Origin of the sequence: Neptunomonas sp. XY-337 (assembly GCF_004959845.1) — a bacterium.
GTDB lineage: Bacteria > Pseudomonadota > Gammaproteobacteria > Pseudomonadales > Balneatricaceae > Neptunomonas > Neptunomonas marina.
This window is the reverse complement of record NZ_SPLL01000008.1, coordinates 1-56284: the sequence shown is the minus strand read 5'-3', so window position 1 is coordinate 56284 and position 56284 is coordinate 1. Positions and strand designations below refer to the sequence as shown.

57 protein-coding genes, 4 tRNA genes and 1 other RNA gene are annotated in these 56284 nt (G+C 50.4%); 41 read left to right on the top strand and 21 right to left on the bottom strand.

Translation table 11 applies throughout. The annotated features are described in order from the left end of the window. Positions 1-44: 44 nt before the first annotated feature. The 4 genes from E4L36_RS16345 to E4L36_RS16330 all read right to left on the bottom strand — a co-directional run bounded on the left by E4L36_RS16345 (position 45) and on the right by E4L36_RS16330 (position 4959). On the bottom strand, positions 45-1004 hold the full coding sequence (locus E4L36_RS16345) for a caspase family protein (RefSeq protein WP_136681480.1): 960 nt from the start codon (positions 1002-1004) through the stop codon (positions 45-47). Positions 1005-1012: 8 nt separating this feature from the next. Next, positions 1013-1414 (bottom strand): TIR domain-containing protein, encoded by a 402-nt coding sequence (locus tag E4L36_RS16340; RefSeq protein ID WP_136681479.1) that lies wholly within the window; start codon positions 1412-1414, stop codon positions 1013-1015. Positions 1415-1796: 382 nt separating this feature from the next. Next, positions 1797-4253 carry an FtsX-like permease family protein gene (locus E4L36_RS16335; protein WP_136681478.1) on the bottom strand — a complete coding sequence of 819 codons (2457 nt, stop codon included), beginning with the start codon at positions 4251-4253 and terminating at the stop codon, positions 1797-1799. Next, positions 4243-4959: an ABC transporter ATP-binding protein gene (locus tag E4L36_RS16330; protein ID WP_136681477.1), complete on the bottom strand. Its 717-nt coding sequence runs from the start codon at positions 4957-4959 to the stop codon at positions 4243-4245. The genes E4L36_RS16335 and E4L36_RS16330 overlap by 11 nt, the downstream gene beginning before the upstream one ends. On the opposite strand from E4L36_RS16330, the gene E4L36_RS16325 reads away from it, so the two are divergent. From E4L36_RS16325 to E4L36_RS16305, 5 genes are all read left to right on the top strand, one after another. Beyond that, positions 4958-5566, top strand: coding sequence for an arylesterase (locus E4L36_RS16325; RefSeq protein ID WP_136681476.1), 609 nt, complete (start codon positions 4958-4960; stop codon positions 5564-5566). The two genes, E4L36_RS16330 and E4L36_RS16325, sit on opposite strands and share 2 nt — an antisense overlap. A 10-nt stretch (positions 5567-5576) precedes the next feature. Then, positions 5577-6203 carry a DUF2799 domain-containing protein gene (locus tag E4L36_RS16320; RefSeq protein WP_169051569.1) on the top strand — a complete coding sequence of 209 codons (627 nt, stop codon included), beginning with the start codon at positions 5577-5579 and terminating at the stop codon, positions 6201-6203. A gap of 11 nt (positions 6204-6214) precedes the next feature. Further along, positions 6215-7054 carry a fumarylacetoacetate hydrolase family protein gene (locus E4L36_RS16315; RefSeq protein WP_136681474.1) on the top strand — a complete coding sequence of 280 codons (840 nt, stop codon included), beginning with the start codon at positions 6215-6217 and terminating at the stop codon, positions 7052-7054. A 102-nt stretch (positions 7055-7156) separates the two neighbouring features. Beyond that, positions 7157-7450 carry a hypothetical protein gene (locus tag E4L36_RS16310; RefSeq protein ID WP_127695032.1) on the top strand — a complete coding sequence of 98 codons (294 nt, stop codon included), beginning with the start codon at positions 7157-7159 and terminating at the stop codon, positions 7448-7450. 35 nt (positions 7451-7485) lie between these two features. After that, positions 7486-7860 carry a hypothetical protein gene (locus E4L36_RS16305; protein ID WP_136681473.1) on the top strand — a complete coding sequence of 125 codons (375 nt, stop codon included), beginning with the start codon at positions 7486-7488 and terminating at the stop codon, positions 7858-7860. A gap of 14 nt (positions 7861-7874) precedes the next feature. Here the strand turns inward: E4L36_RS16305 and nudE are convergent, their stop codons facing one another. Beyond that, on the bottom strand, positions 7875-8423 hold the full coding sequence (gene nudE, locus E4L36_RS16300) for an ADP compounds hydrolase NudE (RefSeq protein WP_136681472.1): 549 nt from the start codon (positions 8421-8423) through the stop codon (positions 7875-7877). 45 nt (positions 8424-8468) lie between these two features. Here nudE and yrfG point away from each other — a divergent pair, with 45 nt between their 5' ends. The 4 genes from yrfG to E4L36_RS16280 all read left to right on the top strand — a co-directional run bounded on the left by yrfG (position 8469) and on the right by E4L36_RS16280 (position 12208). Next, entirely contained in the window at positions 8469-9149 is a 681-nt protein-coding gene (gene yrfG / locus E4L36_RS16295) for a GMP/IMP nucleotidase (RefSeq protein WP_276606075.1), read from the top strand. A 1-nt stretch (position 9150) separates the two neighbouring features. After that, positions 9151-9537 carry a ribosome-associated heat shock protein Hsp15 gene (gene hslR / locus E4L36_RS16290; protein WP_240770879.1) on the top strand — a complete coding sequence of 129 codons (387 nt, stop codon included), beginning with the start codon at positions 9151-9153 and terminating at the stop codon, positions 9535-9537. A gap of 72 nt (positions 9538-9609) precedes the next feature. Then, a complete protein-coding gene (gene hslO, locus E4L36_RS16285) occupies positions 9610-10482 on the top strand; it encodes an Hsp33 family molecular chaperone HslO (protein WP_136681470.1) in 873 nt (290 codons plus the stop codon). A 178-nt stretch (positions 10483-10660) separates the two neighbouring features. Continuing rightward, the gene (locus E4L36_RS16280) at positions 10661-12208 is read left to right on the top strand and encodes a phosphoenolpyruvate carboxykinase (RefSeq protein WP_127695037.1); all 1548 of its coding nucleotides are present in this window, start codon (positions 10661-10663) and stop codon (positions 12206-12208) included. Between the two features lie 89 nt (positions 12209-12297). Here the strand turns inward: E4L36_RS16280 and ppx are convergent, their stop codons facing one another. Further along, complete coding sequence (ppx, locus tag E4L36_RS16275; RefSeq protein ID WP_136681469.1) at positions 12298-13818, bottom strand: exopolyphosphatase; 1521 nt, start codon at positions 13816-13818, stop codon at positions 12298-12300. Positions 13819-14149: 331 nt separating this feature from the next. Here ppx and trxA point away from each other — a divergent pair, with 331 nt between their 5' ends. From trxA to E4L36_RS16250, 5 genes are all read left to right on the top strand, one after another. Further along, entirely contained in the window at positions 14150-14476 is a 327-nt protein-coding gene (trxA, locus tag E4L36_RS16270) for a thioredoxin TrxA (protein ID WP_127695039.1), read from the top strand. Between the two features lie 296 nt (positions 14477-14772). After that, positions 14773-16032 carry a transcription termination factor Rho gene (rho, locus tag E4L36_RS16265; RefSeq protein WP_127695040.1) on the top strand — a complete coding sequence of 420 codons (1260 nt, stop codon included), beginning with the start codon at positions 14773-14775 and terminating at the stop codon, positions 16030-16032. Positions 16033-16128: 96 nt separating this feature from the next. Continuing rightward, a complete protein-coding gene (ubiD, locus tag E4L36_RS16260) occupies positions 16129-17613 on the top strand; it encodes a 4-hydroxy-3-polyprenylbenzoate decarboxylase (protein WP_127695041.1) in 1485 nt (494 codons plus the stop codon). Positions 17614-17641: 28 nt separating this feature from the next. Then, entirely contained in the window at positions 17642-18661 is a 1020-nt protein-coding gene (locus E4L36_RS16255; protein ID WP_240770877.1) for a 2Fe-2S iron-sulfur cluster-binding protein, read from the top strand. Between the two features lie 163 nt (positions 18662-18824). Next, the gene (locus tag E4L36_RS16250) at positions 18825-21581 is read left to right on the top strand and encodes a P-loop NTPase fold protein (RefSeq protein ID WP_169051568.1); all 2757 of its coding nucleotides are present in this window, start codon (positions 18825-18827) and stop codon (positions 21579-21581) included. Between the two features lie 308 nt (positions 21582-21889). Here the strand turns inward: E4L36_RS16250 and E4L36_RS16245 are convergent, their stop codons facing one another. Genes E4L36_RS16245 through hemC form a run of 4 tightly spaced genes read right to left on the bottom strand, consistent with a single transcriptional unit; the run spans position 21890 to position 26223 of the window. Next, the gene (locus E4L36_RS16245) at positions 21890-23191 is read right to left on the bottom strand and encodes a heme biosynthesis HemY N-terminal domain-containing protein (RefSeq protein ID WP_136681468.1); all 1302 of its coding nucleotides are present in this window, start codon (positions 23189-23191) and stop codon (positions 21890-21892) included. Further along, entirely contained in the window at positions 23191-24477 is a 1287-nt protein-coding gene (locus E4L36_RS16240) for a uroporphyrinogen-III C-methyltransferase (RefSeq protein WP_136681467.1), read from the bottom strand. The genes E4L36_RS16245 and E4L36_RS16240 overlap by 1 nt, the downstream gene beginning before the upstream one ends. Further along, positions 24474-25289 (bottom strand): uroporphyrinogen-III synthase, encoded by an 816-nt coding sequence (locus tag E4L36_RS16235; protein ID WP_136681466.1) that lies wholly within the window; start codon positions 25287-25289, stop codon positions 24474-24476. Before E4L36_RS16235 ends, E4L36_RS16240 begins: the two co-directional genes overlap by 4 nt. Then, entirely contained in the window at positions 25279-26223 is a 945-nt protein-coding gene (gene hemC, locus E4L36_RS16230; RefSeq protein ID WP_127695045.1) for a hydroxymethylbilane synthase, read from the bottom strand. The genes E4L36_RS16235 and hemC overlap by 11 nt, the downstream gene beginning before the upstream one ends. Positions 26224-26407: 184 nt before the next feature. Between hemC and argH the strand changes: the two genes are divergently transcribed. Beyond that, positions 26408-27802 carry an argininosuccinate lyase gene (gene argH, locus E4L36_RS16225; RefSeq protein WP_136681465.1) on the top strand — a complete coding sequence of 465 codons (1395 nt, stop codon included), beginning with the start codon at positions 26408-26410 and terminating at the stop codon, positions 27800-27802. A 221-nt stretch (positions 27803-28023) separates the two neighbouring features. Further along, positions 28024-28971, top strand: a complete 948-nt coding sequence (locus E4L36_RS16220) for a GGDEF domain-containing protein (protein WP_206064603.1) — start codon at positions 28024-28026, stop codon at positions 28969-28971. Between the two features lie 16 nt (positions 28972-28987). Here E4L36_RS16220 and E4L36_RS16215 read toward each other — a convergent pair whose 3' ends face one another. Beyond that, entirely contained in the window at positions 28988-29257 is a 270-nt protein-coding gene (locus E4L36_RS16215) for a GlsB/YeaQ/YmgE family stress response membrane protein (RefSeq protein ID WP_136681463.1), read from the bottom strand. 184 nt (positions 29258-29441) lie between these two features. Here E4L36_RS16215 and E4L36_RS16210 point away from each other — a divergent pair, with 184 nt between their 5' ends. Continuing rightward, positions 29442-30635, top strand: coding sequence for a YbfB/YjiJ family MFS transporter (locus tag E4L36_RS16210; RefSeq protein WP_136681462.1), 1194 nt, complete (start codon positions 29442-29444; stop codon positions 30633-30635). A gap of 34 nt (positions 30636-30669) precedes the next feature. On the opposite strand, the gene E4L36_RS16205 is transcribed toward E4L36_RS16210, so the two are convergent. Beyond that, the gene (locus tag E4L36_RS16205; RefSeq protein ID WP_346763632.1) at positions 30670-31185 is read right to left on the bottom strand and encodes an ACT domain-containing protein; all 516 of its coding nucleotides are present in this window, start codon (positions 31183-31185) and stop codon (positions 30670-30672) included. A 342-nt stretch (positions 31186-31527) separates the two neighbouring features. Between E4L36_RS16205 and E4L36_RS18100 the strand changes: the two genes are divergently transcribed. Then, the gene (locus E4L36_RS18100; protein ID WP_276317528.1) at positions 31528-31662 is read left to right on the top strand and encodes a hypothetical protein; all 135 of its coding nucleotides are present in this window, start codon (positions 31528-31530) and stop codon (positions 31660-31662) included. Positions 31663-31686: 24 nt separating this feature from the next. On the opposite strand, the gene E4L36_RS16200 is transcribed toward E4L36_RS18100, so the two are convergent. The 4 genes from E4L36_RS16200 to E4L36_RS16185 all read right to left on the bottom strand — a co-directional run bounded on the left by E4L36_RS16200 (position 31687) and on the right by E4L36_RS16185 (position 33088). Beyond that, positions 31687-32277: a 5-formyltetrahydrofolate cyclo-ligase gene (locus E4L36_RS16200; RefSeq protein WP_136681460.1), complete on the bottom strand. Its 591-nt coding sequence runs from the start codon at positions 32275-32277 to the stop codon at positions 31687-31689. Positions 32278-32280: 3 nt separating this feature from the next. Further along, positions 32281-32458: non-coding RNA, 6S RNA (gene ssrS / locus E4L36_RS16195), on the bottom strand. Between the two features lie 94 nt (positions 32459-32552). After that, positions 32553-32882 carry a cell division protein ZapA gene (locus E4L36_RS16190; RefSeq protein WP_127695052.1) on the bottom strand — a complete coding sequence of 110 codons (330 nt, stop codon included), beginning with the start codon at positions 32880-32882 and terminating at the stop codon, positions 32553-32555. Continuing rightward, positions 32879-33088 (bottom strand): TIGR02449 family protein, encoded by a 210-nt coding sequence (locus E4L36_RS16185; protein ID WP_136681459.1) that lies wholly within the window; start codon positions 33086-33088, stop codon positions 32879-32881. Before E4L36_RS16185 ends, E4L36_RS16190 begins: the two co-directional genes overlap by 4 nt. Before the next feature lie 149 nt (positions 33089-33237). On the opposite strand from E4L36_RS16185, the gene E4L36_RS16180 reads away from it, so the two are divergent. From E4L36_RS16180 to E4L36_RS16140, 9 genes are all read left to right on the top strand, one after another. Further along, complete coding sequence (locus tag E4L36_RS16180) at positions 33238-33822, top strand: UPF0149 family protein (RefSeq protein WP_127695054.1); 585 nt, start codon at positions 33238-33240, stop codon at positions 33820-33822. A 26-nt stretch (positions 33823-33848) separates the two neighbouring features. Next, positions 33849-35174, top strand: a complete 1326-nt coding sequence (pepP, locus tag E4L36_RS16175; RefSeq protein WP_136681458.1) for a Xaa-Pro aminopeptidase — start codon at positions 33849-33851, stop codon at positions 35172-35174. A gap of 5 nt (positions 35175-35179) precedes the next feature. Continuing rightward, positions 35180-36439: a 2-octaprenyl-6-methoxyphenyl hydroxylase gene (gene ubiH, locus E4L36_RS16170; protein ID WP_136681457.1), complete on the top strand. Its 1260-nt coding sequence runs from the start codon at positions 35180-35182 to the stop codon at positions 36437-36439. A gap of 11 nt (positions 36440-36450) precedes the next feature. Further along, the gene (locus E4L36_RS16165) at positions 36451-37701 is read left to right on the top strand and encodes an FAD-dependent monooxygenase (RefSeq protein ID WP_240770869.1); all 1251 of its coding nucleotides are present in this window, start codon (positions 36451-36453) and stop codon (positions 37699-37701) included. 135 nt (positions 37702-37836) lie between these two features. Continuing rightward, on the top strand, positions 37837-38940 hold the full coding sequence (gene gcvT, locus E4L36_RS16160; RefSeq protein ID WP_136681456.1) for a glycine cleavage system aminomethyltransferase GcvT: 1104 nt from the start codon (positions 37837-37839) through the stop codon (positions 38938-38940). Positions 38941-38963: 23 nt separating this feature from the next. Further along, positions 38964-39356, top strand: a complete 393-nt coding sequence (gcvH, locus tag E4L36_RS16155; RefSeq protein ID WP_136681455.1) for a glycine cleavage system protein GcvH — start codon at positions 38964-38966, stop codon at positions 39354-39356. A gap of 94 nt (positions 39357-39450) precedes the next feature. Beyond that, positions 39451-40647, top strand: coding sequence for a class I SAM-dependent rRNA methyltransferase (locus E4L36_RS16150; RefSeq protein ID WP_136681454.1), 1197 nt, complete (start codon positions 39451-39453; stop codon positions 40645-40647). A gap of 67 nt (positions 40648-40714) precedes the next feature. Further along, on the top strand, positions 40715-41752 hold the full coding sequence (locus tag E4L36_RS16145; protein WP_136681453.1) for an NADP(H)-dependent aldo-keto reductase: 1038 nt from the start codon (positions 40715-40717) through the stop codon (positions 41750-41752). 125 nt (positions 41753-41877) lie between these two features. Beyond that, the gene (locus tag E4L36_RS16140) at positions 41878-42282 is read left to right on the top strand and encodes a CBS domain-containing protein (RefSeq protein WP_127695061.1); all 405 of its coding nucleotides are present in this window, start codon (positions 41878-41880) and stop codon (positions 42280-42282) included. Between the two features lie 23 nt (positions 42283-42305). Here E4L36_RS16140 and E4L36_RS16135 read toward each other — a convergent pair whose 3' ends face one another. Next, on the bottom strand, positions 42306-42959 hold the full coding sequence (locus E4L36_RS16135; protein WP_136681452.1) for an HAD family hydrolase: 654 nt from the start codon (positions 42957-42959) through the stop codon (positions 42306-42308). Between the two features lie 147 nt (positions 42960-43106). Between E4L36_RS16135 and E4L36_RS16130 the strand changes: the two genes are divergently transcribed. Further along, positions 43107-43589, top strand: a complete 483-nt coding sequence (locus tag E4L36_RS16130; RefSeq protein WP_127695063.1) for an RNA pyrophosphohydrolase — start codon at positions 43107-43109, stop codon at positions 43587-43589. A 48-nt stretch (positions 43590-43637) separates the two neighbouring features. Next, positions 43638-45914, top strand: coding sequence for a phosphoenolpyruvate--protein phosphotransferase (gene ptsP, locus E4L36_RS16125; protein WP_136681451.1), 2277 nt, complete (start codon positions 43638-43640; stop codon positions 45912-45914). Between the two features lie 2 nt (positions 45915-45916). On the opposite strand, the gene E4L36_RS16120 is transcribed toward ptsP, so the two are convergent. Further along, the gene (locus E4L36_RS16120; protein ID WP_136681450.1) at positions 45917-46678 is read right to left on the bottom strand and encodes an NRDE family protein; all 762 of its coding nucleotides are present in this window, start codon (positions 46676-46678) and stop codon (positions 45917-45919) included. A gap of 65 nt (positions 46679-46743) precedes the next feature. On the opposite strand from E4L36_RS16120, the gene E4L36_RS16115 reads away from it, so the two are divergent. The 3 genes from E4L36_RS16115 to E4L36_RS16105 are packed head-to-tail and all read left to right on the top strand — an operon-like array spanning position 46744 to position 49205. Further along, positions 46744-47544, top strand: a complete 801-nt coding sequence (locus E4L36_RS16115) for a sulfite exporter TauE/SafE family protein (RefSeq protein WP_136681449.1) — start codon at positions 46744-46746, stop codon at positions 47542-47544. Positions 47545-47556: 12 nt separating this feature from the next. Further along, the gene (gene lgt, locus E4L36_RS16110; protein ID WP_136681448.1) at positions 47557-48357 is read left to right on the top strand and encodes a prolipoprotein diacylglyceryl transferase; all 801 of its coding nucleotides are present in this window, start codon (positions 47557-47559) and stop codon (positions 48355-48357) included. Continuing rightward, positions 48354-49205: a thymidylate synthase gene (locus E4L36_RS16105; protein ID WP_136681447.1), complete on the top strand. Its 852-nt coding sequence runs from the start codon at positions 48354-48356 to the stop codon at positions 49203-49205. Before lgt ends, E4L36_RS16105 begins: the two co-directional genes overlap by 4 nt. 98 nt (positions 49206-49303) lie before the next feature. On the opposite strand, the gene E4L36_RS16100 is transcribed toward E4L36_RS16105, so the two are convergent. Genes E4L36_RS16100 through E4L36_RS16090 form a run of 3 tightly spaced genes read right to left on the bottom strand, consistent with a single transcriptional unit; the run spans position 49304 to position 52406 of the window. Next, complete coding sequence (locus E4L36_RS16100) at positions 49304-50590, bottom strand: hypothetical protein (RefSeq protein WP_136681446.1); 1287 nt, start codon at positions 50588-50590, stop codon at positions 49304-49306. Positions 50591-50610: 20 nt separating this feature from the next. After that, positions 50611-50979: an EamA family transporter gene (locus E4L36_RS16095; protein WP_127695070.1), complete on the bottom strand. Its 369-nt coding sequence runs from the start codon at positions 50977-50979 to the stop codon at positions 50611-50613. Continuing rightward, positions 50976-52406, bottom strand: coding sequence for a UbiA family prenyltransferase (locus E4L36_RS16090; RefSeq protein WP_136681445.1), 1431 nt, complete (start codon positions 52404-52406; stop codon positions 50976-50978). Before E4L36_RS16090 ends, E4L36_RS16095 begins: the two co-directional genes overlap by 4 nt. 416 nt (positions 52407-52822) lie before the next feature. Here E4L36_RS16090 and E4L36_RS16085 point away from each other — a divergent pair, with 416 nt between their 5' ends. From E4L36_RS16085 to E4L36_RS16045, 9 genes are all read left to right on the top strand, one after another. Further along, positions 52823-53335: a dihydrofolate reductase gene (locus tag E4L36_RS16085; protein ID WP_136681444.1), complete on the top strand. Its 513-nt coding sequence runs from the start codon at positions 52823-52825 to the stop codon at positions 53333-53335. After that, positions 53332-54303 carry a bifunctional biotin--[acetyl-CoA-carboxylase] ligase/biotin operon repressor BirA gene (gene birA, locus E4L36_RS16080; RefSeq protein ID WP_136681443.1) on the top strand — a complete coding sequence of 324 codons (972 nt, stop codon included), beginning with the start codon at positions 53332-53334 and terminating at the stop codon, positions 54301-54303. Before E4L36_RS16085 ends, birA begins: the two co-directional genes overlap by 4 nt. Further along, positions 54287-55009: a type III pantothenate kinase gene (locus tag E4L36_RS16075; protein WP_136681442.1), complete on the top strand. Its 723-nt coding sequence runs from the start codon at positions 54287-54289 to the stop codon at positions 55007-55009. Before birA ends, E4L36_RS16075 begins: the two co-directional genes overlap by 17 nt. Further along, positions 55006-55680 (top strand): hypothetical protein, encoded by a 675-nt coding sequence (locus tag E4L36_RS16070; RefSeq protein ID WP_136681441.1) that lies wholly within the window; start codon positions 55006-55008, stop codon positions 55678-55680. The genes E4L36_RS16075 and E4L36_RS16070 overlap by 4 nt, the downstream gene beginning before the upstream one ends. Positions 55681-55716: 36 nt before the next feature. Next, positions 55717-55792: transfer RNA gene (locus E4L36_RS16065), tRNA-Thr, on the top strand. A gap of 15 nt (positions 55793-55807) precedes the next feature. After that, positions 55808-55891 (top strand) — tRNA-Tyr (locus tag E4L36_RS16060). A gap of 14 nt (positions 55892-55905) precedes the next feature. After that, positions 55906-55980 (top strand) — tRNA-Gly (locus E4L36_RS16055). 14 nt (positions 55981-55994) lie between these two features. After that, positions 55995-56069 (top strand) — tRNA-Thr (locus E4L36_RS16050). Positions 56070-56162: 93 nt separating this feature from the next. Next, the coding region (locus tag E4L36_RS16045) for a GTP-binding protein (protein WP_240770940.1) at positions 56163-56284 on the top strand (122 nt) is incomplete at its 3' end.

Genomic DNA, 56284 nt, shown 5'->3' with positions numbered 1-56284 from the left:
GCTTCGAAGCTCCGTGGTATCTATCACTCAAATAGGTTGATAGGTTAAAAATGCCCTTTTTCAGCTAACTCTCTGTAGTACGCCCCCAAAGCTGTGAGGCGGCATCCAGTTGAATTGATTGCCGCGAAATACATATGCTCAGCATCAACAGGCTCGATCAAGCTGTGCCGATTACACTTCTGCAATTGGGCAAAAATTTCTCCGTTAGCAGGATCGTAAGTATCCTCTTCGGGCTCATATGTAGGATCGAGCGCATATACAGATTCAGTTTCGGGGAACCATTCAGGCAGTTTTCGCAGAGTGTCCAAAGGAACCAGCGGTGTCATTTCCCTCAATGCAATGAATTGGGAAACATTTGTCTTGAAAACTGGTCGCTGTTCCCAAGGCCCCAATGCATTATCAACGAATGAATATAGATTACCTGGGGTTATATGGCCCAGTACATTCGCTGCGCCACCGTGTAGAGCTTGGAGCATCAGGCCAGTGAATACACCGTGACCTCCAGATTCGTTAGCATATTCTTCCTTCTTGCAGGCGGTGAGTATCGTAATACCATCTCCGATAATACTTTCGCCTCCTTTAAGCTGACGCGAATCACCGGCCCCTCCTGCTTGGCAGCAGTCTAGGATAATGATCTTGTTCTTTATGCCATTGGCTTTAGCCGCCCAATTTAAAATGTCGCTGACACGAATTCCATCTCGAACGGCTTGATAATCCTGGGGAATGATCAGGCCTTCATCAATATCGCTGTCAAAGTGACCATGACCCGCAAAGTAAAGTAGTGCTACCTCACAATCCCCGGAAAACAACTCTCGTACAGCCCCCTCGATCACCTCAGATGTAACATCGTTTTCAGCGGAAGTAAGTACGCGGTTATTGAAGTTGGGGCTACCAGAAGCATGCCGCTGCAACACGGATGACATTGCCATAGCATCATTATTACACCCTGCCAGTTTACCTATATGGTGATAATCATTAATACCGATGAATAAGCCTTTGCGCATGTCGCCCCCTACACCAGTGACCTGATAGCACTAACAATGCTTTCAGTGTTCCAGCCGCACTCTGCGTCAGCAGCATTACGCACTGTACTTGATATCCTTTGAGCACCAAAAGGTTTAACGGCCAAGATAGGCTTTCCGAGCCGCTTCGCGATAGCAATCTCTTTATTGATCCACTTGCTGTAAGTGGAATAAACACCGGCCATAATGATTACGACAGAACATGCACGAATTTTCTGCTCAATTGCAGCTTCGAGCTGTTTGTCCGTTCTTGCCCCGCATATAGGATTTTCTGGAGGGACAGAGTAGTTCTTATAGCTAAAGTAACTACGCTGGTTTAACAGGTTTACAAACTTGCTATATGCGTCTGTATAGTTCCAAGAGTGGCTTATAAATAGGTTAAAAGTGCGCATCGTCGTCCTGTGAATCGCTAATGACTCTATTCGCTAGGCTAATCCTGCCAAGCTGATTAATGATTTGAATCTACCAAACCTCTAATAGGTTGCAACCCATGATTTCGGCAACTGAGAAGTAATTGATATAGGTCTTTATGTTTATCAAAGAGGATAGCAATAAATCTATTTGGCTTTTTGGAATACTCACGCAAAAGGTTCTGATCTTAAGTGTAAAAATGGATATTAGGAGCGCTTGTTTTGGTAAATGTACAGCTTGTAATTGGAAATATTGAGCTTGTCGAAAATATTGTTCGACATAACCAGAAACAGCCCTATAGCGGTTTATAGGGCTTAAACTGTTTCCTATCAACTTGACTCAGAATCTTTAATTGTCAATCTCCTAACTGCCGCTTTTAAGCAGTGTGTAGCTGGTGGGGAGTGGCAGAGGTTTGCGCACTAATCGCCCGGTGATGGTTAGCAAAAGCACGGCAATCGCCGGAACGCATAACCAAAGCAACGGGTGCCATTGCGGGGTGATCTTTAGCAACTGCTGGTAGATCAGAGCCAGTAACCCTTCGCTGATAAAGCAGGCAACCAAACCGCTCGCGCAGCCGATCAGGCAGTATTCCAGCATATCCAACTGGCGGGTTTGGCGCTCGGTTGCGCCCATCGTACGCAGCAGTGCCACTTCAAAGCGGCGCTTGACTAGGTCTTGTTGCACAATCGTGATGATGAGCACCAAACCGCTTAGCAGTGTCAGCACCATAATCATCGAAGCGCTATCGCTTAGCTTGCTGATCAGCTCCTGCGCTTGGGCGAGTAACTGCTCGATATCGATCACCGTTAGGGTCGGGAAGTCACTCAGTAGTGTTTTCGAGACGCCTTGTTGTGAACTATCCAAGCGGAAGCTCGTGATATAAGTGGCCGGTAAGGCGTCAATCACGCCGGGCGAGAAGATCACATAGAAGTTGGGTCGGAACGATGCCCACTCAACGCCGCGAATACTCGTGATGCGGCCAGTAAAGGTCTCGCTGCCCACTTGAAATCCGAGCGTATCACCCAGCTGCAAACCCAGATCTGTTGCCATCGACTGCTCAACCGATATCGATTCTTTGGCATCGCTCCATGCGCCCGCCTCCAGTGTATTGTGTGCTGGGATGGCATCGGTGAAGGTGAGGTTTAGCTCGCGATTCAGCGTGTTGTGTTCTAGCTGAGTGGGTGTAAACGCGTCATCTTTATCAACCCCGTTAATACTGGTGATGCGGCCCCGAATCATTGGATAGAGCTGGCTATCGATCTGTTGCTCCGCTAGCCACTCGGTGACGCCGTCTTTCTCCCATGGCTGGATATTGATAACAAAGCGGTTAGGCGTGTCGGCGGGCAGTTGGCTTTGCCATTGCTGCAATAGATCTTGGCGCGCAAAGAACAGCACGGTCATAAGCGTTAGCAGGAGTACCAATACACCACCTTGCACACGATGCCATTGGCGCTGCTGGCGGATGCGCAGTGTAAGCAGCGGCATCAAACGTAGACGCCCTTTGAGAAGACTGCATGCATGGTGAATTAAGCGTTGTACCACCCAGCCTGCTAACCAACCGGCCAGCAGAAGCGTTACGCTTAGCAGCGCGGCTAGCACAACGGATTCAACAAAGAGCACCATCAGCAAGAACAGCCCCGGCGGCAGAATCCAATAGAGGCGCTTATTCTGAGCAAACGTGCTGTCGCTGTTTGGGTTAAACAAACTGAGAATCGATGCTTTACCTAGCGGTAGCAGGGTGGTTAAGCCCGCCAGCATTAATACTGCACCGGCAAGCGCTGCGCTGCTAAAGAGTGCAAAAAGATCAATAGCTGGGAGTGGCTTGGGCAGCAGGTCCGCCAGCGTGAGCATCATTAACTGGTGTAACCCTAAGCCGATAAAGGTGCCGGGAATCGCAGCCAAAAGCCAGCCTAGCACGAGCTGCCAGCTAAACAGGGGTAACAGTTTGGCGCGTGGCAGACCTAAGCTCAGTAGCAGTGCGGTGCGTTGTTGTTGATCGGCAGCGAAGCGACGCATACTCAAATAGATCGCGAAGGCTCCCAGCAACAGTGCGAACAGCGCGCTCAAGCGCAGATACTGCCCAGCGTTTCCGATAGCGTTGCGGGTGGTGGGTTGATCGCCGGAAGCTTCGTATAAGCGCTGCCAGCTCTGCAGTTGCGTTTGTGACTCGGCTTTGAAAGTGGCGAGTGCATCGGCATCACCAGCGAGCAGTAACCGATATTGTGCGCGGCTACCCGGTGCGATAACACCCGTTGCAGTAAGGTCTTCGCTGCGCATAATGATCTGTGGGTTGAAGCTGCGAAAGCCGCTGCCGCGGTCCGGACTTGCAGTGATCACGTGACTGACGGTGAAAGTGGAGTAACCGATCTGGAGCGTATCGCCAACTTCAATGCCTAAACGGCTCAACACGTTAAGCTCTGCCCAAATATTACCTAGCTCAGGAAGTGCGGTTGCCGCGGCTTCTTGGAGGGTGATCTCGCCGCGCAGCGGATAGGGTGGTGTGACAGCGCGAATAGAGGCTAGCAACATCGCGTCGTCGGCTTCGGTCATGCTGGCAAACTGGGTTACCGGGGCAGATTGAAGGCCCAGCTTTTGGGCATCCTGCTGCCAAGTATCAGCCAGTGGTCGGCTACTGCTGAGTACCATATCAGCACCAAGAAAATCAGCGCTGCGCTGGGCCACGCTTTTTTGTAGCCGGTCGCCGGTTAAGCTCAGCAGGGTGATCAAGCTGGTCATCAAAAAGATCGAGATCAACAGAGCTCGCCAATCGCTGCGGCGTAATTGGCTAAATAGCTGCCTGCGCGCCAGTTTAGCAATCATGCGTTGCGGCCTCTTGTTGCGGCAATACTTCGAGTAACTTGCCTTGCTCTAAGCGGTATTGGCGCGAGCAACGCGCTGCTAGGGCTGGGTCGTGGGTGATCAAGATCAGCGTTGTCTGGTGGGTCGCATTCATATCAAAGAGCTGGTGAATGATCTTTTCACCGGTTTTCGTGTCTAGATTACCGGTAGGTTCATCGGCAAATAGAATGTGCGGTGCTGTGACGAACGCACGCGCAATCGCGACACGCTGCTGTTCACCGCCTGATAGTTGGCTGGGGTAGTGATGACAGCGTTCTTTCAAACCGACCTGTGTGAGCAGTGTGCGAGCGCGCTCTACGGCATCGCGATCACCACGGATCTCGAGCGGCAGTTGCACGTTCTCCTGAGCTGTTAGTTCAGGCAGCAGATGAAACGACTGAAAAATAAAGCTAAGGTGTGTGGCGCGCCAACGTGAACGCGCTTCATCATCTAAATGATTAATATCTTCGCCAAGCAGGCGAATGGAACCATCAGTGGGCTCATCAAGCCCTGCCAACAGGCTAAGTAGTGTGGATTTGCCCGCACCCGATTGGCCAATGATCGCGACGCTCTCGCCCTGCTTAATCGTAAGGGAGAGGTTCTCGAAGAGCGTTAGTGGCTCGGTTTGCGTTGCGAATGTTTTTGCGAGAAGGTTGGCTTCAAGTGCGTAAGGAGTTGTCTCTGTCATGAAATTTATCCGTTTCCTCATCCTGCTGTCCGTGATCGTTAGCAGCAGCGTTCAGGCACGTACCCTACTGGTACTGGGCGATAGTTTATCCGCAGCCTATGGTATTGACCCCGCGAAAGGCTGGGTGGCCCTGTTGGATGCGCGGCTAAAGCAAAGTTACGACGATATCACGGTTGTTAATGCAAGCATCAGTGGTGAAACCACCCAAGGCGGTTTGACGCGTTTGCCGGCGTTGTTGGAGAGACATCAACCGCAGTGGATAGTTCTGGAGCTGGCAGCGAATGACGGCTTGCGTGGCACACCGCTGCGCATTATCGAAAAAAATCTTGAGCGCTTATTAAATATGAGTACGCAGGCGGGTGCACAGCCGATCATTGTCGGTATTCAGCTGCCGCCCAACTATGGCCCGTCGTATACGCGTAAGTTTTACAATCTGTTCTCTGCGTTAGCAGATGAGTATGACATCCCGCGAGTGCCGTTTTTATTGGAGGGTGTTGCCCTTAATCATGATCTAATGCAGGCAGACGGTTTGCATCCGACCGCAGAGGCACAGCCGATTTTGCTAGAGAATGTCTGGCCGTACATTAAGCCGATGATCGATGGCTAGGAGGATGAGTATGAAACCTACCACGTTAATACGCGTTACAGTGCTATGCGTCAGCGCCGTATTGGCCGGTTGCAGCGCCATGAGTCAGAAGGAGTGCCAACAGGCGGATTGGAGCTTGATGGGAGAGGTTGATGCCAGCCAAGGGCGCGCATTTGCAGCCATTGATACCTACCGTAAAGAGTGTGCAGAGCACGATATCCGCCCTGATAGCCAAGCGTATCAAGTGGGTTTTGAGCGCGGTTTAGAGCGATTCTGTAGCCGTAGCAATGGCTTCTATTTTGGTAAGCGCGGTGGCCAATATAAAGGGACGTGTAGCAACCATCATGAGCAGGATTTCTTGGCTGGCTATGAGCCTGGCTTTGAACTTTTCATGATTCAAGATCGCATCACCAAGCTCAACATGGGTGTGCAAAGCGATGAACAGGAAGTGCGCCAGCTGCAGGAAGAGATTGATGAGCGCGAAGCGCGGCTCATTAAAGAGGAACTAACACCCGGTGAGCGCGCTGTGCTGCTAAAAGAGATCAAGGCACGCCATGGGCAGATCTTCCATCTCAAACAAGATTTGCGAGATAGACGCTTGAAGTTGCTGCAGATGCAGCAAGATTTGCGTAAAAAAACACAGCTCGTAGAGCGATAACGGAGACCATCGTGAAGTACATTTCGTTTCAATATCAGGGGCGCGCAGGATTTGGGTGTGTTGATGGCGAACATGTTATCGACCTTACCGGTGTTGCCGACTGCATCGATTTGAAGAGCTATCTGCAAAGCGCCGTGTGGGGAGAAACTGAGCACTTCTCGGCATGTCCTCGGCTATTGCGCGCTGAGGTTGTGCAGCAGCCCGTGATTCCCAACCCAGAAAAGATTCTCTGTGTTGGTTTGAACTATGAGAGCCATCGTTTAGAAACCGGTATGCCTGAGATGGAGCATCCGGTGTTATTTACCCGCTTTGCTTCAACACAGATTGCTCACGGTGCACCAATTGTGCGTCCGCATGTGTCAGAGAAACTCGATTTTGAAGGGGAGTTGGCCGTGATTATCGGGCGTACCGGGCGGCACATCAAAGCGGCCGATGCTGATGCGTATATCGCTGGATATAGTTGCTACAACGACGCTAGTATTCGCGATTGGCAGATGCACACGCGCCAGTTCACGGCCGGCAAGAACTTCGATAGTACTGGTGCGTTTGGGCCGTGGCTCGTTACCCCCGATGAGATGACCGACCTGCCGAATCGTACCGTAACGACTCGCTTAAACGGTGAGATTGTCCAGCATGCGCCCTTTTCTGATCTGATTTTTGATGTGCCTGCACTGATTGAATATATTTCGACGTTCTGTACGCTCCAACCCGGTGATGTGATTGTCACCGGCACGCCAGGAGGTGTGGGTGTTGTACGTAAGCCGCGCTTGTATATGAAGCCCGGCGATGAGATAGCGGTCGAGATAGAGGGCATTGGCGTTCTAAGCAACCCGATCCAACAAGAGCGCTAAGTGCGACTAAAGTCCGCTGCGGTTGGCGCACCAATCCCATAGAATGAGCGGGGTAAGGTATCGCCTTTCTCCCCATCACTCTAAGAATAAGAGCCCAAACTTATGGCCAAAGTGTTGCTTTGGATCGCTGCAGTATCGTTTGCGATCTACATTGTGAAGTCACAATACCTCAGTTCAAAAACCTACGAACCTTTTATACAAGCGTGTGTGAGTGCAGGCAGCGCCAGTGAAGCGCGTTGTACTTGTTTATCTGACTATATCCACCAGCGCTATAGCGATAAAGAGGTGCAAGCGATGATGGATAATCGTATTGCTGATGCGGCCGGACGCCAACAGATCGAACGCGACGTGCGGTTGGGTTCTGAATACTGCGCAGCGCAGCATCCGTCCAACTAGGGTTTACGGAGTTAAGTGACAGGGAGTTGCTTCAAATGAGCTATCGCTGGTGTAAGTGCACGAATACGTTGTGGGCTTTGGTGTTTCTGCTGTTGTCTGGGTGCTTTAACGAGGGCGGTACTGTTCGTTCCGGTATGGCCTATGAAGTAATGAAAGAGCAAGGGGTCTTTAAGCTTGTTTATGTGGTTCCTTTATCTACGAAAAGTAAAATCCCTTATCGAGAAGTAGCGAACAAGGTTCGTGCAGGTGAGCGTATCTGCATAGCTCTATTCTGGGATGAGAAAGAAAATGTACCGCTTTCAATGCCCATGACCGATATGCAAGTGGCCACTAAAGTGGCGCACTATAACCTCAACAAGAACACGGGCTTAGACCGTGTTAGGATTTGCTCTAGTGAGGGCTGTAGTTAGTTTGTGTGGTATTTTTATCGTTCTTGCTGCAAAAACTCCCGCGCCAGATACAAGGCTGCGATGGCGCGGCCTTCGGTAAACTCTTCACGGGCCACAAGCTCATTGATCTGTGACAGCGGCCAGCGCACCACCTCTAAAGGCTCTGGCTCGTCACCCTCCAGCTTACAAGGGTAGAGATCACGAGCGATCATCGCGGTGAGCGTACTGCCCATATAGCTTGGGGAGTTGGTCATCTCTTTCAAAGGATCAAGACGGCGACAACCAAAGCCGATCTCCTCTTTTAGCTCCCGGTCAGCTGCCTGCAAAGGCGTCTCTCCAGCATCAATCAACCCTTTAGGCAGTGTTAGGGTGTAATCTTCAATACCGCCGGCGTACTCGCGAATGAGCAGGAGGTGGTCTTCGCTATCAATAGCAACCATCATCACAGCACCATTGCCACGTGATGCAAGCCGTTCATAGGTGCGTTCGACTCCATTACTAAAGCGGATCTCTAGCTCTTCCACTTGAAAAAGGCGGCTGCGGGCGGTGGGCGTTACCTTCAAAATCTCGGGCTTCACGGGCATACTAATTAACCGTTTTGTATTGGCTTTAATTTGGGGCTTATTACTTTGATTGTACCTGCTGCGTTGGATTGGTCTAGTATCGATACCGTTTTGCTGGATATGGATGGCACGTTACTCGATCTGCACTTTGATTCCTTTTTTTGGCTCGAGCACTTACCGCTGCGATATGCGGATATTCATCAGCTCGACCCAGCGGAGGCGAAGCGTTGGCTGCATGAGCGCATCATGCAGGAGCAGGGCACATTAAATTGGTATTGTCTGGATTATTGGTCGCGGGAGCTGGATGTCGATATCGTGGCGCTCAAACGTGAGGTGACGGAGCGCATAGCGTTTCGCCCCCATGTTAAGGACTTCCTATCTCAGTTGAAGGTGCACGATAAGCGTGCTGTGATCGTGACGAATGCGCACCGGGGAAGTTTGATGCTGAAGCTTGAGAAAACTGATCTTGCCGAGCGTGTTGATCATATTATCTGCTCGCACGACTATGGTGTGCCGAAAGAGGTGCAAGCCTTTTGGCAACGGCTGCAACAGGAGGAGCCGTTTGATCCCGAGCGCACGCTGCTCGTCGATGATAGCTTAGCGGTGCTGCGTGCTGCGCAAACCTATGGTATTCGCTACCTGCTCTCCATCGTGCAACCTGATAGCCAAAGCCCGAAACGCGAGATTGCAGAGTTCACTGCGATTGATCGGTTCAGCTCGATTACACCCGGAGGAGATGATGAGTGATATGGCTAAAGTCCGTCTGGATAAATGGCTCTGGGCGGCACGTTTTTATAAGACCCGTGGTATCGCGAAACAGATGATAGAGGGCGGCAAAGTGCACTATGAAGGGCAGCGCGCAAAGTGCAGCAAAGCCGTTGAAGTGGGTGCGATGTTGCAGATCCGTCAAGGCTGGGATGAGCGAATTATCGTCGTTAAAGCGCTGTCTGAACAGCGCCGCGGGGCAGCAGAAGCGCAAGCCTTGTATGAGGAAACAGCGGATAGTTTGGCGCGCCGTGAAGAGCATGCTGCACAACGTAAAGCGATGAAGGGCAGTGAGCTCAGCCCTAAGCAGAAACCCGATAAACGCAGCCGCCGTCAATTGCTTGAAGTTAAGGAGCTGCAAAGAGGGTGAAAGGTCCACTTTGGTGGTAGAATAGCGCCTTTGTAGATCGATTATTTTTAGTTAGGTGAGAAACAGCACGTTATGAGCAATCCTGATCAAATTCAGCGCATTCTATTTGATAAACTCGATATTCGCGGTGTTCTTGTCGGGTTAGAAGAGTCCTACCAAGCCGTTTTAGAGCGCCATGACTATCCGAGTTCGGTACGTGACGGGCTGGGTGAGATGCTCGCTGCGGTGGCCTTACTGGGAACAACGCTGAAGTTTGATGGCCGTTTACTCTTGCAGGCTCAAGGCTCAAATAACGTGCGTGTGCTGATGGCTGAGATTAATCATCGCCGCGAATGCCGCGGTATTGCGCGCTACGAAGGCGAGGTGCCCGATGGGCAAGGCGTCATTGATATGATCGGTGATGGTCATCTTGTGATCACGATCGAGCCCGAGGTCGGCCAGCGCTACCAAGGCATTGTCCCGCTTGAGAAGGCAACCCTCGCCGAATGCCTCACGGATTACTTCCTACAATCCGAACAATTGAACACACAGATCCATCTTTCAGCTAATGATAAGCAAGCAGCTGGTTTCCTATTACAGGTGATGCCTGCTCAAGGCACTGCTGAGCTGGATTGGGAACATATTGCGCAGATTGGCGCGACACTCACAGGTGATGAACTGCTAGAGCTCGATAATGAAGCGTTGCTGTATCGTTTATTCCACCAAGAAGAGTGCCGCCTCTATGAGCCAGATAGCATCCAGTTTAAGTGTGACTGCTCACGTGAGCGCAGTGCTAATGCACTGCAAATGATGACACAGGATGAATTGCTAGAAATGCTGGAAGAACAGCAAGTTATTAGCGTTGGCTGCCAGTTTTGCAATGCAAAATATGAGTTCGATGAAACAGACGTTCGCGCTATGTTTAGCGACAGTGCCCATGTGCCAAAATCGGACGAGCTTCATTGATCTTGCAGCCATCTGTGTCGAACGGGCCATACATCGTTTTGTGTATGGCATAAAAATAGAGTTTTTGTGATAATAACGGCCCCCCAACAATAACCAACTGCGGCCTTAGGTGCAGATACAAACGGGGTCTATTGCTTTTCAGGTAACGTTTTTGGCGCCGAGCCAAGGGAATCCAGTAATGACCAAAGAAACTGAGAATACAGTCCATCTTAATCTGAGCCGCGCAGAGCTCGTTGAACATGCCGTTAGACGTGGTGAAGGTACGCTGGCCGATACGGGTGCACTGGTTGTCACAACCGGTAAGCGCACCGGCCGCTCTCCGATGGACCGCTTCATCGTAGAAGAACCCAGCACTGCTGATGTTATCGATTGGGGTAATGTGAACCGCCCGTTTGATGCGGACAAGTTTGATGCGCTGTGGAATCGCGTTGAAGAGTATCTTTCAGAGCAAGAGCACTTTGTTGCTAACGTACACGTAGGTTCGGACCCGAACCACTATCTGCCGGTTAAAATGTCGACGCAAACAGCGTGGCAAAACTTGTTTGGCCAAAACTTGTTTATCCGCCCAGATGAGTTCAACCCAAAAGCCAAAGAAGAGTGGCAGATCTTGAATGCTGCAGGTTTCGAATGTGACCCTGAGCGCGATGGTACTAACTCTGATGGCTGCGTTATTCTGAACTTTGCTAAGCGTAAAGTGCTACTTGCGGGTATGCGCTACGCGGGCGAAATGAAGAAAGCGATGTTCTCTGTACAGAACTTCCTACTACCAGAAAAAGACGTCTTGCCAATGCACTGTTCTGCGAACGTGGGCGAAGACGGCGACACAACGCTGTTTTTCGGTTTGTCTGGTACGGGTAAAACAACACTATCTGCAGACCCTGCACGTTACCTTATCGGTGACGATGAGCACGGCTGGGGTAAAGGCGTTGTCTTTAACCTAGAAGGCGGTTGCTACGCTAAAACCATCAACCTTAGCAAGAAGAACGAGCCAATCATTTGGGATGCGATCCGCTTTGGCGCAATCGTTGAAAACGTGGCGCTAAATGAAGCTCGTACAGCTGACTACGACGATACGTCTCTAACTGAGAACGGCCGTTGTGCATACCCGCTTGAGCACGTTGAGAAGCGTACTGAAGAGAACATGGGTGGCGAGCCAAAAGCGATCGTTTTCCTGACTTGTGACCTTACAGGTGTTCTGCCACCGGTATCTATCTTGAGCAAAGAAGCGGCAGCTTACCACTTCTTGTCTGGCTACACGGCGTTGGTCGGTTCTACTGAAATGGGCTCTGGTGGAGGTATTAAGTCTACCTTCTCTACTTGCTTCGGTGCGCCATTCTTCCCACGTCCTGCACGTGTTTACGCTGAGCTGCTGATGAAGCGTATCGAAGAGTTTGGCTCACAAGTGTACTTGGTTAACACTGGCTGGACCGGTGGTGCTTACGGTACGGGCGAGCGTTTCAGCATCCCAACAACACGTGGCATCATCGCTGCAATTCAGAGCGGGGCGCTTGTCGGTGCTGAAACTCAGCACCTAGAAGGCATCAACCTGAGCGTACCGACGAGCGTACCAGGTGTTGACTCTACACTGCTGAACCCACGCGACACGTGGTCTGATAAAGGTGCATACGATGCGACAGCACGTGACCTAATCGGCCAGTTTGTAACAAACTTCGAGAAGTTTGACGGCGTATCTGAAGAGATCGTTAAAGCGGGCCCTAAAGCCTAACAAGGCCGGAACCGCGATAAAAAAAAGCCCCAATCATTGATTGGGGCTTTTTTGTTGGTGCGCAAACCGCATAACGGCGGCGTAACCTATTAGCTAAACGTGAACTTGATATCCGCGTTTTTCAGGTAATCCGCCTCCTGCTCGAGCTCCATATGCGTGAGTGGATGCATATCTAGCCAGCCATCTGGGAAGCGTAGGCTTAATTGCTTGCTCTCTGCTTTTAGGTCGAAGGCCGGAAGCCTTGCGGATGAGCGGCTACGATTGAGCACAACGGCCAAGCGCAACAGCACACAAAGCCGCTTAAAGGTTTCCTTGCGTGCGTCTGGGAGCTGCTTAAACTCTTCGCGCGGGAATTTGCGGCGATTACCGCGTACCAAAAATGACAGTAGTTGCTGTTCAAGGGCGGAAAAACCGGCTAAATCCGAATGCTGCAGCAGGTAGGCGCTGTGCTTATGAAAGCCGCTATGAGCAATGGTGAGGCCAATCTCATGGGTGCGCGCAGCCCAGCTCAGCATGTCGTGGTGTGCATGTCCTGTTAATGCCCAACTCTCTTTAACCTGTGCAAGTGCTAACAATGCGGTGTGTTCAACACGCTGAGCGTGCTGCTCATCAACATGGTAGCGCTGGCTTAGGGCGGAGATAGAGCGCTCGCGCACATCCTCGTGGTTTTTACGCCCTGCCATGTCATAAAGTAAGCCTTCGCGCAGAGCTCCCTCTGAGAACGCCATCTCCTCAATGCCAAGAGACTCAAATAACGCGCTCAGGATGGCGAGACCTGCGGGCAGTATCGCGGTGCGTTCGGGTTTGACGCCGGGAATCTCCAGTGCGTCGATATTCTCGAAAGAGAGAATTTTCTCGCGTAGCTGCTGTAAGCTTTTCCGAGTAATCAGCTCATCACTAAAGCCGCATTCGATCCCTGCATTGCGAATCGCTTTGATCGAGCCGGATGAACCCACACAGCTCGTCCAGCCCGTTTCTAGGTAGCGCTCCCGGATAACCTGTAGTTCGCGCAGCGCGCCGTACTCAGCTTGCTTGAAGTTCTTTTCCGAGAGGACACCATCAGTAAAGTAGCGTTGGGTAAAGCTCACACAGCCCATGTGCAAGCTCTCCATCTCGAGGGGAGTAAAGCGCTCCCCGATAATGCACTCTGTACTGCCGCCGCCGATATCGATCACTAAGCGTGCGCCGGGAGTGTTGGCGAGTGTATGCGAGACACCTAGGTAAATTAATCGCGCTTCTTCTCGGCCTGCGATAATTTCGAGCGGGACATTCAACACCTGCTCGGCTGCATCGGCAAAAGCGTTACGGTTGTTTGCCTCGCGTAATGCGTTGGTGCCAACTATCTTGATGGCATCGTTAGGGATATCGGCTAGGCGTTGTGCAAAACGGCTTAAGCAGGCTAAGCCTCGCTCAAAGGCTGCTTCGTCAAGCATACCGTCTGGGCCGATACCCGCCGCAAGCTGGACCTTCTCCGACATAATGTCGATCGTAGTCAGTTCGCCGTGGGCAAGCTTAGCCACTACCATGTGAAAGCTATTTGAACCAAGATCAATGGCTGCTAGGAGTGAATCTTCGGCAGCTAAATCGGTGTTGTTTTCGTTATGTAACATTCCGTCAATCTTCTACCCGTAAAACTAGTTCGTAGAGTACCAGATACCCGGGTCGCAAGCAGTGATTTACAACATTCATCGATCAGGATTCACACTTTTTTCTGGTAGGTGGTATGATCAACGGCAGTTTTAAAGCGCCTAAGGGCGATGTGAACAAGCCTTGTACGATACCGTTTGCATATTTCAGTTGTCATTGAGAGTGCTTGATTTGACTCAAGTCGCCCCCATGATAACGGTGTATGTAATTTGGCATCGGCAGCCTTTGCAGCTGTAATTAAGTGGCGGGACTTATTCACACCTCCCTTTTTCGGTGCATTTGGAGAGAGAATCAATGAGCGAAAATATCGTAAATGTAACAGATGCATCTTTTGAAGAAGATGTCCTTAAGTCGGAAGGTGCAGTTCTAGTTGATTACTGGGCTGAATGGTGTGGTCCTTGCAAAATGATTGCTCCAGTTCTGGAAGAGATTGCAAAAGACTACGAAGGTCGTCTTAAAGTATGCAAGCTTAATATCGATGAAAATAGCGAAACGCCGCCTAAGTTTGGTATCCGCGGTATTCCAACATTGATGTTGTTTAAAAACGGCAATGTAGAAGCGACGAAAGTGGGCGCATTGTCTAAATCTCAATTGGCAGCTTTCGTAGACGCGAACCTGTAATTGAGACATACGGAGAAGAGGTGTTGACTTGAAACACTTTCTTCTCCTTTTTACTAGACACCGGTCAGACAACCTTTTATATTTAAGCCGCTGGTGTTATTGCTCACTATATAAACACCTCGAAGCCAAATTTCACCTTGGCTTTTGAATTTACCGATACAGTTTCACTATCAAGCATCAGAGCTATGCTCCAAATGGCTCCAGATCGCGTAAATTGTATTTTTATTAGTCCGTTTAGATTAATTTCCTAACTCCTTCAAAACAATCGCCTCAATCAGGCATTCACTTCAAAGCATATGAATCTTACCCAATTAAAAACTAAAAGCGTTCCTGAGCTTCTCGAAATTGCTCAAGAGATGGGCCTGGATAACTTAGCCCGCTCCCGTAAGCAGGATGTGATCTTTTCGATCCTGAAAAAACATGCCAAAAGTGGTGAAGATATTTACGGCGATGGGGTGCTGGAAATATTGCAAGACGGCTTTGGCTTCCTGCGCTCTGCTGACTCCTCTTATCTAGCGGGCCCAGATGATATTTATGTGTCCCCAAGTCAGATTCGCCGCTTCAACCTGCGCACAGGCGACACCATTGCCGGTAAGATCCGCCCGCCAAAAGATAGCGAGCGCTACTTCGCGTTACTGAAGGTCAATGAGATCAACTATGACCGCCCTGAAAATGCGAAGAACAAAATTCTGTTCGAAAACCTGACACCTCTATTTGCGCAAGATCGTCTGCGTATGGAGCTGGGTAACGGTAGTACAGAGGATCTGACAGCCCGTATCCTTGACCTGGTTTCGCCGATGGGTAAAGGTCAGCGTGCTTTGGTTGTATCACCGCCTAAAGCTGGTAAAACGCTGATGCTGCAAAACATTGCCAATAGCATTACGCGCAACAACCCTGAGTGCCACCTGATTGTTCTACTCATCGATGAACGCCCGGAAGAGGTAACCGAGATGCAGCGCACCGTGCGCGGCGAAGTGGTTGCTTCCACCTTTGATGAGCCGCCAGCACGCCACGTGCAAGTGGCTGAGATGGTCATCGAAAAGGCTAAGCGCCTCACTGAACACAAAAAAGATGTAGTAATCCTGCTTGATTCGATTACGCGTCTGGCGCGTGCTTACAACACCGTGATTCCATCATCCGGTAAAGTACTCACCGGTGGTGTGGATGCTCATGCCCTTGAGCGTCCAAAGCGTTTCTTTGGTGCTGCGCGTAACATCGAAGAGGGCGGTAGTTTAACCATTATTGCGACAGCGCTCGTAGATACCGGCTCCAAAATGGATGAAGTTATCTTTGAGGAGTTCAAAGGTACTGGTAACTCTGAGGTGCACCTAGATCGCCGTGTTGCTGAGAAGCGTGTCTTCCCTGCGATCAATATCCGCCGCTCTGGTACACGTCGTGAAGACCTGCTGACGAGCGAAGATGAACTGCAACGGATGTGGATTCTGCGTAAGTTGCTTGATCCAATGGAAGATGCCGCTGCGACCGAATTCGTCATCGATAAGCTGAAAGACTTTAAAACGAACGATGAGTTTTTCCTTTCGATGAAACGAAAATAACCACAGTTACGTATCAAAAGGGTGAGCTTATGCTTGCCCTTTTTTGTTAATAGATCGCCTGTCCTAGGCGCTACTAAACAGGTAATACGAAACCCCATGGCGACCCCCAAATATAAAGACCTGCGCGACTTTATTCAGATGTTAGAAGCGCGCGGTGAGCTTAAGCGGATTAAGCAAGAGATCGACCCCCACCTAGAGATGACAGAGATTAGTGACCGCACGCTGCGCGCGAAAGGCCCTGCCCTGTTATTTGAAAACCCCAAAGGCTACGACTATCCGGTGTTAGCAAATCTGTTTGGAACACCGGAACGTGTGGCGCTGGGGATGGGGGAAGAGAGCGTCTCGGCGCTGCGTGATGTTGGCAAGCTACTCGCACAGCTCAAAGAGCCAGAGCCACCCAAAGGGATGAAGGACGCATGGGAGAAACTACCGATGTTCAAGCAAGTGCTGAACATGGGGCCAAAAGTGGTGCGTAACGCACCATGCCAAGCGAAAGTGTTTGTTGGTGATGAAGTCGATCTGACCAAGCTACCTATCCAAACCTGTTGGCCGGGTGATGCTGGTCCGCTGGTCACGTGGCCGTTGGTCATTACGCGAGGTCCGGGTAAAGAGCGCCAGAACTTGGGCATCTATCGACAGCAACTGATCGGTAAGAATAAGCTGATCATGCGCTGGTTAGCTCATCGCGGCGGTGCGCTGGACTTCCGTGAATGGAAAAAAGCTCACCCGGGTGAAAACTTTCCGGTTGCGGTTGCGCTCGGTGCTGACCCTGCAACGATCTTGGGTGCAGTTACCCCCGTGCCTGATACGCTCTCTGAGTACGCTTTTGCTGGGCTGTTACGCGGCGGTAAAACAGAAGTGGTTAAGTGTCTTGGTAATGACTTGCAGGTTCCGGCGAGTGCGGAATTTATTTTAGAGGGGTATATCGCGCCAGACGAGATGGCTGATGAAGGCCCCTTTGGAGATCATACTGGCTACTACAACGAAGTGGATAGTTTCCCCGTGTTTACCGTGGAGCGCATTACCCAGCGCGAGCGTCCGATCTATCACAGCACTTACACAGGACGCCCACCTGATGAGCCCGCGATTCTTGGGGTTGCGCTGAACGAAGTGTTTGTGCCGATTCTGCAAAAGCAGTTTCCGGAGATTGTCGACTTCTACCTACCGCCAGAAGGGTGTTCCTATCGAATGGCGGTGGTCACGATTAAGAAGCAGTATCCGGGGCATGCAAAACGCGTCATGCTGGGTGTGTGGTCGTTCTTACGCCAGTTTATGTACACCAAATTTGTGATTGTCTGTGATGACGATGTGAACGCGCGTGATTGGAACGATGTGATTTGGGCGATCACGACCCGTATGGACCCGCAACGCGATACAGTCATGATCGATAACACCCCCATCGATTACCTTGATTTCGCGTCGCCAGTATCTGGCTTAGGTTCTAAAATGGGAATGGATGCGACCAATAAATGGGAGGGTGAAACCACCCGTGAATGGGGCGAACCAATCACCATGGATCCTGCGGTTAAAACACGAGTGGATGAGCTGTGGGAGAGCCTTGGCATCTTGAATGATGCCTAAAGTACCACTAAATGTGTGGTTGAATGATATGGCGCAACCTCTATCATGCAACCCGCAAGAGACATTACTCGAGGTGCTTGAGCGGCTCGGTTACCGTATGCGGCGTAGTTGCCGCAACGGTGTATGTGAAATATGTGAGTTTACCCTGTTAAAAGGACAAGTGAGCCAGTCTTACCCTGCACAAGAACTCTGCGTTGAGCCATTAGATCCGCAGAGTCGCATTTGCGGTCTGGCCTGTACCGCCGTCCCTGTCACCGATATTTGGGTAAACATTGATGGGCTGAAACGCCCCGGAGAAGTGATCTTGAAAAGATTAGTATGTGATGTTGAGCGTGTTGAAAAGCTCAGCGGCGATGTTTACCGCGTCACGTTGCTGGCGCCACCTACAGCCTCGCAAGCGGTTGAGTTCCATGCTGGGCAGTATTTAGAAATTGTTTTACCCGATGAGCGTAAAGCGGCTTTTTCAATTGGCAGTGCGCCAGAAGCAGGTCGCGAAATAGAGCTGCATATTCGTCAAGTGGCCGGCAGCGATGTGGCTTCAGCGATCATTGAGCAAATAAAAACGTCAGCGCAGATCACTGTTGAGATGCCTAAGGGTGACTGCTTCCTGCAAGCTGCCACGCTAGCGCCTGAGCAGACAGTTATTTTGGCGGCTGCCAGTACGGGTTTCTCGCAGATTAAGAGCATGGTTGAGCACCTGATCGCTGCTAACGTTACCAACCCTATCCATATCTACTGGGGTGCGCGTATCGCGGCTGATCTATACTGGCCGGAGCTGCCTCTGGAATGGGCGGGCAAGCACGATAATATTGTTTATCATCCTGTCGTTAGTGAGCCAGGTGACAGTTGTGGTTGGACTGGCCGTATTGACTTGCTGCCGGATGCGATCAAAACAGACTTTGATAGCTTCGAAGATACTGTTGTCTATGCCAGTGGCTCACCCGCCATGGTATATGCATTAGTGGATAACTTGGCGGAGAAGGGCTTGCGAGAGACGCAAGTGCATTCGGATGTTTTCGCTTACGCACCGCGTCCAGAAAAGAAGTAAACCGCGACTCAAGTGACTTGAATAGCAAAGCCAGCCATCGTGCTGGCTTTTTAATGGCTGGCGTTCGGATAAAAGACTAGCGCTTACAGCAAGTACTCGCATATATGATCGCGTACGAATAGGATAAACAAGGCTATAGAGTGGTTTTGCAAGGAGGCTGAGGTTGGCTAGCGAGCAGAAGTTTGGTTGGGATGAGCTGAAAGAGCGGCTGCAACCAGTGTTTGAGAAGAACCCTGATCTGATGGTTCAGTTTGCGGTGCGCAGTGCGTTGCGTGCTTTTCCGTCTATTTGTGAAGATGGAAGCATAGTATTTGGAGAAGATCACCAACGCCATACAGTAGCGATTTTCCGAGCTGTATTTTTAGCGAACAGTGACGAGGATATCTCCCCCAAGGCTATCCGCATTGCCGCCGCCGCTGCCGACGCCGTCGCTTCCGCCGACTCCTACTTCGCTACCGATTCCTACTCCGCCGCCGCCTCAGCTGCCTCAGCCGCCTACACCTACGCCTACGCCGCCGACGCTTCAGACGCCTACGCTTACGCCTCAGCTGCCGCCGATGCTGCCTCTCCCTCGGCCGCCTACGCCTACGCCGCCGATGCTGCCGCCGATGCTGCCGCCGATGCCGCAGCCTCAGCCGCCTCAGCCGCTTCAGCCGCCTACGCCCCCGTTGATCTAGCTTCGGTTGAACGAGGTGAGTCGTTAGAGCATCTTGATATTTGGCCCTCGGGCAAGCCAGAACAATGGGAAAGGCTAAAAAACGACCTATATCGAGCACTGGATGGGATAGGTTTACCCGAGATAGCGCGTGATCTGGAGCGGGTTTATAGCCACGGAATTGGTGCGCTGAAGGATGAGCCTTGGGATAAATATGAAGGCCTTTGGCAAAAACTGGAGGCCGAATATCAGGCCAAAAAGGCAAATCAGTCTGATGCAGAGCCGCCGGAAGAGCTGTTAGCAGAAAAGAGTGATGGGGCTGCTGCCAGCCTAGAAACTGAAATGCTTTTGCTCTTCCAGCCACCAGCACGCCTGCAAAGTGAAGGCCCCTCCGATAAAGACCATCTAAACCGCGAGCCTCTGGCTGAAGCGATGGTGCAACGGCTAAACGATAAAGACAGCTCCGAACATCTGACAATCGGGCTTTTTGGCGACTGGGGTGTTGGTAAGTCGACTTTTATTAATCTGCTGAAAAGTAAGTTGAATAGCAGGGAGCCGATAGATCATTTTCAGGCTTTTCGTGATGCTAATACGCGCGTTCGTTGGCGTTCTTTAGCTAAGGCGATTGATCGTGATCTCGTCCTGCCTCGCATCGATTTTGCGCAGTGCGTTCGCCGATGGTGTTCGTATTTTCCTAAAGGCCGAAAAGCAAAAACTCCAGAATATCTTTACGGCGAATTTAATGCCTGGAGTTATGAGCACTGCGGCAATATTCAGGCAGGATTAGCGCAGGAGTTTGTTAAAGCCTGTGTAAAAGGTATGCATCCGCTAAGTCGTTTTACGCTGACAGTAAGGTATGCGTTATACGCTAACCCTAGATCGGTACTGTATATCCTAGCGGCTTCACTTGGCTCCTTTTATCTCTTTGAGTTTACCAGCGAACTTAATTTACCGACCAATTTTCAGGACGCGCCGGGATATATTGGGGTTGCGACGTTCGCCATATTAACATTTCACCGGTTCAAGAAAATTCTGGCGCACCCCATGGCTAATGAATTGAAAACCTATTTGCGTCTCCCTGATTTTGGCGTAGACCTCGGTAAGCTGCCGGTGATGCGGGAAAACATCGAAGCACTGGCTAAAGCGCGATTACGCCCGGATCTGCGTTTGCTGTTTGTGGTTGATGATCTCGACCGTTGCAGCCCGGAAGGGATAGTGAAAACCTTTGAGGCGGTGCGTTTGGCGATGGAGCTGGAAAACGTCGTGGTGGTTATCGCCATCGATCAGAGAATCGCTCTGGCCTCTTTAGCGCTGCACTACGAGAGGCTCTCTAAACACCATCATGCCGATCCGATCGCTATTGCCCGCGATTATCTGGGCAAAGTGGTGCATCTGCCACTGACTCTTGATCCACCGCCGCACGATGATGTTGCGAGCTACCTGCAACATCACCTTTGGGCAGGCAGTGCCGAGCCAAAAGAAGAACCGGAGAATGTTAGGCCCGATATCGAAAGCGATGACCAGCCATACGGCACTGGTGAGCCTGCACCCCCAGAGAAAGACGACGTTAAGCACCAAAACAGCATAGCGGGTGGCGGTGCTGATGAGCCATATGTAAACCCTATGCTCGACTTGCCCGAAAGGCCGTCTCCTGAACCGCAGGAAGAGATACGAGATGGCCTGAGCGATGCTCAGAAACAGCAGTTTATTACATGGGTCGAGCGCCTGAACTTAAGCAACCCGCGCCAGCTAAAACGCCTCGACAATGCCTATAATCTGCTGCGTCACCGCTACGCGGATGAGGACAGGGCAGGGTCGCATCCTCGCTTGGCAATGCTGCTGTTCCTCGAATATCTGGGTGAGAAGCCGGCAGATAAGCGTCAGATGCTTACGTCGGTGCTGCTCGGAGAGGCGGCTGATGAAGATGGCGATCTGCACAGGCTGCGGCCATCTTCTGCTGATCAGGCTTGTATCGATAATATTCGCTCTGAGCTGGGTAAATCGGTTGAAGCCATCTATAAACAAGTCAATCCTTTCGTATTGCCGGCTATCGAGATGGAAAGCCTAGCTCAGCCTGTGTTGGGTGTGATGCCAGATCAGCAGCAGGAAAAATCAACAGAAGGAGCAAAGCCAAAAAATAAGCCAGCTGAAGGAGAGGACTCTCATAAGACGAGTGCCGAAAGTTCAGATAGTGCAGGTAGCTCAGTTGAAGCTGAAGGCGATAGGGAAGATCAGGCAGAGGAAGTGACCGAAGCTGGTTCTTAAAATGTGTGTTTACGAGGATCGTTTTTTAGAAAAGTACAGTGGGGAGTTAGTGCAAACTGCAGGTTCTGCGTGAAGTTATTCTCTTGGAGGATTAGCTTTGATCTTTGGGTGTCTCTTAGTCGCAGCTGCTTGGCATTGCTAATGCTTCTTGGTGTTGGCTGCGACAAAGCATCTGCTCTGAGCAGGAAATGATAGCGTCTGGTTGTGATCATCTCTGCAGACAGCTGATCAAGCCATTTATCAGACACAAAAAAACCGAAAGTCATTTGACTTTCGGTTTTTTAATGCCTCAGCTTAGAGCAGTGAACTTAAGCCGTTGCTGCTTTTGAGTCCGTGGTAGCGGCCTCTTTGCCCTCTTCAGCGGGTACTTGCTCCGCTTCAGGTGCAGATTCTGCTGGCAAATTGCCCATCGCAAAGTTGCGGCTCTCTTCCATCATTGCCTTGGCTTGCTCGGATTCGCCCGCTTGCAGTAGCTGGTTGATCAGCTCTTGGTAAGCATCGGTAGACTTCTCTACAGCGAGGCTTGCTTGAGCGTACTCAACGGCTTTACCAAACTGCTCATTACGCGCACTTAGGCGTGCCAGAGCAAGTTTGAGGGCGGCGCTATCGGCATGTTTTGCTTCCCAAGATTTGGCCGTATCAAGTTGCTTGTGGGCATCAGAGCCTTGCACTTGGCCGTAAAGCGTTACTAGGCTTTCATCCCAGTTCTTCTTAAGTTGGTCTTTCAAGAACGCTTCTGCTTTATCTTCAGAGCCAGCCTCAATCAGCAGTTCTGCATAGCGGCGAACCAGTGGTTCTTCGCTGGATAGCTTGCTTGGGATCGCTTTCCACTCTTTGTTTAGAGCTTGTAAGCGTGTGCTATCGTCTGCCTCAACAGGTAGTGCAGGCAGCACATTACCTAGCATGTTGGCGTAGCATTGCTGCTCAAGTGTGGCCATTTCGTCGTCTTCAAGCACTTTGTGCTTACGCAGTTCAGGTAGCAACGTTGTTAGGCTGCTCCAGTCGCCAAGCTTGAGGTAAACCTCTTTCAGCATTCGCATGATGTAGGAGTGCTTTGGCGCTAATCGACGCAAACGTAGCAGTGTTGCTAGAGCGGGGTCGTATTGGCCACGCTCTAATTGGATTTGCGCTTGCGTGACACCAATCGCCAGCTCTGCCTGCGGTACGCTGGTTAGGGCTTGCTGTAGCAACTGATCCACTGCTTTGTCTTCGCGTTGCTCGTGTGCAGCGCGTGCAGCGGCAAGATAGTTCACCAACGGCTGGCCTGAAGTTTCAGCGGCTTGCGTTAGCAAACGCTGTGCTTTCCACCAGCGGCCTTCCGATAGTGCGAGTAGACCTTTAAGCGTTTTGCCTTGGCTGCTCGCTTGCTGGCGGCGCTGACGCCACTCACGAATTTTGTGAGTAGGAATGCGCGCTTTAAAGAACAGGTTAACGGCCCAGTGCAGTGCCAAAAAACCAACAGCGGCGATCACCAATAGCACCCATAAGCTGGTTTCAATACTGGTTTCGCTATAGGTAATGAGCACATAGCCTGGATCTTTGACCATTTTTTCGCCGATCCACGCGCCTGCTGCGAGTACGATAAGCAGGAGCAGAAACAGTCTTTTCATTATGCTGCTCCTTCTTCCTTCAGCTTAGTCATCTGCTGGAGGTATGATTTCAGCGCATTAAGCGAGCCACTGATATTTGGCAGCTCAGGTGAAATCTGCAGTGATTTTAGCTCGTTGATACCGCGTAATAGTGCTTGTGTGGTCGCGTCTTTCTCTTCGAAGTAGGTCGCGATCCACTTCTCGGCTTTGTCTAGGCTGCGGATAAACGCGGCTTGCTCTTTTTGCAGCAAAGATAACTGTGCTTGTTCAAGCATCAGGTGCAGGTTTTGCTGCAAGTAGTAAGTTTGTTCAGGTGATAGCAGCGGCTCGATTTTTTCGTCACGGTGTTGAATAACGACGAGCTTCTCAAGCTTATCAACGGCTTTAGCCCAAGACTCTTTCAAGCCCTGTGCCCAGCTTTCACTAACAGACTCAGGTGTGATCTCTTCGATAAGCGACGGTAGCTTGTTCTTATCGGTGATTGGGATCAGGCGCAAGTTATCGACCTGCTCATTCAGTGCTGCGAGTTTCAGGTAGGAGCCTTCCAGATCAAATGTAGGAACGGCTTCTAATGCAGCGATGTCAGAAGCGAGCTTTTTACGCACATCGTAAATAGAGACATCATCCGTCTCCTGCAAAATCTTGTCAGCTGACTTGAGCAGCGCAAGTGCACCGACTGAGGTGTTTTCCATCAAGATGCGTTGATTAGCCAAGCGCAGCAGGTATTCGACCTCTGCAAGCAACCAGTCTTTACGGGTGTTGCTCTGCTTCGCCATCACTTGTTGAATACTAGCGGTGAGGCGCTGCTGCAGCTCTTCGATACTCTTCTGCTCTTTGGCAGACTGGTTTTGCAACATCGTCAGGTTTTGGTTAACCGAGTTAACCTGTGCATTAACAACAGATTTGGTATCAGCAATTTGAGTCTTTGCTGATTCCAGCGTGCTTTTCACATCGCTCTGTAGTGCACCAATCGCGGCTGCATCAGATTGTTGTTTCTGCATGCCTTGCCAGTACAGGTATCCGCTGCCACCTAGTGCAATCAGGGAGATAACCAGCGCTAACTTACCCGGCCAAGTTGCACCTTGGTTTTGCGCAGCTGGGGCTGCAGCAACAGGAGCAGCTGGTTGGGGTGCAGGTGCGGATTTTTCTTCGGGCTGCTCTGTTACTTCAGGTGACGCTTTCGCAGCTTGTGATTTTTCCGATTGCTCGCCAGTAGAGGCTTTTGTTGCTTCAGTTGAGGTTTCTTTTTCAACTGAATTATCTACAACGTCTTTATTGTCTTCAGTTTTTTTCTCGGTTTTTTTCATTGGGTACAGTCCGAGTTGTTGGCTGTTTGGAGCGCGTTTACCATCGCTTGGTCGTCAGGTCCTTGCGCTACGTGGATGTTAGTAAAACCTAGCTCTCGAGCGGTTTCAGCGACACGCTCACTGGGTACCACAAGGTAGGTAGCTAGGAGTGAATTAAGGCTGAATTCGCGCTGCTGATTCTGCGCCACTTTAACAAAGTTGCTGAGTGCTTCGCCACTGGTGATCAGAATAGCGGATGGCGTAGGGTTATAAATAGTACTTTTGATATGGTCTGCATCGTAGTGTGGGCAGGTTCTATCATAGAGGTTAGCGTACTCAACTTGCGCTCCGCGTGCGGATAAGGTTTCTGCCAGTGTGGCGCGACCACCTTGGCCACGCAAGATGAGAACGCGTTTGTTTTCGAGCGATTGCAGCTCTGGAAGCACCAGCATCGCTTCGGAATCAAAGCCTTTGGCAGGCACCGCTGCGTCGATGCCACCCGTTTCTAGCACCGCTGCGGTACGTTTGCCAATAGCAAACCATTGAATACCCACTGGTAGTTGTGGCCAGTAGGTGTCGATCCAATCCAATGTGATCGTTGCTGCATTCGGGCTCACACAGATGACGACATCGTAAAGATCCAGATTCATCATCTGCGTTTTAATGTACGGGTAGCGTGCATCCGCTGGGGCGACCGGTGTGATCTGCAATGCAGGCAGATGCACAGGGTCTGCGCCGGCGGCTTTCAACAGCGCGATTTGATTGGCGCTTTGATGGGTGGGGCGTGTGACTAGCACACGCTGGCCATCAAGCACTTGCCTGCTATTTAACATCACGGCCGTAGACTTCGCTGAGGATCTGATCAGCGCCTGCTGCGAGCAGGTTCTCGGCAACACGAATACCCATCTCTTCTGCACTATCAGGATGGCCGCGCAGCTCGTCGCGCAACACGGTCGTGCCATCTGGGCGGCCCACTAGACCACGCAGGTAGAGCTCGTCTTGTGCGTCATTTAGTGTGGCATGGCAGGCGATCGGTACTTGGCAGCCACCCTCTAAGCGGCGGTTCATCGCACGCTCTGCTGTAACACACCACGCAGTTGGTTGGTGGTGCAAGGGTGCGAGCAGCTCATGCAGTTCTTTGTCATCCACTCGGCACTCAATACCGACAGCGCCTTGGCCACCGGCGGGTAGGCTGATATCTACGGGTAATTCGTAACGGATACGGTCTTGTAATTCGAGGCGAATCAAGCCAGCCGTTGCGAGAATGATGGCATCATATTGACCTTCGTCGAGCTTGCTGAGGCGTGTCTGCACGTTACCGCGCAGGCTCTGAATCTCTAGGTCCGGGCGCAGCTCTTGGATCAACGATTGGCGACGCAGCGAAGAGGTACCTACAATGGCGCCCTGCGGTAGGTCTGCCAGCGAAGAAAACTTATTGGATACAAACGCATCGGTTGGTTTCTCGCGCTCGCAGATGACGGCTAGGCCCAAACCTTCGGGAAACTCCATCGGCACATCTTTCATGGAGTGCACGGCGATATCGGCTTCTTTATTTAGCATCGCGACTTCAAGCTCTTTCACAAATAGGCCTTTGCCGCCGATCTTAGCCAGTGGCGTGTCGAGTATTTTGTCGCCCTTTGTGGTAATGCCTAGTAGCTCAACCTGAATACCTGGGTGGTGCTTTTCCAGTTCTGCTTTAACAAACTCTGCTTGCCATAGCGCTAACAGGCTGCGGCGGGTAGCGATACGCACGACTCGTTTCTGCATAGAGGTTTCCTGAATCTTATTCCTTTTTGCCTTCTGGCGTGATGACGCGATTGTAACAGATTTAGGGGTGTAAGCGGCTGTGCTTTCTAGCTTGATAAGAGTGTAATGGCAGGAAAGCTGATATAATCACGCGATTGTTATGACCAAAAGGGTCATTAAAGATTCAACAGTGAGGTCCTGGATAATGAGCAATAAAACCAACCAGCAGTGGGGTGGTCGTTTTAGTGAGCCAACCGATGAATTCGTGGCGCGTTTTACCGCATCAGTCGAGTTTGATCAGCGTATGTATCGACAAGATATTCAAGGCTCGGTTGCTCACGCCAAAATGCTGACTGAAGCGGGTGTGCTAACAGAGCAAGAGCGCGATGCCATTATCCAAGGTCTGTCTGAGATTGAGCAAGAGATTGAAGCGGGTCAGTTTGAGTGGTCGGTTGCGCTAGAAGATGTGCATATGAATATCGAAGCTGCGTTGACGCAGAAGATCGGTATCACGGGTAAGAAACTGCACACAGGCCGCTCACGTAACGACCAAGTTGCAACGGATATTCGTCTTTATGTTCGTGACGAGATCGATTTTATTCTTGGCGAGCTGAGCCGTTTGCAAACGGGTTTGTTAGATCTTGCAGAGCAAGAAGCCGATACCATCATGCCAGGCTTTACCCACCTGCAAACAGCTCAACCGGTAACATTTGGTCACCACCTTTTGGCGTGGTTCGAAATGCTGAACCGCGATTACGAGCGCTTTGTGGATACGCGTAAGCGCGTCAATATTATGCCACTGGGTGCGGCAGCGCTGGCGGGTACAACGTATCCGATTCAACGTCAGCTGACATGCGAGCTGTTAGGTTTTGATGCGCCTGCCGAGAACTCACTAGACGCGGTGTCTGACCGTGACTTTGCCATCGAATTTTGCTCCGCGGCAAGTCTGTTGTTGATGCACATGACGCGAATGTCTGAAGAGCTGGTGCTATGGACATCCGCGCAGTTTAACTTTATCAATCTGCCAGACCGCTTCTGCACAGGTTCCTCCATTATGCCGCAGAAGAAAAACCCTGATGTGCCTGAGTTGGTGCGTGGTAAATCTGGCCGTGTCTATGGCCATTTGATGAGCTTGCTCACACTGATGAAGTCTCAACCGCTGGCCTACAACAAGGACAACCAAGAGGATAAAGAGCCACTATTTGACGCAATTGATACGGTTAAAGGTTGCCTGCGTGCGTTTGCTGATATGGTTCCGGCGTTGGAATCACGCAAGGCTGAGATGCGCGAGGCTGCGCTGCGCGGTTTCTCCACCGCAACTGACTTAGCAGATTATCTTGTGCGTAAAGGTATGCCGTTCCGCGACGCGCATGAAGTGGTTGGTAAATCTGTGGCATATGGTATCGAGACGAGTAAAGATCTAGGTGAAATGACGCTAGCGGAGCTGCAGCAGTTTTCTGACACGATTGCTGAAGATGTCTTCGATGTCTTGACGCTGGAAGGCTCCGTTGCAGCACGTGATCATATCGGCGGTACAGCGCCTGCGCAGGTGCGAGCAGCAGTGCAGCGAGGCAGAGCCCGTTTGGCTGAGCGCAGCTAAATACTGCAGCGATACAAATGAGATCTAAAACGGGCTGCGGCCCGTTTTTTGTTTAAGTGGTAAAAGCAGGGAGCGCTGTATAAACTGTAATCGATTACGGACAAATAAACTGCGAGACGTACTGGGTGATAAAAAAAGCGCTGTCGGCTATCGGTATTGTGCCGGCTAAAAAACTAAACCCCGAACAGGAATTGTTGCTTATCCAAGCAGTTCTGGCTGTGATGGCAATTCTCCCTTTCGCTGCGTGGCGCTTTATGCAAGGGCAGTGGCTGGTCGGTTTGGTCGATCTCGCTATTGTGGTGGGGATGATTCTGCTGGGCGCCTATGGATACCTTAAGGGAAGTCCGCGCTTGGTGACTATTCTACTCACGCTGATCTATACCGCGGGTATGTTGACGGTGGTTGCTATGCGCGGCAGTGAGGCGCTCTTCTGGGCTTATCCAACGGCTGTTGCCTGTTACTTTATGGTACGGACATTTGAAGCGGCGTCAGTCAGCTGCTTTGCGTTGGTGGTGGTTGGAACACTGGTGGCTGATAGTGTTTCGCCGGTTGTGCTCTCGAGCTTTATCGTTACCTATATCTTGGTGTGTTTGTTTGCTTACCTGTTCTCCACGAAAATGCGTGAAGATCGTTACCGCCTTGAACAAAAGGCCACAATCGATCCGCTAACTGGGGCGAACAATCGCCGTGCTCTGGATGATGAGATTGAGCGCATTGTTAGCTCGGTATCGCGAAACCATCACTCTGCCGCTTTACTGCTGTTTGATATTGACCATTTCAAGCAGATCAATGATCAGTTTGGTCATGCGGTGGGAGATACCTTTTTGAAGGAGTTTGTGCGTTTTCTGCGCCCTACGATTCGTAAGAATGAACGTCTGTTCCGTTATGGCGGTGAAGAGTTTGTGGTTCTGGTGGAAGGCGGCTTAGAGGAGGCTGGCTATCTTGCCGAGCAGGTCAGAAGTCTGTTGGAGGACTCACAACTGATCCCTGGTCATACTGTGACGGTATCAATCGGTGTGGCTGAGTTGGGGATGCTAGAGTCATCACGCGAGTGGATGAAGCGTGCAGATGATGCGCTATACCGAGCGAAGCGCTCTGGACGTAACCGCGTCTGCCTGGCTGAAGCGTCGAAGTCTTGGGAAAGTCAGGTGCTGGATGCGGTTGAGTAACCAGCACCGACCATCGTTATTCGTCTGAGCTGTCTTTCTTATCAGCAACCAAGCGATAGATAACTAACAGCAGAACAGCGCCCGCTGTTGCTAAACCGAAGCTGCCTAAGCTGAAGCTATCTACCTTACCGAATCCGAGTTCGGCACCAACGTAACCGCCCACGATACCGCCTGCGATACCGAGCAGCATCGTCATAAAACAGCCACCTGGATCTTTACCTGGCATCAGCCATTTTGCGACAGCGCCTGCTAAAAGACCCATTATGATCCACGATAAAATACCCATGTTCTTTCCTCTTAAATTTGATGTCGATATGAAACATCAGAGGGGCTGAATATCGAATTAAGCGGCGCCCCCTCGTCACCTTTATTCCTTTTTTGAGAAATCTTTGTTCCAAATTATCTATTTGTTGTTGGGGTTTCCACCTAATAGTCTTAAAGACCTAATAACGATAAAGATGGTGGGAGCGATGCCAACAACCTATGAGCGTATGAAAGTGTTACTGGCGGGGATCTTCTCGATGCTCGTTACGATTGGTGTGGCGCGCTTTGCTTACACGCCGTTGCTGCCCATTATGCAGGAAGCAACTTGGCTCAACGATCAGATGGGTGGGTGGCTCGCTGCCGGTAACTATCTTGGCTATATGGTGGGTGCAATTATTGCGGCATCTGTCAGCAGCCTGATTTTGAAAGATCGTCTATATCGTATCTATTTGATTTTGGCCGTTGTCACGACGGCCTTGATGTCTTTTACCGAGAATGTCTGGCTTTGGTTAGTCCTGCGGTTTGTCTCTGGGATGACGAGCTCTGGTGGTATGTTGTTAGCCTCTGGCTTGATTTTGAACTGGTTGCTGCGCCACCATCAGCGCGCGGAGCTCGGTATCCACTTTGCTGGCGCTGGCTTGGGTATCGTGCTGGTCTCTGTTGTCATCGAGGTGATGGTCAATGTAGCAATAAGTTGGGATCTACAGTGGTTCTATCTTGGCGGCTTAGCACTGCTGCTGGCAGTTCCGGCTTGGCGCTGGATGCCCACACCTGACACGCGCCCTATGACCATTTCGGGCGAGGCGCTTGTCGATGCTCCGCCCAGCCGTTTGTTTATGACGCTCCTGTTGGTCGCCTATTTCTGTGCTGGATATGGTTATGTGATCAGTGCGACTTTTATCGTTGATATCGTCGAGAGCCAGCCAACGCTGACTGGGATGGGGCAGTATGTCTTTTTGCTCGTAGGTCTAGCGGCGATTCCAGCAGCGATTGTATGGGATCATATTGCCCGTGCAATTGGCTACTTGCGCGCATTGGCTTTGGCTTATGGTGTGCAAGTCATCGGTATCGTTTTGCCTGCGCTAACCGATAGCCTTGCAGGTGTGTTTCTTAGTGCCATTTTATACGGTGGTACGTTTATCGGCTGCGTTAGCTTAGTTTTAACAATGGCAGGACGGTTCTTCCCAACCAAACCAGCTAAGTTGATGGGGAAAATGACGCTCTCTTATGGTGTTGCACAAATTGTGGCGCCAGCGCTCACCGGTGCGCTCGCCCAGCAGGCGGGCAATTACAACCTAGGGCTCTATTTGGCCGGTGGCTTTGTGACGTTTGGTACCGGGGTGATTGTGTTGCTGATTATGCTTGAAAAGCGGGAAGCGCGGGCACAAGCGGTAGCCTGACTCTAACCACTGAGTGGCTAGAGTCGGCGAGGGTTTATTTGTTAAGGCTGATATCAACCATCAAGTCGCTCGCGATGTTTTCAAGATCTGCTTGAAGGTCATCTAGGTCGAGTGTTTCGGGTGCTAATAGCTGCGCTTCGGCCTTGAACAACAGCTCTGCAGACATAGACCCTGACACGAGGGCTGTGGTGAGCTGTTCCACATTCACATGGCGCTTTGCCAATGCTTGGGATATCTCGCGCACAATACCCGGCTTGTCGTGGCCGATCAGTTCGATGGTAAGGGGCTGTGTGGGTGGCACATTATCAGCTTGCGTGATCACTTCGCTCGTTACGATTAAACCATCACTCGCCAAGTCGTTAAGTGCGTGCTGCAGCTGTGCTGATTCCGCTTCGTCAATGTCGACGATGACGATACCTGCAAATTTACCTCCCAAGTGAGATAACCCCGACTCCAACCAATTGCCACCATGACTTGCTACCGTTTGGGCAAGGCTCTCTACTAATCCGGGCTTATCGGGCCCGATAACGGATAATACCAGTGACGTCATAATATAGGTTCCTAACTCAGTTTACGGCTAAGCTTATAAAGCTAGCTGCGTGATTCTTCAGTTCCGTTTTAGCAAGAATGGCGTTAAATGTCATACTTTGCTGATTGAAAAAGCCACTTCGCTGGCTAGATGGATCAGTAAAAGTTCTGTTTTTTTTCGCTAGTTATGAAACATTTGTTTTATAAAATCTGAACTTTTAACCATAATTATCCGTCATACATAGAGTATTCAGGTTGTGATCTGCAGCAAACAATACGTTGATCGCTATTTAAGTTATTAATTAGCTGTGGAAAACTGCCGATATAGTGTATCGACTTTTGGTGTATGGGATTTTTAGGTGTTATGAAGAAAGGACCTGACTTAGTAACAGTGGTGGTTATGGCGTTTATTGTTGGTACATTAGCCACAGGGATTTTTTCCCAAACCGACTTTCAATTCTACAATATCGTCGCGCAAGTATTTGATAGAGCAGGCTAGCGATTAGAGAGTTAGTTTGACGTATTAATTTAGATAGATTGCCTCGTCGGTTGCGACACCGACGACAGGCACATCCCAAGCGGCAATAGGCAGCGTGGCTACCCGCTGCAACTCATGCGCTAAGCCGATGAGCTTAGGGCGATTCACATTATGCTGCTTGATAAAAGCGAAGGTGCGATCATAGTACCCGCCGCCCATGCCTAAGCGGCCGCCATCAGCATCAAACCCCACCAGCGGCATCAATACCAGATCGAGTCTGCGCGCATCGCGGATGAAACGAAATGGCATCTTCGGCTCCAAAATACCGTATTTATTTTTGGTCATCGCTGTGCGAGGGCGGTAGCGCACAAACCATAGCCGGTTATGGGCTAGAGGGTGCAAGACGGGAAGATAAACGTGTTTATTGTGCTGCCAGCACCACTGAATAATCGGGTTTGTTTCGATCTCGCCGTCATTTGGGAGATAAATGGCGATATGTTTAGCGGTACGAAAAAAAGCCTGAGTTTTTAAGCGCTTTAGGAGCTGCACGGCAGCACGCTGATGTTGTTTGGCAGATAGTGAGCGGCGACGATGGCGTAACGTCTGACGTAACTGCTTACGTTCTTCAAGTTGCATGAAGGACTCCCCAAGGCGCCGTTACTTATCGTGGCCCTGAACCCGAAGGTTCAAGGAGGAGATCTCCGAGATATATTAGGCTTTCCGAGAACGGACCTGCACACAATACCCACTGAAGAAATCCATACTGTTAATTATCGGCTCGAGGGACGTGACAAGATATCGAACACCCCAGGAAGCAACTCAATTATACCGCGCTTGCGACTAAAGTCAGCTCTTGTAATTTTTTATTTTGATGCTATGAAAACTGAAATAGCTGTATAAAAAACAAGCGCTTAACTTGAAGATGAAAGATCTTCAGGTTGCGTTTTAGCCAGCTTCTCGAGTGAGGAGTCAATTTTTGCGCCCAGCCGCTGGATGCGTGTTTCGATGTGCTCGCGCTGCTCCTCTTTGCTTTTTAACAACTCATGGGAGAGGTTCAAAGCAGCCATAACCGCAACGCGTTCTAAGCCGAGCACCTTGCCGCTATCGCGTATTTCGCGCATCTTTTTATCGAGTAGGTCAGCAGAGGCGAATAGCTCGGCTTCTGCACCATCGGGGCACCCGACCACATACTCTTTGTCCATCAGTTTGATGGCGACCTTGTGCCCACTTTCGTTACTCATGAATTTTGCTCCAGTGTTTTCAGGCGCTGAATCATCTTCTCGACCTGTGCCCGCGTTTGGTCATTTGCTTGCAGAAGGCGCGCACGCTCCTGTCGGTTTTGCTGCTCAGATGCGAGCAAGCGCTGATTTTCGCGCTCCAACTGTTCACATCTGTCCAATAGCTGATCGATCTTCTGCTCAAGGGCAATAAAGTAGTGGTCTGTCATTCCCGCATCCAAATAAAACGCCAAAAAGAACTATAAACACGCGTCCTCAGCCGGTCAAACGCGTCCACATAGCTCTGTATAGGGTAGAATGCTAGGATTATCAACAATAAGCCGCAAGGCAGTACAGCAAACAACCTCGAGAGATATTCATGACGCCCGAGATAAACCCCGAAGCGATCAATTTTGAGATGGTGGCCAATCTGTTGGTCAGCGAAAACGTACAAGTCGTATCACCCGCTGAATTACATGGTTTACTGGTTGGGCAGTTAGCGTCTGGGGCGCGTTTACAAGCGGATATTTGGTTACGCACGGCCTGCGAGCTGATGGAGTTGGCGCAACTAGAGCATGAAACCAGCAAAATTGGCCTATTAGGGCTTTATCAGCAAACACTGGGTCAGCTGGAAGGGGCTGATTTAGACCTCTCGCTGCTGCTACCTGATGATGACTACGGCTTGAGTCAGCGCGTTGAAGCGCTGGGCCGCTGGTGCCAAGGTTTTATGACGGGTTTTGGCTATCAGGGTAAACAGACCGACGCCTCGCTGTCAGCTGAGTCGCAAGAAGCGCTGCAAGATCTATCGCAGATCGCTCAGGTCGCCTCTGAGGTGGAAGAGGATGAAGAGAGCGAAGCCGACTTTGCACAGCTTGAGGAGTATGTCCGCATGGCAGCCTTGATGCTGTTTTCTGAGTGCAATACGCCTGATGAGAAAGCGCCTCCAGCGCCTCAGTTGCACTGATTAATCGTACATAAAAGGAGAGAAAGATGGCGCTGCCGCAGATTAGCTTTGATGAGTTTGTAAGCCGCCGGGCTCGGCTAGCAGAGCAACTGGACGATAACTCAGCGGTTATCGTACCCGCTGCGCGCCTAACAACGCGTAACAGTGATGTAGAGCATCCGTTTCGCCAAGATAGCCACTTTTTCTACTTAACCGGGTTTGATGAGCCGGATGCGTTGCTAGTGCTCTTAAAACAACACGGCAGTGTACGTTACGTTTTATTTTGTCAGCCTCGCGACCCATTAATGGAGATCTGGCACGGTTATCGTCAGGGCCCGCATGGTGCGAAAGCCAACTTTGGTGCTGATGCGGCGTACTCCATCGAAGATCTTGAAACACGGCTTGGTGAATACCTAAACGGCGTTGAATCGCTCTATTTTTGCATGGGGGCACACCACCATACTGAAAAGCTGGTGGAACGTGTGCTGCAAACCATGCGCGGTAAGCGGCGCCAAGGTGTTATCGCACCAGAGCGTTTGATCGATCTATCACATCTTTTAAATGAGATGCGCTTGGTGAAGTCCGAGGCGGAAATTGAGATGATGCGGGCGGCAGGGGAGATCTCAGCGGCGGCCCATGTTCGGGCGATGCAAGCGTGTAAGCCCGGCATGATGGAGTATCAGCTCGAAGCGGAAATCATGCACCATTTCGCAATGCATGGCTGCCGATTACCCGCGTATTCCAGCATTGTGGGTGGCGGAAAGAATGGCTGCGTGCTGCATTACGTTGAGAACTCGGCTCCGTTAAACGACGGTGATCTAGTGCTGATTGATGCCGGTTGTGAAGTGGGTTATTACGCCGGAGATATCACACGTACGTTTCCGGTGAACGGCCGCTTTAGTGAGGCGCAGCGGCAGATCTACGATATTGTCTTAGCTGCACAACGCGCTTGTATTGCAGAGATAAAACCTAGGGTGCCGTGGGAGCAGATGCAGGAGACATCGGTACGCATTATTACCCAAGGGTTGCTGGAACTAGGTATTTTGCAAGGGGCACTGGATGAGCTGATCGCTCAAGAAGCTTACAAACCTTTTTATATGCACCGCTTGGGTCACTGGCTGGGTATGGATGTTCATGATGTGGGTGACTATCGCGTCCATGGCGAGTGGCGTGAACTGGTGCCGGGTATGGTGATGACCGTTGAGCCGGGCATCTATATCAGCCCTGATAACGAAACGGTTGATCCAAAATGGCGTGGTATCGGTATCCGTATAGAGGACGACGTGGTCGTGACAGCGACAGGCTGCGACGTACTAACCCACGCTGTACCTAAAGAGATTGATGAGATCGAAGCCTTGATGGCGCAGGCCTAAACAACATGCAGAACCAGCAAACCGATTATGATCTGATTATTGTGGGCGGCGGAATGGTGGGCGCAAGCCTCGCCGCTGCTTTACTGCCACAAGCGAAGGCGTTGGATCTCTCCATTGCCATCATCGAAGCCGTACCGCTACCCAGCAGGGCGGCTGCGGAGTTCCAGCCAAGTTATGATGCGCGAGCCACGGCGTTGGCCTATGGTTCGCGGCTGATCTATGAGCAGATGGGTGTCTGGGATGCGCTCGCCAAAGGCGTAGCACCTATCGAGCAGATCCATGTGTCAGATAAAGGGCATTTTGGCGCGACGCGTTTAAACGCAAGCGAAGAGCGCGTCCCTGCGCTTGGGTATGTGATCGAGAACCATTGGCTCGGTCAGGTTTTACTGCGCCACATACAGACTCACGAGGCTGCCGATCATGTTGAGTTTCTATGCCCCGCGACGGTGGAGAAGATCACACCAAATGCGCAGCAGATATCGTTAACTCTGAAGCATGAAAGCGGCGAGCAGCAGCTCAGTGCGCAGCTCATCGTCTTGGCGGATGGTGGCCGCTCCACATTACGTGAGCAGTTAGGCATTGCTTACCAAGAAACAGCGTATGGCCAGCACGCCATTGTGGCTAACATCAGCCCTGATCGTGACCACCAAGGTGTGGCTTATGAGCGTTTTACCGATACCGGCCCAATGGCGCTATTGCCGTTGCAGTCGCAGGCAGGCATCGCGCGCTGTGGTCTGGTATGGACGGTATCTGATGCGCAGTTAGACGATATTCTGGCACTCGATGATGATGCATTCATGGCTGCCGTACAGGAGCGCTTTGGCTATCGGGCAGGGCGTTTCATCAAGGTGGGAGAACGTGCCAGCTACCCGCTGAAGCTGACACTAGCAGACGAGCAGGTTCGCCAAGGGTTAGTGGTATTGGGGAACGCGGCTCATGCGCTGCACCCCATCGCAGGGCAAGGCTACAATTTGGCGCTACGTGGCGTGGTTGATTTAGCCGATCACGTGATCGCAACCCGCAAGGCGCAGCAGCCGCTTGGCGGCTTAAGCGGCTTACAGCAGTTCCATACGGCTCGCATGGCTGATCAGCAGCGCACCATCGGCTTGAGTGATAAAACGATGAAGCTGTTCTCGACGGCCAATCCCGCTTTAGCGCTCGGTCGAGATATGGGGTTACAGCTTTTGGATATATGCAGGCCGGCCAAAACGCTATTTGCACGCGGTGCGATGGGGTTGGATATTAAAGCGCCAAAGTTGAAGTAGGAGAGTTCGTTGTGAAGCATACAGACGTGGTGATTGTAGGTGGCGGTATGGTCGGCTTGGCCGCCGCGCTAGCGCTGGCGGAAGCTGGTATCACCAGTGTGGTCTTAGAGCATGGCAGTGCGCCGCTACCAAACCCGTGTGAGGCTGCAATGCAGCAAAATGAGCACGGTTATGACGCACGCGTCAGCGCGCTCACATGTGCTTCGCAAACCTTGTTAGAGGCTTTGGGCGTTTGGGATATCATGGCGAACTTACGTATCAGTCCGTATACCGAAATGGCTGTATGGGATGGCGTAGGTAGCGGTAATATTCACTTCTCTAGCCAAGATCTGCATGAAGCGGCATTGGGCCATATTGTTGAAAACCGGGTGACGGTGGCGGCACTGTTGACGCGGGCGGCGCAGAGTGAACAGGTTGAACTCATCCACGAAGCATCCGTTGCAGGGATGAGCGAGCCAGACGAGAGCGGCTTACGCGTTGTGAGTTGTACAGACGGTGGAACCTTTGCTGCCCCGTTAGTGATCGCTGCGGATGGGGCAAACTCCAATATCCGCCGCTTGGCCTCGATTCCTATGTGGGAGTGGGATTATGGACACCACGCGATTGTGACCACGGTCACCACTGAACAGCCCCACCAAATGACCGCATGGCAGCGTTTTACTGAAACGGGCCCACTGGCTTTTTTACCTCTCGATGACCCACATCACTGCTCAATCGTTTGGTCCACCACTCCCGATCACGCACGCGAGCTATCCGAGCTAGACGATGATACATTCTGCCAGCATTTAACACGTGCGTTTGAAGGCCGCTTAGGGCGAGTGATCGCCACTGATGCGCGTGGTAGCTTCCCATTGCGCCAGCGTCACGCGAAGTACTACGTTAAACCGGGGCTCGCGGTGATCGGCGATGCAGCCCATACTATCCATCCCTTAGCGGGGCAGGGTGTAAACTTGGGTTTGATGGATGCAGCAGCCTTAGCTGAGCAAGTGAGCTTGGCTAAGCAGCGTGGTGAAAACTACGCCAGCGAGCAGGTCCTGAAGCGCTTCCAGCGCCAGCGTCAGCGCGCCAACTTACAGATGGCTGCCAGCATGGAAGGCTTTAAGCGTTTATTTGACAGCGAAATGCCGGCGGTAAAGCTGTTACGCAGCAGTGGAATGAACCTCCTTAACCGTTTAGGGCCTGTGAAGCAGCACATCATGTATCAAGCGATGGGGCTGGGGGATGATCTACCTGTGATCGCACGCCGCCCTGTTCGTCACTAATATTCGACCAAGTGTGAAGCCCAATCGGCTGATCAGCGATTGATCTGGCTAGGGAATCTCGATAAATTGTTTGGCCCTTTTTTGCGGGGCCATCACTCCGCACGGTGATCGTAACAACAATAAGAGTCTCCCAGCATGGCGATAAAAACCGCGTTATTTGAACAGCACCTCTCTGCAGGTGGCAAAATGGTCGACTTCAGTGGTTGGCAAATGCCACTGAGTTACGGATCTCAAATCGAAGAACATCATGCGGTACGCCAGTCAGCTGGCATGTTCGATGTATCCCATATGACGATTGTCGATGTCACAGGTGCCGATGCCAAAGAGTACCTGCAGCATCTGTTAGCCAACGATGTGGCAAAGCTCAGCCAAAAAGGTAAGGCGCTTTACTCTGCCATGCTGAACGAGAGCGGTGGTGTTATAGATGATTTAATTGTCTATCTGATGACCGAACCAAATGTCACCGGTGCTTGGTATCGTGTTGTGGTGAACTGTGCAACGCGCGCAAACGACCTGCGTTGGATGGCAGAGCGAGCAGCTAAGTTTGATGTGGCGTTAACAGAGCGCCCTGAGTTAGCGATGATCGCTATACAGGGGCCTGGCGCGCTTGAGAAAGTTAAGCAGGCGGTTAGCGAAACACGGCAAAAGCTAATTGAGCAACTGAGTCTTTTCCAAGGGGTTGAGTCGGAGGGGTGGTTTATTGCCCGGACTGGTTATACCGGTGAAGATGGTCTAGAAATTATGGTACCAGAGGATGAAGTATCATCTTTCTGGAGTGCGCTTTTGGCGGCGGGTGTTGTGCCTTGCGGGTTAGGTGCGCGCAATACGCTGCGCCTTGAAGCGGGCATGAATCTATACGGTGCAGATATGGATGAATCGATTAGTCCACTATCTGCGGGCATGGCTTGGACCATCGCATGGAAACCCGAAACGAGAGACTTCTGTGGCCGTGATGCACTGGTCGCACAGCGCTCGGCTGGGGTTAGCGATAAGCTGGTGGGGCTGGTCATGGAACAGCGCGGAGTGTTACGTGCAGGTCAGCGCGTGCTGGTTGATGGTGTCGGTGAAGGTGTCATCACTAGCGGTACGTTTTCGCCCACGTTAGGCAAATCGATCGCCATGGCGCGTGTACCATCCGTAACATCAGAGAAGGCACAGGTCGAGCTACGTGGTAAACTGGTTGATGTGGCAGTTGTTCGGCCGCCCTTCGTGCGCAACGGTGCGCAGGTTTATTCTTAACTCAACTGACAGGAATCGTAGAAATGAGCGAGATTCGTAGCGAACTAAAGTATGTGGCGAGTCATGAATGGGTCCGCGATGAGGGCGATGGTACGGTAACCATCGGTATTACCGATCATGCGCAAGAGCTGCTGGGCGATGTGGTTTTCGTTGAGCTGCCTGAAGTCGGTGCAGAGTTCGCTGCCGGTGAAGACGCAGGCGTGGTCGAGTCGGTGAAAGCGGCATCTGATCTTTATGCTCCGGTTTCTGGCGAGGTGGTTGCGATCAACGACCAGCTTGAAGACTCCCCAGAACTTGCCAATTCTGATCCATACGGTGAGGGATGGTTCTTCCGTGTTAAACTATCCGATCAAGCCGAGATGGACGAGCTACTCAGCGCTGATGCATACAGCGATGTGTGCGACGATGAGTCGTAATTAACGTGGCTAAACCCGCGCGAAGTGGGTAGACCTAGCGCTTTTTCTGTCCCGGCTTGTGCCGGGACTTCTATTTATACCGACAGAGAGAATCATGTCATTGAAAACCTTGCTGCTTAATCAGGGCGCTGAGCGCCGTTTACGCGCTGGCCATATCTGGATCTACAGTAATGAAGTAGACAACAAACGCTCGCCTCTAAAACAGTTTGAGCCGGGCGAGCAAGTGCTGGTGGAGGCGAGCAATGGTAAGTCGCTAGGTGTTGCCTATGTGAACCCTAATACGCTGATCTGTGGCCGTATTATCAGCCGCTCGACAAAGTATCGTTTAGATCGATCTCTGCTGGTGCACCGCCTGAATATCGCGCTATCGCTGCGAGAAGCGTGTTTCGATAAACCATGCTATCGCTTGGTGTACGGTGACAGCGATGGTTTGCCGGGATTAGTGATTGACCGTTTCTATGATGTTTTCGTGGTACAGATCTCGACTGCGGGTATGGAAACGGTGGTTGAGGATATCGTCTCGGCTCTGAATAAGGTGTTCACGCCCGAGGCTATCGTGCTGCGCTGTGATGGCAAGATGCGTGCGACTGAGGGTATGGAAAGCTATATCGAGGTTGTGCAAGGCTCGGTAGACGAGCTTTGCCCGCTGGAGGAAAACGGCGTGTCTCTATTGGCCCCTGTACTGACGGGGCAAAAGACAGGCTGGTTCTACGATCACCGCAATAATCGTGCAGCAATGCAGCGCCACTGTGATGGTAAGCGAGTGCTTGATTTGTTTAGTTATGTCGGTGGTTGGGGTGTACAAGCGCTCGCGGCAGGTGCCTCTGAGGTGACCTGTGTGGATGCCTCTGAAACGGCACTCGAGGTTGCCCTAGAGAATGCACGCATTAACGCCGCTGAAGATCGCTTTATTGGTTTGCAAGGGGATGCGTTCGATACCTGCAAAGCGTTGATTCAAGAGAAAGAGAAATTTGATGTTGTGGTGGTTGATCCACCTGCGTTTATTCAGCGTCGTAAAGATATTAAAAATGGTGAGCGTGCCTATGCGCGTATCAATAATCTAGCGATGCGCCTTTTAGATAAAGGCGGTATTTTGGTCAGTGCCTCTTGCTCTATGCATCTGCAGCGCGAGCGGCTTGTGGATATTATCCGCTCTAATGCGCGTGAGCTTGATCGCAGTGCACAGATCTTTGATCAAGGCCATCAAGGTGCGGATCATCCCGTTCACCCAGCCATTCCAGAAACGGATTACTTAAAGTCCTTCTGTGTTCGAGTGCTGCCGAACAACTAAGTCACCGTTAGCTTATATACAACGCTCCGTTTTCGGAGCGTTTTTGTCTCTACCTGAAGGAGTTTATATGCATTATCAAACGTTAGGACATAGCGACCTGCGCGTCAGTCGTACCTGCTTAGGTACGATGACTTTTGGTAGCCAAAACACTGAGCAGGAGGCTTGTGAGCAGCTCGATTATGCGGCTGCTCATGGTGTGAATTTTTTAGATGCAGCAGAGATGTACCCGGTTCCAACGGATGAGAAGTGGCAAGGCCTGACTGAGACCTATATTGGTAACTGGATGAAAGCGCGCGGTAATCGCTCCGATATGGTTGTTGCAACAAAGGCGTCGGGGCCTGCCGATATGGTGAAGTACCTGCGCCCGAATATCTGCTTTGATCGTGCTAATTTACGTGCGGCAGTTGAGGGTAGTTTGCAGCGCTTGCAAACCGACTATATCGATCTATATCAGCTCCATTGGCCAGACCGTAGCAGCAACTTTTTTGGCCAGTTGGGTTATCAACATAACCCTGACCAGCCAGGTACGCCTATTCTGGAGACGCTCACTGCGCTGAAAGAGCTCGTTGATGAGGGTAAAATTCGTTACATCGGATTGTCGAATGAGACGCCATGGGGCGTAATGAAATTCCTACAGTTGGCAGAGGCTCATGGCCTGCCGCGAGTGGTGTCGGTTCAGAACCCATATAACTTACTCAATCGCAAAGATGAGGTGGGATTGGCAGAGGTGCTTCACCGTGAAAATGTGGGTTTGCTTGCATACTCACCCTTAGGCTTCGGTGTGCTATCCGGTAAATACCTCAATGGGCAGCGCCCAGAGGGCTCGCGTTTGGCGCTTTATCCACAATATGAGCGTTACGTAAAGCCTCGCGGTGTTACGGCGACAGAAGCTTATGTTGCGCTAGCGCGGGAGCATGGGTTGAGTCCTGCGCAGATGGCGTTGGCATTTGTAAATAGCCAGCCTTTCTTGGGTGCCAATATTATCGGTGCTACCACACTGGCGCAGTTAGAGGAAAACATCGCAGCAGATGCACTGGAACTGACGCCTGAGTTGATGAGTGCCATCGAGGCGATTCATGAGCAGCAGCCTAACCCAGCGCCCTAGTTGCGATCTCCTCGATAAGGCGCTGCTATAGCTTAGATAGCCAGAAGTGATTAGCGCTGCGGCACTTTAGCAACGATACTAAAACCTGAGGTTCACGATAAATGGATCAGCACAGGAGAGATTCGATGTTAAAAGTCAAAGAGCTTATGGATTCACAGGTAGCCCGTTTGCCAGCGAATGCACCGCTGACCACAGCAGTCGATACGATTCTCGACAGTGGCTATTTAGGCTTGCCGGTCATTGATGAGGCGCAGCAACTGGTTGGCTTCTTATCGGAGCAAGATTGTTTACGGGCGCTTGTGTCCGATAGCTATCACTGTGATTCGCACTTAACGGTGCGCGATATTATGCGCGATAGTCCGCTATTTGTGTCTCCCGAACTATCTGTTTTGGAGTTGGCACAGATGCTTGGCAAAGATCGTCCGAAGTTGTTTCCCGTCGTTGAAGAGGAGCGCTTGCTGGGGATGATTAGTCGCACTCAGGTGATGCGTGCCCTGAATGATCAGCTAAAAAGCTGCGGCGCCGTTTAAGTGCCGCAGCATACTTTCTGTACTTAGCGCAGAGAGATGTGCGGCCAGCCGTGTTTAGCGGCTGTGGCTGCGAGTGTTGGATCTGCATCGACCGCTACAGGGTTGTTGACCAGCTCTAGTAGCGGTAAGTCGTTGCGTGAGTCGCTGTAAAAGTAGCTGCCCTCAAGGGAATGATCATTGCTTGCAAGCCAGCTGTGTAGGCGGGTCACTTTGCCCTCTTGGAAGCAGGGCGTACCAGACACGTTGCCGGTATATCGACCATCGACCATTTCAGGGTCGGTAGCGAGAATTTCGTCTACGCCCAGCATATTTGCAATCGGTTCGGTGACAAAGCGGTTGGTGGCCGTGATGATCAGTAGGTAGTCACCTTGCTCGCGGTGTTTTTGTAACAGCGCGCGTGCTTTATCGGTGATCATCGGAGTCACCTTTTGCTCGAGAAACTGCTCGCGCAGCGCGAATAGTCGGTCTGGTTCGATCTCTTTAAGCGGCTTGAGTGCGAACGCGAGAAATTCGCCAATATCTAATGAGCCCGCTTGGTAGCGTTCATAAAAGTAATCGTTGGCCTGACGATAGGCGCCGGTATCAACAATGTTCTGCTCACACAGGAACTCCCCCCACGCGTGGTCACTATCACCGTTCAACAAAGTGTTGTCTAAATCAAAAATCGCCAAGCTCACGTTTTACTCTCCATTTTGCTTCGTTGGCTAGCATAGAGGGATGTGCTGAGCCTTTCAATTTTTGAGAAAAAATAACAAGTTGGCAGGCTATTTGCGGATGACGTGAAGTGTGGAACAATAGGATGAAATAGTTTTAGGGTTTTTATTGTGATTGATTCAGACGGGTTTAGACCGAATGTCGGTATCATTCTGGCAAACTCGATGGGTCAAGTGCTTTGGGCAAGAAGAATCGGGCAGAACGCTTGGCAGTTTCCGCAAGGGGGGATCAACCCCGATGAGACACCAGAACAGGCGATGTACCGAGAGCTTAAAGAGGAGATTGGCCTAACCGCCAACGATGTCGAAGTTGTTGCTGTAACACGAGGCTGGCTCCGTTATCGCTTGCCTAAACGCATGATCCGCAAGCATTCGCACCCGGTATGTATCGGGCAAAAGCAGAAATGGTATCTGTTGCGTATGTTGAGCCAAGATGATGCTGTTTCAATAGATCAGACAGATTCGCCCGAGTTCGATGGCTGGCGCTGGGTTAGTTACTGGTACCCGTTAGGTCAGGTCGTATCGTTCAAGCGCGAGGTGTACCGCAAGGCGATGAAGGAGTTATCGCCCAAGTTATCCAGAGTGGTGACATAGCGCGTAGTAAGGTGACTTGCTACTAACAATAATAAAAGGGCTGAGTCGATGCTGGAGTTGCTAAGGAAAATTGTTCAAGAAGTTAGCGCAGCATCTAATGTAGAAGCTGCGCTAAAGCTTATTGTGCGCCGCATTCAACGCGGCATGAACACCGAAGTGTGTTCGATCTTTCTGCTCGATGAAAGCACCGAGCGCTTTGTGTTGCGCGCCACTCAGGGGCTTAATCGTAAAGCGGTGGGTCGGGCGTCGCTTGCAACCTCTGAGGGCATTGTTGGCTTGGTGGCGAAAAGAGCTGAGCCAATCAACCTAGAGGATGCTGAATCCCACCCCGCATTCTGTTATCTCAAGGATTCTGGCGAAGAGCGTTTCCATTCGTTTCTGGGTGTGCCGATTATCCATCATCGTGAGGTTTTGGGCGTGCTGGTGGTGCAGCAACAGGAGTGCCGGCGCTTCGATGAGAGTGAAGAGGCCTTTTTGGTTACCATCTCGGCGCAATTGGCAGCGGTGATAGTACATGCTGAAGCGTCGGGTGCGATGGTCGAATCACCTGAATCGGGCCACAAAACGATCGACCGCCGCTTCGAAGGCGTGCCCGGTGCACCCGGCGTTGCGATTGGCCAAGTGGTGGTGGTTTCTCCGCAGGCGAACTTAGACGCGGTGCCCAATAAGCGGATCACTGATGTTGATACTGAGGTGGCCTTTTTCGAGAATGCCTTAGAGCGGGTACGTAGTGATATTCGCCGTGTTAGCGCCAAGTTATCGCGGCGTTTGCGTCATGATGAGCAAGCGCTTTTCGATGTCTATCTCAAGATGCTAGAAGATAACGCACTGGCGGGCGAAGTGGTTGGACGCATTCGTGATGGGAACTGGGCGCAAGGTGCGCTGAGTAGCGTGATCAGCGAGAATGCTCAGCAATTTGCCATGATGGAAGACCCCTATTTGCGTGAGCGTGCATCGGATGTGCGTGATCTTGGCCGCCGAGTGTTAGCTTATCTTCAAGAGGGTGATGGCCCGCGCACGATTGAGCTGCCTGATAATGCTATTTTGGTTGCCGATGAGTTGTCGCCAGCGATTTTAGGCGAAGTTCCTCAGGATAAACTTGCCGGGTTGATCTCGGTGAAAGGGTCTGGCAATAGTCATGCTGCCATCTTGGCGCGTTCTATGGGTATCCCAACAATTATGGGGATTGTGGATCTGCCGTACCGACACCTTCATGAGCGGCAGGTGATCCTTGATGGCTTTGCCGGCCGCTTGTATGTAGACCCATCGGAAGAGCTTGTAAGCGCCTATCAGGATATCGTTAAAGAGCAGCAAGAGGTTGCAGCAGGGCTGGCTCAGTTGAAAGAGCTTCCCGCAGTGACCACTGATGGTGAGCGGGTGCCCTTGTGGGTGAACACGGGTTTATTGGCTGATGTTGAGCGCTCGCTGGAGCGTGGTGCTGAGGGGATTGGGCTGTATCGTACTGAGATACCGTTTATGGTGCGTGATTTCTTTCCCAGTGAGCAAGAGCAGCTCGAGATCTACCGCCGCCAATTAGAGGCATTTGCGCCGCGTCCAGTTACCATGCGTACCTTGGATATTGGGGGGGATAAGGCACTTCCTTACTTCCCGATCGAAGAGGAGAATCCATTTCTCGGATGGCGTGGGATTCGTGTCACGCTAGACCACCCCGAAATCTTTCTAGTTCAGATTCGTGCCATGCTGCGAGCCAACGAGGGTCTGGGGAATTTGCGCATCATGCTGCCGATGGTCACCAGCGTGCAGGAGGTGGACGAGGCGAAGCGGATGCTCGAACGTGCAATTACCGAGCTACGCGAGGAGGGCCACCAGATTGATCCACCTGAAGTGGGTGTGATGATTGAGGTGCCAGCAGCGGTGTATCAGGTGAAGCGGTTTGCTAAGCGGGTCGATTTTATCTCGGTGGGCTCAAACGATTTGGCCCAGTACATCCTAGCCGTCGATCGCAACAATCCTCGTGTTGCCAATCTCTACATGGCCTATCATCCGGCCGTGTTGCGGGCACTTGAACACATTGCACGTGAGGCGCAGCAGGAGAGCGTTCAGCTATCGATTTGTGGCGAAATGGCTGCTGATCCGGGCGGCGCCATGCTGTTGATGGCGATGGGTTACGATGTGCTCTCGATGAATGCTACCAACTTACCGCGTGTTAAATCGATTATTCGTTCCATTTCTATGCAGCAAGCGCGCGAGTTACTCGAAACCGTGTTGCAGATGGATGATGCTGAGAAAATTCAGCAATTGATCTCACAAACATTAAAACAGCTGGGTTTGAGTCGTTTATCGCAGCCCCAATTACCCGACTGACGTTACCCTAGAGGTGGTAGTGCTAAGTTAAAGTGTTGTGTTTGCAGTAACCCCTCTGCTCCGAAGCTGCGCTCTTCTATTTCCGTGTGGCCACTCGCTGCTTGCTTGATAAGTGTCATCGCGCGGGTGCCGTAGGTGGGCAGTTGTATAAAGCAGGACGAAAGTTGGCGCTCCCACGTTTGGCTGATGCCGGTATTGGGTAGCTCTTCATCGGCTGCTTGTTGAGTGCTACTTAAGACCTGCTGCAGCGCTACGTGCGTGTTAGTTGCGAGTGCAGCTGCGAGTTTTTGTTTGGCTAACGTGAGCTTTGGCCACGGCGTGTCTAGCGCGGCATTACTTAAACCGTATAAACCGGGCGTAAGGCGCTTTGAAATACCGTCTTGATTTGACAGGTAATAAAGCCCGCTATGGTCACCAACAAGCAGATTAAAACCGCCGTATTGATGCGCTTCGTGCTCAAGGCGTTTGATATAGCTAGCTGCATCTTGTGTGCCGAGCAGAAAGTCGCGGGTTAGACGGCCTCGCGAGCGCAAGTTAGGTGCGGGCTTTTTGCCATCGCGAAAGTTTGTCACCGCCGTAAACTTGCCGTTTCGGCTTACGCCGAGCCATGTCCCGCCTTGCTCTAGATCTTTTCCGGCGATGATGCCAGTGGCCGGCCATTCGTGCATCGCTTGGGTAGGTCTGGCGTAGAACTCATCGCGATTGGCTGCCAAGACGAAGGGCAGTGGTTGGGTTGGCTGGTATGCAAGCACGATTAAGCACATAGAGCGGCTCTTCTGGTAAGATTGCGGGCCAATCACTTTATCATTTCAGCTTGGGAAAGAAACGGATGCTACTCACCTTAGCGTTGTATTTATTGCTGGGCGCCGCTGCGGGTGTCGTGGCGGGCTTATTTGGTATTGGCGGTGGCTTGCTGATTGTGCCGGTATTGGTCTTCAGTTTTGGGCTGCAGGGTATGTCCCCTGAGGTGTTGACACACGCCGCAGTTGCAACCTCTTTGGCTACCATTGTGGTGACCTCCATTAGCTCTGTGAAAGCTCACCATGCTCGAGGTGCAGTACGTTGGGATATGTTTAAACCCGTCGCGCTTGGTATCTTAGTTGGCGCGTTTCTTGGTGTTAATACCGCGGATAAGCTGCAAGGTGAGCACCTGCAAATAGCGATTGGTATCTTTGCTTTCTTGGTGGCGATACAGATGGCATTTGGTTTGAAGCCCAAAGCCGGTAGCGAAGAGCCACAGCGAAAAGAGCTCGGCATCGCAGGCAGTATCATCGGTTATGCATCCGCTATTTTTGGTATCGGTGGCGGCACACTGTCTGTGCCGTATCTCACTTGGCGTCGCGTGGAGATGCAAAAGGCGGTAGCAACGTCTGCGGCCTGTGGCTTACCTATCGCCTTGATGGGGGCCCTTACCAATATCTATGTCGGTTGGGATGAACCTTTACTGGCACCGTGGAGTCTGGGTTATATCTATCTGCCAGCGTTTGTCGGCATCATTATTACTAGCTCGTTTTGCGCAAAAATTGGTGCTAAGTGGGCGCATAGTTTACCAGCAGATCTCTTGAAGAAGATCTTTGCAGTGTTTCTATTGTTGGTTTCGCTGCGTTTCTTACTAGCCAATTTACTGTGAGGCAACAGCACAATGTGGGTGCATGATATTGATCCCATCGCTTTGGATTTAGGCTTCCTGCAAGTCCATTGGTACGGCGTAATGTACCTCGTTGCTTTTTTAGCAGCCTTTCTACTGGGTAGCCATCGTGCCAAACGCACGCCTGGTTGGGATACCGAGCAGGTTTCAGATCTGATTTTCTGGGGGGCTGCGGGGGTGATACTTGGTGGCCGCTTCGGCTATGTCTTATTCTATAACTTTGACCAGTTTTTGCAGGACCCGTTATGGTTGTTTGCAGTGTGGGAGGGCGGTATGTCTTTCCATGGTGGACTGCTAGGGGTGATCGTGGCGATCACGCTGTTTGGGCGCAAGCATGGCCGCGGTTTATTTGAGATGGGCGATTTTGTAGCGCCTCTTGTGCCGATTGGGTTAGGTGTTGGACGTTTAGGTAATTTTATCGGCGGTGAGCTGTGGGGTAGGACCTCGGATGTATCTTGGGCTGTTGTGTTCCCGCGTGCTGCCGATGGTATGGGGCGTCATCCATCTCAGCTTTACGAAGCGGTGCTTGAGGGGTTGGTGATGTTTCTGATCCTATGGTGGTACTCGAGTACACCTAAGCCGCGAATGGCTGTTTCAGGGCTGTTTTTGCTGCTGTACGGTGTTTTTCGCTCGTTCGTTGAACTGTATCGCGAGCCGGATAGCCACATTGGGTTTATTGCGTTTGGTTGGTTAACAAAGGGGCAGATACTGTCGCTGCCCATGATCGCTATTGGCGCGGCGCTTATGCTGTGGGCATATATGCGTCAGGCACGATTAGGTGAAGGTGTAAGATGAAACAATACTTAGCGCTTTGTCAGCGTATTATTGATTCGGGTGAGTGGGTCGAAAACAAACGTACCGGAAAGCGTTGCCTTACGGTTATTAATGCAGATCTTACTTACGATGTTGGTGCCAATGCATTTCCGCTCATCACAACCCGTAAGAGCTACTGGAAAGCTGCAATCGCTGAGTTGCTAGGGTATTTGCGTGGCTACGATAGTGCCGCACAGTTTCGAGCTATCGGCTGTAATACATGGAACGCGAATGCCAACGAGAACGAAGCATGGCTAAGCAACCCGCACCGTCAGGGTGAAGATGATATGGGGCGTGTTTATGGTGTGCAGGGCCGCCGCTGGCGGCGGCCTGACGGCAGTACGCTAGATCAGCTGCGTAAGATTGTGGACGATCTCTCTAAAGACGTTGATGACCGTGGTGAAATTCTCACTTTTTATAATCCGGGTGAGTTTGACATGGGCTGCTTGCGGCCTTGTATGCATACGCACACCTTTTCGCTACTCGGCGATACGTTGTATCTAACCTCTTCACAGCGCTCCTGTGATGTGCCATTAGGGCTGAACTTTAATCAAATACAGGTCTTTACGCTGTTAGCGCTGATCGCGCAAATCACTGGTCACAAGGCGGGGCAGGCGTACCATAAAATTGTTAATGCACACATCTACGAGGATCAGCTCGAGCTGATGCGGGATGTGCAGCTAAAGCGTGAACCGTTTGAACCACCTAGGCTTACGATTAACCCAGATATCAAAACGCTGGAAGATATCGAAACGTGGGTGACACTAGATGACTTTGAGGTTGAAGGTTATCAGTACCACGATCCAATCCAATATCCATTCTCTGTATAGTGATAAGCAGGCACCCAGAGTCACATAGCATGCACTGTATGTGACTCTGGATGTTTTAAGTGAGCAAGCGTTACTTCTACCAAGCTGTATATTTAAATCTAGGTTAACATTCCGGTTATATGCTCGATGACATATATATTTCCTGCTAGCATGAGTATTAAAACTGATGTGGCAATAAAATACCCTTTATAGCTTCTTATTCGGCTAGCTAACGCTCCAATTATCAATATACAAGGCACGCTCCAAACTTGAGAATATAAATACGTATTTAGCCCAAACAGTGAGTAAAGCGCGCCGAAGGTCATAATAGAAGCCAGCGAAGCAAGCAAAAGATTGTTCCATGGCTTCGTATTCCAAGTTACTAAAAATCCCCCAATAATGACTCCAATTGATATCAATGATAGAACTATTGAAATAGCCTCTGTGGGCTTTGTTAAGTAGGCTAGCTCTACTTTAATAGGGTCGTCATTTTTTATCGCTAGAATATTTTTCTTTGTATCAGGAATAGAGGGGATGAAGGTTCTTGTAACGATTTCGGGGAACCTAATAATATTGTTAATTTGGTTGTCGAAAGAAGGTGTGTACTTTTGAATAAAGGAAGTTGATGGCGAAGCGGTAGTGATTTTTTGGCTTGCGTCGCTGTTGATGTTTTTTAGCGTTGAAAATAATGACGAAAGCAATAATGTAGCGATTAAGATAATCGAGCTCCATTTAACTGCTTTCATTAAACTAAACCAGAATGGTTGGCCCTCTTTATCACGGTATAGAAACCAAATTAACCAGCCTATATAAATAATATTTGATGACGTTACACCGACTACAAAAATAGCCGAGCTTATGAACGATAAATAGGATGCTTTTGAGGGTTTGTATTTGACTAGTAACGCTGTGAATAGCGAGAGCGCTAAGCCAAAACTACTTATTCCATAGGTGCTAGGAGTTGAACCAAAGACAATAGAGCTAAATCCTAAAGCGCTAATGCTCGCAGCAATCAGTGCAACTGCTGGCTTTAGCTTTAATAAACGAAATGAGAAGTATATTAGAGCGGCTTTCATCGCTGTAAAGAGCGGAAGCAGAAAGAGAGTTAGTGTGCTTCGGAGTTTTTCTGGGTCTTCTATTAATCCAGTAAGATCCAATAGATAAGAAAGAGCACGTAATGGTATAGAGAAATAGTACCCTAGTAATGGGTGATTAAAGCCACCAGAGTTCCAGCCATGAGCTATAATCGCACTCGTTTGGTTTGGGTCACTATCAAATATAATATTATATTGAGAAAATATACCTAAGCTAGACCATTTTAAAGCGATTAGGTATTGTGCTAAAAATATAATTATAAATAGAGGTGCTACTATTAGCGCATCTCTTTTTTTTATGCTGGATGTCATAATAATACCTTAAGCATTTTCTACCTTGAAATAAGTAGAACACCGAAGACAATTAAAATGGTTCCAGCGATCTTGCTTAGAGTTAGAGGCTCATTCAAAAACCAGTATGCGAAGAGCATTGTGCCTATGAAGCCAAGGCCTACAAACGGGTACGCCTTGCTCACGTCCACCTTAGCTAGCACGCCAAGCCAAACGGCCGCGCTTGATACATAAGCGAAAAGTCCGCCCAATACGAAGAAGTTGGTCATTATGGAGATAACGCCAGCTGTTAAACTGCTGCTAAAAGACTGCTGGATTTCGGGGTTTGACATCCCATTCTTTAATAAAATCTGTGCGATTACTGATAGCGAAACACTAACGAGTATCAGGGTGATGGATAGTATGTTCATAGTATTTGAGCCGTAATTGCAATTAAACAGCAAAACCCTATTGTAATCAGGCTTCCTTTATCTTTGAGTGAGAAAACGATTGGGTCATCATGCATCTCTCCTCGATGAGTTTTTATCCACATCCGCATAAGCCAATAACAAAGTGCTGGAACTATCAACCAGAGAATATCGGGCTGATGGTATTGATTAGTTAGGACGTTATTATTTATATAGAAGCAAAACATTAGCAGCGCTAGCATTGCTGATGATGTGCCAAAGCTTTTTAAAACTGCATAGTCTTCAATATTATAGTCCCGGCCTTTAGCGAGCTGCTTGCCTTCTGCTTCCATAGATTTTATTTCTGAGCAGCGTTTTACCAGTGCTAGGCTTAAAAAAATGAAAATAGAAAAAGCTAACAACCAGAATGAAGTTGCTACATTTATGGCGGCTGCGCCTGCAAGAATCCTTATGGTGTATAGTAAAGCAAGAGTGACAACATCCATTCCTATATACTGCTTTACTTTAAAGGAGTAGAAGAGCGTCAGTGAAAGATAAGCGAAGAGTATTAAAGAGAACGCATAGCTGAGCGAAAGAGCAACGAGTATGGATGTTGAAAATAGGCTGGCTGCAACTAAGGCAGCGCTTTTGATGCTGATAAGGCCAGCGGCTAAAGGTCTATACTTCTTTCGTGCGTGGGATCTATCAGACTCTAAGTCGATAAGATCATTTAGAATGTATGTCGATGATGCGAGTAAGCTAAACGAGAAAAAAGCCGCAATTATGGTAAAGATGCTTTCTATTTCCGTGAAGCTTCCAGATACCAGCAATGGTACAAGAATAAGCAAGTTCTTTAGCCACTGATGTAGCCTAAGCTGCCTTGCCCATGTCTTTCCACTCGCTGTGCTGATGTCAAATGTTTGGTCTACGGGGGTGATTTTTGATTGCTTTATTGCACTAGCCGATGGATTAACAAGTATGCTTTCATGAGCCTCCTTGAAAATCTCAAAATCTATGAGATCATTTCCTGCATAGGAAAAAACTTCGGATATTTCCTTTATCTTTTTTAGTTTCTCTTTTCCTTTTAGGTTTGTTTTTTTGTCACTGCTAATATAGTCATGAAAAATATCGGTATTATCTACAATGCTTTTTGCGTAAATCTCATTTGATGCAGTTGCCAGGTATATTTTTCTACCCTTCTTTTTTTCTTGCTTTAAAAAAGAAAAGAATTCTTGGTTTAATGGTAGATTTTTGGTGTCTATTTTTGAGATTTTGGATAGTTGGTTTTTGAGGTTGGCTATTCCTTGAGTTAGCCAAAAAAAGCAGTTTAATATAATTAAAGGGTTCCTCTTGAAAGCCAATATAAAGCTTTCAAAGAGTAAATCGGTCTTTGTATAGGTTCCGTCCAGATCAACAAAAAGAGGAACATCATTAACTTTATTGTCTTCCATAACTACCAATTGGTTGTTAGCATTGTGAGCGCGTAAAGTACCATATAAAAGTAATAACAAAAAAGCTTTATCACCTTAAGGGTTGCGCTGTGCTTGATGCGCATAAATAGAGAAGCTTCTAGCGCGGTAAGTGGCTTTAATTTGGTACAGGTTTTTCGCCAGTTATCGCTGATTACGTAGTTCTCTTACCCCTTAATGAGGGTGCCCATCGTAAAGCGCTAAATTTAACCGCTCTGGTGGGTATCTTTTCATGATTCGCAACTAAGGTTCGCTCCTTCCCGCTGAACAAGCCTTGAATTAGGGTGTCAACGCGCCTGAAGATGTTAATATTCAGAACAAATAAGGGCGCTCCGGCAGCTTGCTAGCCCTAAGCGCTCCTTTGCTCCCTTTTTTGCAGAATATAGATGGACGGCACCATGAAACTTTCGATGATCGTAGCTCAAGCTCAAAACCGTGTTATTGGGCGTAACAATAAGTTGCCTTGGTATCTGCCAGGTGATTTGAAGTACTTCAAGCAGGTAACGATGGGTAAGCCGGTCATCATGGGGCGTAAAACGTTTGAATCTATTGGTAAGCCGTTACCTGGGCGCTTAAACATCATCATCACCCGCAATGCTGAGTATCAGCAGGAGGGTTGCCAAGTAGTGCAGAGCTTGGCGGCTGCGATAGAGCTGGCGGAAAGTCAGGCGCTAATTGATGGCACTGAAGAGGCGATGGTGATTGGAGGGGAGGAGATCTATCGCTTGGCGCTACCAGCGGCTGAGCGGCTCTATATTACGCAGGTTCATGCCGAAGTTGAGGGCGATGCATTTTTCCCAGCACTGGACATTGAACAGTGGGAGGAGTTGGGTCGAGAGGACTTTTCAGCGGAGGGGCCTAACCCTTACGACTACAGCTTCGTGGTGTACGAGCGCAAGGCGAAGCTATGATTGATGCGGCACTCCTAAACTGCTTGGCAGATGGCCAGTTTCATTCCGGTCAGGAAATTGGTAAGTCCCTTGGTATCAGCCGCAGTGCGGTATGGAAGCAAGTGAAGTACCTAGAAACACTGGGTGTGGAGGTCTACTCTGTTCGAGGGCGTGGCTATCGCATCCCCGGTGGTTTGGAGTTGCTCAATGAAGCTGCTGTGCAAGAGCACTTTTCGGGGCGGCTGTCGCAAGTGGTGTCCAAGCAGGTTATAGACTCCACCAATTTGATGGCATTGCGTGAGCTCAATCAACCAGATGCGCATCGCTCTCTCTATCTGGCTGAGTATCAAGAGTCAGGAAAAGGTCGTCGAGGGCGTCGTTGGGTAAGCCCATTTGCGAGCAATCTATACATGTCTCTAGTATGGCGTTTTCAGCAAGGCGTGGCGGCACTCGAGGGATTGAGCTTGGTGGTCGGGGTGGCGGTCGCAGAAGCACTGCAGGCGTATGGTTTAAGTGATGTGAAACTGAAGTGGCCCAACGACCTGCTGGTTGGTCAGTCAAAGCTGGGTGGTATCCTGTTGGAGATGCAAGGGGATGCATCAGGCGAGTGCCATGTTGTTATTGGTATTGGCTTAAATGTGTCGATGCATGAAAACGCGGCTACAGAAGTTGATCAGCCATGGACGAGCGTGGCTGGGGCCTTAAAGCGCCCAGTCTCGAGAAATGAGCTGCTTATTTCGATACTTGAGCGCTTAATTGATCGCCTAGAGGTCTTTTCTCAGCAAGGCTTTAGTGCGTTTAAGTCTCAGTGGGAGGCGTTGCACGCTTATCAGAATGAGGACATTACTTTGCACTTAGGCAGTAAGCAGATATCCGGACGATGCGTAGGTGTTGATGAGCATGGTGCGTTGCTTGTTGATCAGGGTGGAGAGGTTAAAACATACCACGCAGGTGAAGTGAGCGTTAGGTTGCATGGAACTGGACATTGATATCGGCAATAGTTTTCTGAAGTGGCGCTGCCGTGATGGTGCTGTCGTGGTGGCGCGTGGGCAAGTGGCAACGCAAAGTCTTGCGGGGTCGCTATTCTCGGAGCTATCGGGTTTTGCTTTAAACAAGGTGCGAATCGGTTCGGTTGCTAGCGCGGATGTTGATACGGAGGTGGCGCGCCAGTTAAAGGACGGCTTTGCTATAGAACCTGTTTTCGCGCGAACTCAGGCGCAAGGTGCGGGTGTCGTGAATAGCTATGCTGAGCCTGAGCGCATGGGAGTAGATCGTTGGCTGGCCATGGTTGCTGCATACCAAGTTTCTGGTGGTGCGTGTTGTGTTGTTGATTGTGGTAGTGCCATTACGGTTGATTGGGTATCTGCTCAGGGGGTGCACCAGGGTGGTTATATTATTCCAGGGCTTAATTTAATGCAGGATGCGCTCTTCAATCGTACCGCTAAGGTAAAGCGGCGCGACGCAGTTGTAACCGCTATCGAGCCTGGCATAAACACCGAGAGCGCAGTTCAAAATGGCGCTGCCTATGTTTTGTCTGCGTTAGCTGAGCGTGTTGCGCGTGAGTGTGAAGTAAATGAGGCGCGCCTTTTTATATGCGGTGGTGATGGTGCGCTCTTCGCCGAGCTTATTGAGCATGTGGAATGCTTGCAGCCAGACCTCGTGTTGGATGGGTTGCAGTGGGTGTGTGAGGGGTGAGGAAGTGGCTCGTCGCGTTTTTGCTGCTGAGTAATGCGTTGCTCTTCTTTGGGTTTGTCATGATCCAAGGCAGCTTTAAAGAGGATGGTGTTGACGAAACCCTACAAGGCGTGCCTTTGGTATTTGTTAAGGATGCGCAGGTGCAGTTGGTTTCTCGCGTGGATGTGGCCGATAGCCAACAACCGGATGTTGAGCGTGAAGTGGCGCGCAGCTGTTATATTTTGTCTGGCATTGCTAGTAAGCGTTCCGCAGATGAGGTATCGGACTTCCTTATTGAGCAGCGTTATCAGCCCCTGGTGACTACAGTGACTAGAGAAGGCTTAATGTACGATGTTGTCGTGAATAAGGGCTGGAAAGATCGCTTAGAGGAGGTGGCGGGTAAGCTGCTTCAAAGTGATATTCGGTTACGGTCGGTTGCACGCGATGGCGAACCTGTCCTACTGGCGGGTGAGTTTGATGACTTGCGCGACGCAGAGGCTTTGTTAGTGAAAGCAGGAGCACAAAAAAAGCATCTGGTAATTCAGCAAAGAAAGACGGATAAAGCCTTTTATAATGTGCGCTATGGTTTTGATGTTGGTGATAAATTAGTCAATAAAATCAATGCAGTGTTGCGGGATAGCTATAAAAACCTAAAAATTGAAAAAAAATTATGCAAAGGGGTTGCAGGCTAAAAAAATATCAGTAACATATGCGCCACTTCGTTAGACGCCGGCATAGCTCAGTTGGTAGAGCAACTGACTTGTAATCAGTAGGTCCCGAGTTCGACTCTTGGTGCCGGCACCACGAAGTATCATTGTTGGTGGGGTTCCCGAGTGGCCAAAGGGATCAGACTGTAAATCTGACGCGAAAGCTTCGGTGGTTCGAATCCACCCCCCACCACCATGACGCTGGGTTCGGCGGGTATGGTATAGTGGCTATTACCTCAGCCTTCCAAGCTGAAGAGGCGGGTTCGATTCCCGCTACCCGCTCCAGAGTTACACATCAAGCTCAAGTAGCTCAGGGGTAGAGCACACCCTTGGTAAGGGTGAGGTCGGCGGTTCAATTCCGCTCTTGAGCTCCAGATTTTCTTAAGGGTAGATATATTATTATGTCTGCCCTTTGTTGTATTTGTGGTTTAGTGATTCATTAAGCGACCAGTTTAGGAATAGCAGCGATGGCAAAAGCATCATTTGAACGTAATCTGCCGCACGTTAACGTAGGTACAATCGGCCACGTTGACCACGGCAAAACAACTTTGACAGCAGCTCTGACACGTGTATGTGCAGAAGTATTCGG

Coding starts and splice junctions, on each gene's coding strand:
- E4L36_RS16345 (WP_136681480.1), bottom strand. CDS start 1,004: ATGCGCAAAGGCTTATTCATCGGTATTAATGATTATCACCATATAGGT.
- E4L36_RS16340 (WP_136681479.1), bottom strand. CDS start 1,414: ATGCGCACTTTTAACCTATTTATAAGCCACTCTTGGAACTATACAGAC.
- E4L36_RS16335 (WP_136681478.1), bottom strand. CDS start 4,253: ATGATTGCTAAACTGGCGCGCAGGCAGCTATTTAGCCAATTACGCCGC.
- E4L36_RS16325 (WP_136681476.1), top strand. CDS start 4,958: ATGAAATTTATCCGTTTCCTCATCCTGCTGTCCGTGATCGTTAGCAGC.
- E4L36_RS16330 (WP_136681477.1), bottom strand. CDS start 4,959: ATGACAGAGACAACTCCTTACGCACTTGAAGCCAACCTTCTCGCAAAA.
- E4L36_RS16320 (WP_169051569.1), top strand. CDS start 5,577: ATGAAACCTACCACGTTAATACGCGTTACAGTGCTATGCGTCAGCGCC.
- E4L36_RS16310 (WP_127695032.1), top strand. CDS start 7,157: ATGGCCAAAGTGTTGCTTTGGATCGCTGCAGTATCGTTTGCGATCTAC.
- E4L36_RS16305 (WP_136681473.1), top strand. CDS start 7,486: ATGAGCTATCGCTGGTGTAAGTGCACGAATACGTTGTGGGCTTTGGTG.
- nudE (WP_136681472.1), bottom strand. CDS start 8,423: ATGCCCGTGAAGCCCGAGATTTTGAAGGTAACGCCCACCGCCCGCAGC.
- hslR (WP_240770879.1), top strand. CDS start 9,151: ATGGCTAAAGTCCGTCTGGATAAATGGCTCTGGGCGGCACGTTTTTAT.
- hslO (WP_136681470.1), top strand. CDS start 9,610: ATGAGCAATCCTGATCAAATTCAGCGCATTCTATTTGATAAACTCGAT.
- E4L36_RS16280 (WP_127695037.1), top strand. CDS start 10,661: ATGACCAAAGAAACTGAGAATACAGTCCATCTTAATCTGAGCCGCGCA.
- ppx (WP_136681469.1), bottom strand. CDS start 13,818: ATGTTACATAACGAAAACAACACCGATTTAGCTGCCGAAGATTCACTC.
- trxA (WP_127695039.1), top strand. CDS start 14,150: ATGAGCGAAAATATCGTAAATGTAACAGATGCATCTTTTGAAGAAGAT.
- rho (WP_127695040.1), top strand. CDS start 14,773: ATGAATCTTACCCAATTAAAAACTAAAAGCGTTCCTGAGCTTCTCGAA.
- ubiD (WP_127695041.1), top strand. CDS start 16,129: ATGGCGACCCCCAAATATAAAGACCTGCGCGACTTTATTCAGATGTTA.
- E4L36_RS16255 (WP_240770877.1), top strand. CDS start 17,642: ATGGCGCAACCTCTATCATGCAACCCGCAAGAGACATTACTCGAGGTG.
- E4L36_RS16245 (WP_136681468.1), bottom strand. CDS start 23,191: ATGAAAAGACTGTTTCTGCTCCTGCTTATCGTACTCGCAGCAGGCGCG.
- E4L36_RS16240 (WP_136681467.1), bottom strand. CDS start 24,477: ATGAAAAAAACCGAGAAAAAAACTGAAGACAATAAAGACGTTGTAGAT.
- E4L36_RS16235 (WP_136681466.1), bottom strand. CDS start 25,289: ATGTTAAATAGCAGGCAAGTGCTTGATGGCCAGCGTGTGCTAGTCACA.
- hemC (WP_127695045.1), bottom strand. CDS start 26,223: ATGCAGAAACGAGTCGTGCGTATCGCTACCCGCCGCAGCCTGTTAGCG.
- argH (WP_136681465.1), top strand. CDS start 26,408: ATGAGCAATAAAACCAACCAGCAGTGGGGTGGTCGTTTTAGTGAGCCA.
- E4L36_RS16220 (WP_206064603.1), top strand. CDS start 28,024: ATGGCAATTCTCCCTTTCGCTGCGTGGCGCTTTATGCAAGGGCAGTGG.
- E4L36_RS16215 (WP_136681463.1), bottom strand. CDS start 29,257: ATGGGTATTTTATCGTGGATCATAATGGGTCTTTTAGCAGGCGCTGTC.
- E4L36_RS16210 (WP_136681462.1), top strand. CDS start 29,442: ATGCCAACAACCTATGAGCGTATGAAAGTGTTACTGGCGGGGATCTTC.
- E4L36_RS16205 (WP_346763632.1), bottom strand. CDS start 31,185: ATGACGTCACTGGTATTATCCGTTATCGGGCCCGATAAGCCCGGATTA.
- E4L36_RS18100 (WP_276317528.1), top strand. CDS start 31,528: ATGAAGAAAGGACCTGACTTAGTAACAGTGGTGGTTATGGCGTTTATT.
- E4L36_RS16200 (WP_136681460.1), bottom strand. CDS start 32,277: ATGCAACTTGAAGAACGTAAGCAGTTACGTCAGACGTTACGCCATCGT.
- E4L36_RS16190 (WP_127695052.1), bottom strand. CDS start 32,882: ATGAGTAACGAAAGTGGGCACAAGGTCGCCATCAAACTGATGGACAAA.
- E4L36_RS16185 (WP_136681459.1), bottom strand. CDS start 33,088: ATGACAGACCACTACTTTATTGCCCTTGAGCAGAAGATCGATCAGCTA.
- E4L36_RS16180 (WP_127695054.1), top strand. CDS start 33,238: ATGACGCCCGAGATAAACCCCGAAGCGATCAATTTTGAGATGGTGGCC.
- pepP (WP_136681458.1), top strand. CDS start 33,849: ATGGCGCTGCCGCAGATTAGCTTTGATGAGTTTGTAAGCCGCCGGGCT.
- ubiH (WP_136681457.1), top strand. CDS start 35,180: ATGCAGAACCAGCAAACCGATTATGATCTGATTATTGTGGGCGGCGGA.
- gcvT (WP_136681456.1), top strand. CDS start 37,837: ATGGCGATAAAAACCGCGTTATTTGAACAGCACCTCTCTGCAGGTGGC.
- gcvH (WP_136681455.1), top strand. CDS start 38,964: ATGAGCGAGATTCGTAGCGAACTAAAGTATGTGGCGAGTCATGAATGG.
- E4L36_RS16150 (WP_136681454.1), top strand. CDS start 39,451: ATGTCATTGAAAACCTTGCTGCTTAATCAGGGCGCTGAGCGCCGTTTA.
- E4L36_RS16145 (WP_136681453.1), top strand. CDS start 40,715: ATGCATTATCAAACGTTAGGACATAGCGACCTGCGCGTCAGTCGTACC.
- E4L36_RS16140 (WP_127695061.1), top strand. CDS start 41,878: ATGTTAAAAGTCAAAGAGCTTATGGATTCACAGGTAGCCCGTTTGCCA.
- ptsP (WP_136681451.1), top strand. CDS start 43,638: ATGCTGGAGTTGCTAAGGAAAATTGTTCAAGAAGTTAGCGCAGCATCT.
- E4L36_RS16120 (WP_136681450.1), bottom strand. CDS start 46,678: ATGTGCTTAATCGTGCTTGCATACCAGCCAACCCAACCACTGCCCTTC.
- E4L36_RS16115 (WP_136681449.1), top strand. CDS start 46,744: ATGCTACTCACCTTAGCGTTGTATTTATTGCTGGGCGCCGCTGCGGGT.
- lgt (WP_136681448.1), top strand. CDS start 47,557: ATGTGGGTGCATGATATTGATCCCATCGCTTTGGATTTAGGCTTCCTG.
- E4L36_RS16105 (WP_136681447.1), top strand. CDS start 48,354: ATGAAACAATACTTAGCGCTTTGTCAGCGTATTATTGATTCGGGTGAG.
- E4L36_RS16100 (WP_136681446.1), bottom strand. CDS start 50,590: ATGACATCCAGCATAAAAAAAAGAGATGCGCTAATAGTAGCACCTCTA.
- E4L36_RS16095 (WP_127695070.1), bottom strand. CDS start 50,979: ATGAACATACTATCCATCACCCTGATACTCGTTAGTGTTTCGCTATCA.
- E4L36_RS16090 (WP_136681445.1), bottom strand. CDS start 52,406: ATGGAAGACAATAAAGTTAATGATGTTCCTCTTTTTGTTGATCTGGAC.
- E4L36_RS16085 (WP_136681444.1), top strand. CDS start 52,823: ATGAAACTTTCGATGATCGTAGCTCAAGCTCAAAACCGTGTTATTGGG.
- birA (WP_136681443.1), top strand. CDS start 53,332: ATGATTGATGCGGCACTCCTAAACTGCTTGGCAGATGGCCAGTTTCAT.
- E4L36_RS16075 (WP_136681442.1), top strand. CDS start 54,287: ATGGAACTGGACATTGATATCGGCAATAGTTTTCTGAAGTGGCGCTGC.